The following is a 57,671-nucleotide window of genomic DNA, read 5'->3' as shown; positions in this document are numbered from 1 at the left end:
AATCGAAGCCATCCGGCATCGCCGACACGAAGTCGAGCGCCTGCGCGATTTCCGCCGCCCTGCGTATCTCTTCGTCGGTCGCATCTTCCTTGCCGTAGCGGATATTCTCCGCGACCGTTCCCGAAAACAACACCGCCTTCTGCGGAACAAGCGCAATTCGCTTACGGAGCTCTTCTTGCGTCCATTCCCTGACATCCTTGCCGCCGACGCGGACGGAACCGCCCGCTACATCAAAAAACCTCGGAATCAAATGGATAAGGGTGGACTTCCCGGAGCCTGTTCCGCCGATGATCGCCGTTATTTCTCCACGGCCAGCTTGGAACGAAATGTCGGATAAAGCCGGCATCTCGGCGCCCGGATAACTGAAGCTGACCTTGTTGAATTCCACAACGCCGCCAATCCCAGGCGATGCTTCCTTTGCGTCGCCCTCGGAGACTGCCTGGGCTGTTGTCGACACATTGTCTATATCCGTCACCGACGGCTCAAGCTCCAGCACCTCGTTAATACGAGCCGCGGATGCAGCCGCTCTCGGAACCATAACGAACATCATGGAGAACATGAGCAGCGAGAACATGATCTGCATCGCGTATTGAATGAACGCCATAAGGTCGCCGACGCCCATCGCTCCGTTATCGATACGCAGACCGCCGAAGTAAACAATCGCGATCGTGGACAAGTTCATGATCAGCATCATGACCGGCATCATAACCGCCATAATCTGATTCACCTTGATCGATGTCTGCATAAGATCGGCGTTGGCCTCCGTAAATCGCTCGTTCTCGTGTGCCGTGCGGTTGAACGAACGAATGACGCGGATGCCCGTCAGCCCTTCGCGCAGCACAAGGTTCAGCCGATCCAGCTTCTTCTGGATCGCCTTGAAGTATGGCATCCCCTTCGACGTAATGAGCCAGATCGCTCCCGCAAGAACCGGCAACGCCACCAGAAGCACAAGCGTAAGCTCGGCATCCTTGTACAGCGCCATAATGATGCCCCCGATGCACATCATCGGCGCCATGACCATGAGGCGAAGCATCATCATAAGAACTTGCTGCACCTGGTTAATGTCGTTCGTCGTACGGGTGATAAGCGAAGCCGTGCCGATTCGATCGAATTCCTGCAGCGAGAAGTGCTCGGCATGCTGGAACACCTTGCCTCTCACGATCCGTCCGAAGCCGGACGAAATCTTAGAGGCATAAAGACTTGCTAGAATCGAGACTGTGGTCCCCAGCAGCGTAATGAGCAGCATGTAGCCGCCCATCCGCCAAATAAACGGCTTGTCTCCTTCAATGACACCCCTGTTGACGATATCCGCCATCAAGGTCGGCAAGTACAGCTCCGATAACGACTGAATCAGAATAAGCGTCATGACCAGTGCAATCGCGACCCGATACGGCCGTAAAAATCGGAACAATCGCAGCATCTTCCTACACCATCCCCTAAGCTCGGTATGTGCCCGTTCCATGAGAAACGAGGCGACTATCATGCCAATATTTTAGTAGTAAACAAATCTTCTCCTATTATATCGGTTCCGCTCCAAGAAATTCAATGTGTCTGCCGAAACCAACCGTTCGCCCCGTCCGGCCTTCCCCCCTTACGCGCCGTCATATCGCATACCTCGGCCTTATACACTGTGCGCCGCCGTATTGCAAACCTCGGCCTTATACACTGCGCGCCGCAATATCGCATACCTCGGCCGCTAACGGACATACAAAGCTCTATTGCTCGTAAAATGGCTCCATTCGAAATCTTACGGACACAGGGAACACTATTCTAGTCATTCTCGCTATTTCTCCGACTCAAACCTGCCAATAACGCTTCTTGTGTCTGTTACATTTGCAATATATTCGGTTTTAGCCAAATAGAGGCCCGGATGTCCGTTAGAAATTTCAGGCAGTCATTAAGTAGCCATAAAACGAGCATTCAACGATCATTCATGCTGGACAGCAGGTTTATTTTACGATACGCTACAGCTAATACGAATAACCACATGGCCGTGAAGAACACGCCGCTCCGATTACGCAATCGGGGCGGCTTTTCGTTTTTCGGTAACTTAGACGAAGGAGAGGTTGCTTGTGACGAAGTTCGAAGAGAGATTCGAAGAGTGGATGCAGGGGCAAATCGCCAATAAGGATGTCAACCCGCGCAGACGCGAACGTCTTGAGCTAGGACTCGGGCATGGTACGATCGAATTTTTGCGCACGATCTGGTTTCCTGCCGTACGACATTTCGATCATTTGCACGCGGAATGGGAGGTGCGCGATTTCCATAACGGTTACCGCTACATCGATCTGGCCTATACGCCGGGCGATGCCAAGGGGGCAATCGAGATTCAAGGCTACGGTCCGCATGCAAGGGATCTGGACGTGAGGCGGTTCAAGGATTTGTGCTGGCGTCACAGTTTAATGGCACTGGACGGCTGGACCTTCCTGCCGATCGCTTATCCTTCAATAAAAGAAGAAACGAGCAGGTGTCAGCAGCTGATTCTCTCTTTTATCGGTTTGTTTGTTGCCGCCAACACGACGCCAAATATGGGTTACCTGGAGGCTGAGACCTTGCGTTATGCACGTCGGCTGCTACGACCTTTCACGCCAACCGATCTCGCTTCGCATCTATGCGTCTCCAATCGTCACGCCAATCGGATCCTCAACCACCTCGTGCAGCTAGATGCATTGGACGTTGCCAGCGGAAATCTCAGATACCGCGCGTTTCGCTTACGGACAGATTAAACCTTATTTTGCCGATAACCATCAGCTTGAAAAACTAATGGACACAAACGACGCTATTTCATAAATTCCAGCCCGAAAAAGGCTAAAAGCTATGAAATAGCGTTTCGCTTGTCCGTTACATTTGCCAAATCTCCGAAATCAATAAAATAGTGTTTCTCTTGTCCGCTACGATGCAGCGAAAGTCTCTTCTCGCTTCAAATGAACGACAAGTAACATCGTTCCATAATCACATAATCCTTGCCGCTTTTGCTGAAGGCGGAGCCTGTGGCGCGCAATCCGAATTTCTCGTAAAACGCGACCTTGTTGACTCTCGCATTACAGTAGATCCGCTTAACGCCCGCCCTCTCTGCTTCACCGATCACATAGCTCAAAAGTCGGCTCCCGTACCCTTTGTTCTGTTCCGTCGCCAGCGTCGCGAATTTCCTGAACTGCGCTTGATCTCCTTGAGCGAAGAGGGACACTACTGAAACCAGCTCGTCTCCTTCGAACAGTCCGTAATGTTTGCCCAGCCCATCATCATCCAACTTAATGAAGTCGAATTCCTTCTCCGGCCACATAACCAGATGACGCAGCAGCCAAGCCTGCTCTTTATCGATCCTTCTAATGTTAATGTCCAATTTCCTTACAACCCTTCGTTAAGTTCCGAATCATTCCTTACATTTTATCACATAGCCGCTCATCCGCTTAATACTCCCAATCCAGTCGAATTCGAGCCAAAAAAAAAGAGCCGCCCCCCTATGAAAGAGGCGACAGCTCTCCTATGACCCGACTCGGTAAACCACCGCGGACGATAGCCCTCTACGCGCGGTTATGACGCTTCGCAACGCATTGTCTAAGCGTATCACCGACTACCCTTTGGCAGCCTCCTTAGGCGTCTCGATCACATCGTCCTTCGTGTCGGAGACCAGCTCCTTGGCCGAAGACTTGAACTCATGCAACGTCCGGCCCACTGCGCGCCCCAACTCCGGGAGCTTGGACGGACCGAATATGATGAGCACCACGACCAAAATCATCAACAATCCCGGGAATCCGATATTTTGAAGCATAGGAACATTCCCCTTCCTGATTCTATTTTATTGTTTCCCGCAACCTCGTAGAGCTAGTCCCTATTATGAGGGATGGGATACGCCGCCACCGCTTCGATCTCGATCAGCCAGTCCGAATTGACGAGACCCGCCACGCCGACCGTCGAGCGGGCCGTCTTGATCGGATTCTCCTTTGTGTTGAAAAACTTCGCATACGCGTTGAACCAGCCCGTATAGTCGAATTTGCCGTCCAGCGCCGCGTCCGGCGTCACGTACACGCGCAGATAGATGACGTCCTTCAGGGACAAACCTTGGTCGATTAACTGCTTCTCGATATTTTTGAGAATGCCCTCGGCCTGCTTCTCCGTATTGCCGTAGCGCTCATAGACGGTTTTGCCGTCCTTGTTGAGCAGAGGAGGCACCGTGCCGCTTGTAGAGAAAGTCGCCGACCCTGCCGGCAGAGCCACCGCGTTAGAGATGGAAGAGCTGGGGCTGCCGTAGAACTCCGGCTCGTTAATCGGCGTTAGCGGCAATTTGTTCGGCGTAACCGCCGCCGCGTACACGGAAGCTCCGATAAAACACGATAAAATCGCCGTTCCCGCCAATACTTTGACGTTTCGTTTGATCGCCATGTCCAATCATTCCCTCCATTAATAAATGACGAATAAGTTCAGCCCTTTTGCGCGATCGCAATCATTTATGCCGTCATAACAGTAACCTTATTCCTTCATCACGCGTTCCGCGATGTCGGTGACGACGGCCCGCGCCGACTCGATGCCGCCGGCCATCCAGGCCGTTATGTAGCTGATATGCTCGCCCGCCAGGTATACTCTGCGATCCGGCTTGCACAGCGTCGGATACAACGTTGACCGTTGATCGCCCGAATAAGATACCCAACCGCCTTCGTTATACTTGATTTTCTTCCAATCGACGGAGAAGGAAGCCTCGAACTCCTTATGATACTGCGGATGAATCTTCGAGCCTTGAGCCAGCGCGTGCGCTTCCCGCTCCTGATAGGACATCGCGCCAAGCTTGTCCGCGCTGCCGCCGAAAGCATAGTAGCCAAGCAGCAACCCTTTTTTGTCCATATAGCCGGTTGGAGGGTAATAGATGGAGGAGATGTCCATATTGGTCAACGTGTTGCCGCCGTAGATGCCCTCGTCTTCCTCCCAGAAGCGGCGTTTGAATTGCAGTCCGATTTTGCCCGCGGAGGCATAACCGACGCTGTTTATCGCTTTTTTCATATCCGGCGAGAAGTCCGCCTTAATGCCCTTGAGCACCGATAGCGGGATCGTGCAAATACAGAAGTCTCCCTCCAGCTTCTGAGTAGCGCCCGTGGCCAAGTTCTTATAGGAGACCGTGACGCCTTTGTCGCTTTGCTTGATTTCGGACACCTCGGAGTGAAAGCGGATCTTGCCCTTCAGACGTTTCTCGAACGCCTGCGGAATGGCGTCCATGCCACCAACGGGGTGGAACATCATCATCTGCTGGTCGTAACCGTATTCGCTGCTGAGATAGTTCCCGAAGCCCGAATTCAGAATCGCCTTCATGCTAAACGGATCGCGAATGACGCCAGCGTCGAGACGCGCGCCCGGCTCGTCCTTGTAACCACCCCTCGAAGACCCCTTGTAAAATAAATCCGCATCCAGTCCGCCCTCCGACCGGAGGTACGCCACAAGCTTTTCCTTCTCCTCGGCCGTCAGGGGCATGTCCAGCGCGTTCTGCTTCACGGCTTTCGCCATCAACTCGCTCACGTACCCGCGCACGTCGGCTTTCGCTTCGCGCTTGCGAACCTTCTTGCCCGACAGCTCCCCAACATTCTCGTTGTAGTAGTAGGCGTGGTCGTTGACGTTGCCGAACGGCTCGATGGAAATGCCGAACTTCCGGATGTATTCCATCGTGACATGGAACTGCGGTATGCGCATGGGCCCCGCGTTCAGATACAGACCGTCCGCGAATCTGGCCACTTGCTTCGCCGCGCCGATCTCGGTCACCGTCGTCCCCCTGCGCACGGACCAGATTCGGCCTCCGGATCGAGCCCGCGCTTCCAGAATGGTACAGTCGAATCCGGCTTGACCTAGCTCGTACGCTGCGGTCATGCCCGCGATACCGGCTCCGAGGATGACGACTTTTTTGCCGCCGCGTCCGCTCAGATTCAGCGCGTTCGCATCGGGCGGCTCGTAATCCGCCGCTTTCAACGTCTCCGGCGACAACAGTCCCAGCGTACCCATGACGCTAAATACCGCGGCCCCGCCACCGATCTTGCCTACCGCGCTAAGAAATTGCCGCCTGGACATTTCATTTGGCGCTTTGGTCGATTCCATTCCGCTCCACTCCCATTCTTCAGCATCGATGTGCTTGGTTTACCACACAACGTCAAGATAACATGCCGGGATTGAGAGACTCTATTTTTGTGTCAGAAATACTTACATAAATGTTTTTTTAAGATTCTCTTTCGTCTGATAAACTTCGTAAATATAGGCTGTTTCTCCCACGTCAATATCTCTCATTTTTGTATAACGGGTTGGAATAGTTCATCGAGACCATTGTCAAACAGGTTGCCGATTGTTAAAATCTCTCCCAAACGAAATAAATGTTAGTTTATCTAACCCAATTCTGCCACGAAATTCAGCATCCAACATTCTTTGCAATGAACCAGGAGGCGAGAGCATGAGCAAAAAGGTGATAGGGATTGGCATGGTCAGAGAATTGACGGGGCTTACGGAGAGGCAAATCCGGTATTACGAGGATCGACAGCTCATCTTTCCGGAACGAACACCGGGCGGTGCTCGAAAGTTCTCGTTCGAGGATGTGGAGCAATTGAAGGAGATCGACCGGAAGCTGCGAGACGGCTTCCATACGTTCGAGTTACGCAAAACTTTTTTGTCCGGCGCCCCACGCTCGCTGGAAACCTAGAGGAGGCTGTGTAATGTTATCGCCGACAATCATGACTTTCCTGGAGCACTTGGCTCAGCTGCGCAAACAAATTATCGCAATCGCCATTGTATTCGTATTATGCACCGTCGCCGGACTCGTCGTCGCGCCATACATTTTCGACGCTATCAAAAATGCGCCTCCGGCGTCATCGATGGACTGGAACACATTTTCCCCCTTTGACGGCGTTCGCATCTATATGGTTATCGCGATGTCCGTCGCGCTTGTGTTGACGCTGCCCTTGGCGCTATTACTGATTTGGAACTTCGTGAAAAAGGGAATGTATCCGCATGAACGGTCGGCGGCGCTTCGTTATATCCCTTACAGCGTATTTTGCCTGCTGGTCGGCCTTGCTTTCGGTTATTTCGTCGTTTTGCCCATGAGCTTCTCGTTCGTCACAAGCGTCTCGGAGAAGCTTCAGCTAACGGAGACGTATGGGGTCGCTCAATACTTTGGTTTCATGATGAACATCGTGCTGCCCGTTGCCGCGGCCTTCGAGCTCCCGATTGTCGTCATGTTCCTCACCCGTATCGGCCTTTTGACGCCCGAACGGCTGCGCCGTTCCAGACGGTACGCCTATCTCGTTCTTGTCGTCGTCTCCAATCTGATGACGCCGCCCGACATCGTATCCGACTTTCTCCTCCTTATCCCGCTCATTCTGCTATTCGAGATCAGCGTTTGGCTATCCAAGTCCGTGTACCGAAAACGGGTTGCTGCAACGGAAGCCATGGCTTCGTAATTGGGACAAGCTCTTCTGCCGGAGGTACGCAAACAAGACCCTGCCAGAAACGACCGAACTCGTCCGGTCTGTTTCTGGCAAGGGTCTTGTTTAGGGTTTGCTTATTGGCCTGTATGCCCCAATTCTCGTACTTGCTTGCAAATCCGATATATCGCCCAGACAACGGACGACACAACCATGGCATCGAAGCAGACGTTAAACAAAAAGAGATGTTTGCCCATGTCGGCCTGCCCATCGCCCAATATCGGGATAAGGAAAGCAAAGATGCCGGTAAGCGCCAGCAGCAGGAACAACTCTGCCTTGATTCGCGATCCAAGCGCCCGCGCCTTGAACCATTCCAGGCAGGCAACAGCCATATATGCCGCAAAAAAGGCAACGACAAACCATAACTCGTTCGGAACGTATCGATGCTTGAATTCGCTCCACCCGCTAAAGCGAAACGAAAGCGCCCCTCGCTCCTTCCCTTCCGACTTCTCGTAGTTGCCAAGATAATAAGGTCGGATGCTCATGCCGTTCTCTGCCGCATACGCCATCTTCTCTACCAATCGGCCCGGATGGCTCAAATAGAAGCCCAGCACATCGAAATGCGAAATCCGGTCGTAGAAGTCCTCTTTCAAGGAAGGATCGTTCTGCGGAATCGCCGTCCCTGCCTGAAAATAATTCGTGCCCGCCAGTACGGACAATCGCTGCGGCAGTCCCAGCTTGTCCAGATCGCCTTCGACGTCGGGCGAGTTATTCAATATGCCGAAAAACACGGTCTGATAAATATTAATTTCCTTAAAATCTTTGGGAGCCGCGACATACATCGTCACGGACGCCAACACGGTAAACGCGGACAACCCAACTATCCACGTCCGTATACGTCTCCCTTTGTCGCCAAGGCCGATATATCTAAGCCCCAGCAGGGCAAATCCGATTCCGATCGGCGCATTCTGCGTCTTTGAGCAAGTCAAAAACAGCACCGACGCGTAGAAGAGCAGCAGCAGCGGGACTGTCGGTTGTTCCGATCTTGCCAGCTTCAGCCCGAATCCGATCGAGAGCAGCAAGAAAACGAATGAAACAGGTTCCCCGAATAATGAATTGAAATAAGCCAAGTAGCCGACGTCGGCAAAAACAAATACCATCAGCAGAGCAAGCAGCGCCGAAACAATCCGAAACTCCGTACGTACAGCAGTTATCGCAACATACCCTGCAGCCAGTAACAGCGCGGTGTAGATGCCTCCCAAAATGCGAATATCGAAGGCTTCGCCGTTCGCAATTCCCCCTATCAATCTCGCAAGGACAACCAATAGAATTTGCGTAGAAGGATAGAATCCCCGAAGAAACCCGTCATAAGCGAATAAGGCATGGGCATAACCAAAAAAACGATCCTCGTAAGACTCTCCCGCATCGTAATAATTTAACCCCGCCGTTCCCATAATTCGCAAAAAATCGCCGTTGTCCGCCACCCCGATAAATGGGCCCGCAAACAACAGCACGATTGCAACAATTCCTGCGGCGGCAACGTACAGCCACTCCGCCTTTAACCATTTCCCCATACAGCACATCCTACTCGTTAGACTGTTATTCCTGGATTTCCCATTTAAGTCTAACACAAAACCGTTGTTTCTTAAACTTTCCCTTATTGCTGCCGTTCCAACTGCCGATTCACGCCCCTGCTATCGCTACCCAATGCCCTTTCGACACTTCCACGAACTGCGACGCGTCAAGTCCATACGGGTCCGCCTTCGATGCTTCTTGATTGATGACAAGCTTTTTCTGCGACTCCACCTTGGGATCCGGCACCGGAATGGCGGCCAGCAGCGTCTTCGTATAATCGTGAAGCGGATTGGTATACAGCTCCTCGCTCTCCGCCAGCTCCACGATCTTGCCCTTGTACATGACGGCTACACGGTCGCTGATATGCTTCACCATGGACAAGTCATGGGCGATAAACAGATAGGTCAGACCCAGCCGCTGCTGAAGCTCTTCGAGCAGCTTCACGACCTGGGCCTGGATGGATACATCCAGCGCGGATAACGGCTCGTCGCAAACGATGAAATCCGGCTCGACGGCAAGGGTACGGGCGATGCCGATCCGCTGCCGCTGGCCGCCCGAGAACTCGTGCGGGTAACGCATGGCATGCGAGGCGTTTAATCCTACCATGTCGAGCAGTTCCTCGATCCGCTTTTGGCGGGCAGCCTTCCCTTCATGCATGCCGTGCACATCAAGCGCCTCGCCGATAATATCGGCGACGCGGAGTCTTGGGTTCAGCGAAGCATAAGGATCCTGGAAGATCATTCCCATATGGCGGCGCATCCTCTTCATCTCTCCGCGATTTAACTGTTGGAGCGGAATGCCGCGATACAGCACCTCGCCGCCCGTCGCTTCGTTGAGCCGCAAAATCGTACGGCCCGTCGTCGATTTGCCGCTGCCCGATTCCCCTACGACGCCAAGCGTCTCCCCCGCGTGAACATCGAAGCTGATGTTGTTGACGGCCTTAAGAACCTGTCCCTTGCCGAGATCGAAGTGCTGACGCAGCGACTTCACCTGCAGGAGCGGCACATCGTCTTTCTCGCGCTTCACAAGAGGAGCGAGCTTCGGCTTCTTCTTTTCGTCGAGACGCGGCAGAGCATTGAGCAATCGAATCGTATAGGGATGCTTCGGATTCGCAAAGAGCTCCTCTGTCGTTGCCGTCTCCACAATCTCGCCGTCCTTCATAACAACGACGCGGTCGCACATGCCGGCGACAACGCCCAGATCATGCGTAATTAATATAATGGACGTGCCAAGCTCCTGCTGCAGTTGCTTCATCTGATTCAGAATCTGTGCCTGAATCGTTACGTCGAGTGCCGTCGTAGGCTCGTCCGCGATAAGCAGCGAAGGCCGGCAGGCCAGCGCGATGGCGATCATGACACGCTGACGCATCCCGCCGGAGAATTCGTGCGGATATTGCGAATAACGAGTCTCGGCGTTAGGTATCCCTACCTTCCGAAGCATCTCGATCGCTTCATTCCGTGCTGCCGACTTGTTCATTCTGCGGTGCTTGATGAGACTCTCCTCGATCTGCTTGCCGATTCGCATCGTCGGATTGAGGGACGACATCGGATCCTGGAAAATCATGCCGATCTCCTTGCCTCGGATCGCTTCCATCTCCGAATCGCTTTTGTCCGCCAGATTCATCCCCTGGAACAGGACCTCTCCGCCCTTAACGATAGAAGGAGGCGACGGCAGCAAACGCATAATCGTGCGCGCCGTGACGCTCTTGCCGCTGCCGGATTCTCCGACGATTCCCAGCGTTTCGCCCTTGCGCAGATCGAAGCTGACGCCGCGAACCGCCTCCACTTCTTTATCTCTTACATAGAAAGAAACCGATAAATCTTTGACTTGCAGCAACTCATCCATGATGTCACCTTTTTTTTTATTTTTTTTGCGTGTCGCGCATCTTTTCTGTTTTGTTGCAAATAGCTATAATAAATAATATATGAAAATTTTATTTCAAGCTATTATTTCATTCCATTAGTATCTAATTGAAATTTTATTGACTTTTCGTAACCCTTAAAATAAAATCTACTATATCGATCGGAATTATGCAAATTAAAATAGATAAAAGTGAAAGTTCAAAAAGTTCGGTTTTCAGCACCGAGAAGATTGAAAGAAGGTAGAAAGTGAGTAGCGGAGCGTAGTGGAAGCTACGTGAGCAACGGAACTTTCGCCTGAATTCAAAATTCGATGTCGAGTAGGCTTCCTGGGATACTTCGTGATCAAAAGCGGACTTTTTGAACAACCTCTTAAAGGAGCGGAATAGTTTGACTGGCGATGCTGCTGCAACGGGATACGGCTTCATTGATCGTATTGCCTCCATTTATAATAAACTGTTCGTTAACCCTGCCTATCGCCCCTTGTTGCTGTTGCTCGGAGCGCCGATCACGTTGATCCTGTTCGGAGTTTACCAATACCGTAAAACAAGAGACGGGTCGACCAGACGAAAGCAAGAAATTCGCTCAGAGCTGGCGGCTGCCGGAATGAAAGAGCAATTGCTGGCGGAGGCGATTGACCGGCTATCGCGCAAGCACCGTTTCTTCGGGCAGTCCGTTACGAAGGAACGGCTTAAAGCCGAAGCGGAACGATTGGCGGAAGCCAAACTTAACGTTCTTGTCGAAGAGCGGATCCATGAAACCTCCGCCGCCGGGCATTCGCAGGGGCAATTAACTTTCTCGGAAACCTATCGCGAGCTTATGGGTTATCCTCTCTTCGCCGCCCTTTCGTTCGTGCTGGGTCTTCCCATGTATGTCCTGATGGCCGTTTATGCCAACCCTTATGCGAAATACATCGCCGAACGGCTGTTCATGGCATTGTTCGTCATTCTGGGCGTCGCTTTCCTTGTCTTCACCATCCTGTACATCTCGCCCATGAGTCCCGCCGCCAATATCCTGGGCGAAACGGCCACTGATGAACAGATTACCGCTTTTAATCGTCTATACGGGTTGGACCAGCCTTATCTTGTCCAATTATGGAACACGATTAGAGATATCTTTACCTTCGATCTCGGTCGTTCATTCGCCGGCAACGAAGATGTAACGGTATCCATCGCGAACAAGTTCCCGGTCACGTTGACGTTAACGCTGATCTCCACAGTGATCGCCGTTATTATCGCTTTGCCTATCGGCATTATATCGGCGACAAGGCCGAATTCTTTTTTTGACTATACGTTTATGTTCATTGCGTTGCTCGGGCTGTCCATCCCGAATTTCTGGCAAGGACTGATTTTCATCTTGAACTTCTCCATCAATTGGTCCTGGCTGCCGGCAACCTATAATCCGAACAACTGGCTTTCTGCGATCATGCCAATCGTCGTGCTTGGTACCGGATTGACTGCAGCGGTTGCGCGAATGACACGTTCCTCCACGCTGGAAGTCATTCACGAGGACTATATTATTACGGCTCGGGCCAAGGGTCTTGCTCGCCGCAACGTATTATGGAAGCATGCCGTCGGCAATGCGCTGATTCCCATCATCACTGTCATCGGCCTTCAATTCGGCGGTATGCTTGGCGGAGCGGCCGTTACGGAGAAGGTATTCAATATTAACGGAATCGGCAGCTACATCGTCGACAAGCAGTTCATTCCGGATATTCCGGCCATCATGGGCGGCGTCGTCTACACAGCTATTACGATCTCGATCGTCAACGTCATCGTTGACCTGATGTACGCGTTCTTCGATCCGCGAATCCGCTCCAAGATGAAACAATATTAAAGGGTGCTTATAGGATGAATATTACTTTGACTAAACAAGAGCTCAACTTCCGGCTGAAGTCGGCGCCCGAGTATGGACAAGCCAGCTTTGCGGGCATCATTACGCTCGCGCTGGGACTTGTTCTTCTACTGAACAGCTATGTGCCTGATGAAGGTGCTTTCCGTCCTGCCGTTCTGGCCGTTGGTGTCGCCTATCTCGTCTTCGCGGCCTTGCAATTTGTCGTTTGGCTGCTCATTCGCCGCAATCTGATTGCCATAGGCGAGATCACTGCCGGTACCCGAATAATGGGCTACTTGCTAATGCTTAGCTTGTTCACTGCTAACGTATTCGCAGCCACCGCAGCGTTCCAGCTTGTCAAGAAACGCAAGACGGCGGCTTACACGCTAGCGGTATATACGCTGCTAACGACCTTGCTCGTATTCGCCGTATCGTCGCTAAACCTGTTCAAGCCCTATGTGTCGAATGGCTTCCTGCCCGGCATGTTCCTGTTGCTGGTATCGGCCGTCGTGCAGCTCGTTGCGCTGCTTCTCATCGCCAAATCCGCGAACGGGACCAAGCTTCCTCGCTGGATGTGGAGCGTAGCTTTGATCCTGATCGCCACAGCCGCTACGGGCAACCTGTTCGCCTTGTTCCTTGGCCTTCTCCTGATCTCGAAGCTTCGCGACAAGGGTTATACGTCCGGCTCCAAGGTTGGCGATATTATCGACCGTTTGTCCCGAAGCTCGACTTCGATGTTGGGCCTGCTCTTTATTTTGTTCCTGCTCGCTTTGTCCATCAGCAGCTACCTGACCTTCGATTACGGCATGGCTATCGATAATAATTATGCAGCAATCTTCCAGCCTCCGAGCTTGGAATACCCGCTGGGAACGGATAACTTCGGACGCGATCTATTCTCGCGCATCGTATTCGGCGCCCGGATCTCGCTTGTCGTAGGCTTGCTGTCCACGCTCATCCCCGTCATTATCGGCGGAGCGCTTGGCGCAATCTCCGGCTACTACGGCCGTCAAACGGACAACATAATTATGCGGGCTCTGGATATCCTGTATGCGATTCCCGGCATCCTGCTGGCAATTGCCATCATCGCGGCTTTCGGCGCCAGCACGACCAACCTCATTCTGGCGCTTAGCATCGGCGCAATTCCGACCTATGCCAGGACGATGAGGGCAAACGTCATGCTGGTATCTACGCTGGAATATGTACAAGCTGCAAGAGCCTTCGGCTCCAGCGATCTAACGATTCTGTTCAAGCATATCGTCCCGAATTCGCTGGCGCCGATGATCGTAAAGTCCACGTTGACAATCGGTACGGCCGTTATCTCGACGAGCAGCCTCAGCTTCCTGGGTCTCGGCGTAGAGCCGCATATTCCCGAATGGGGCAACATACTGAAGCTGGGCAGCGCCTACCTGGAGACCCATTCCTATACGGCGATCTATCCTGGCCTGGCGATTATCGCCCTCGTGCTGTCGTTTAACTTCCTTGGCGACGGTCTGCGCGACGCGCTGGATCCGAAGCTGGATTAGGTCGTGTCTGAAAACCCGCTCAGGGGCATCTTTCACCGCCCTTTCCGCCCCCTGCTTCGTCACTTTTGCTTGACGTACCCCGGTACGCCTTCACAAAAGTTCCTGGCATGGAACGAAAATTCGGCAAAATCTGCTCCCCTCGGAGTATTCAGACGCGCCCTAGCAAATGGCCTGTCTCATTTACTAAAAACGCCAAAGTCGTATTCCTTGTCGTAACCTCATTCATATTCCATCGACTTCTATGTTTCGAAACCATGACTGGACGATGAATGAATGTGAGTTAACATATACAAACATATCTTTAGGAGGGGAACACCATGAAAAACAAAGTCAAACTCGGAGCGATGCTGCTGCTCAGCTTATCCATCGTGTTAAGCGGCTGCAAGCTGACCACCAAAAACGACGTAGCAGAATCACCGTCGCCTACGACCGGCTCGGAAGTCGTCGACAACAACAAGGTAGACATCGAGGTGCTCGGCATGAGCGCCAATGAAGCGGATCTTAACATCGTCCGCGATCAGCTGAACAAAAACGGCTTCAACGTCAAGCTTAACGTACAAGCCGACTACAGCAGTTTCAAAGCTCAACAAGACGCAGGCAACTACGACGTATCGTTGTCCGGCTGGACAACGGTAACAGGCAACCCGGACTACGCGGTTCGCTCGCTGTTCAAAACCGGCGGCGACTACAGCATCATGTCCGATGCCGACATCGATGCTCTGATCGAGCAAGCGGCAGCTCAAACGCCGGAACAATTTGTAGCGACGTACAAAGATTTCGAGCAAAAGCTCGTATTCGATAACGCTTATATTGCTCCTCTCTACAGCTCGCTGAAATCCCAGGCGCTGAACAAGGACGTGCTGAACCCGGATTCCGTTCGTCTGTCCAAGTCCCGCTCCCTTCCTTGGGAAGAGCTTGACTTTAACGATACAGCGAAACGCGATAAAGACGCGCTGGTCTTGCAATCGACTATGCCTACATTGACATCGCTTGATCCGATCAAGGGCAACGACGGTTCCATCAACATCATCAACACGAACCAATACGTTCGCCTCGTTAACCTCACGGACGACGATAAAGTGACATCCGTAGGCTCCCTGTCGCTTAATCATGCCATCGCCGACGGCAACTCCGACTACTACTTCATCCTTCGCGACGACATCAACTTCGCCGCTGTTAAGGACAAGCTGGCTGTCGACACCGGCGAGCGCGTAGGCGCGGACGATGTCATCTTCTCGCTTGACCGTGCGAAGAACAAGGATTCTGTTCCGGATCACCGCACATACACGCTGCATGAGCATATTAAAAGCGCTGAAGTCGTTACGGACGTAGCCGCTCTGGAAGGCATTAAAGTATCCGGCAGCGACCAGACGATTAAAGCCGCTCTTGAAGAAGGTCTGGATGCGAAAATTACCTCCCTTGTCTCCGACAAAACGCAATCCGACAACGGCGCAGGCAAATACCAAGTCGTCAAAGTGACAACAACGGAGCCGTTCCCGCAAGTGTTGAACTACCTGGCTCACCAATCCGCGGGCATCGTATCCAAGAAGCAAGTAGAAGCAATTAACACATACGACGTGGCGAAGTTCGACCCGAACAAGGATATCCCTTACGGCGACCAAAACACGGTTACGGAAGGCAACGCGTACAACAATACGCTGTACACTAGCGGTCCTTACATCCTGTCGTACAAAAACGATTACGAAGCGATCTTTTACAAAAACCCTGCTTACATGACTGGCACGGATCACGCTCCGAAAATCAACAGCATTAAAGTACGTTTCATCAAAGATGCCGACAGCACCCTTGCGGCGCTTCGCAGCGGCGAGATTCATCTGTACTACGCCGTGTCCGAGACGAAATTCGACATCGTGAAGGGCGATAGCAAACTGCAACTGCAGACGCTGCCAAGCAACGCGGTATCGTATCTGCTGTTCAACACGAAAAACCGTGCGGTCGCTGAGAGCGCGGATCTGCGCAAAGCCGTATTGTACTCCATCAACCAAGAAGACTTTATCACCTACTACGGCGGCAACAAATTCAAGGCAATCTCAACGCTTAGCCCGATCGTGGATACAGGTCTGGAGCTTAAAGCCGACGCAGCCAAAGCGAAGGAATTCCTGAACGCTTACAAAGCGAGCAAATAATTAGCACGACAACAGAGACTGCTCCCGGTTGGCCAACGCCTGGTCGGGAGCTTCTCTTCGTATAGGGACTTGTTGATCATCATACATGAAGGAGTGATTGAACGTGACTCAACCAACCGCAACTAAACTTTCGCAGTGGGACGCGCTTCAGCTCGAATCGCTCAAGTCGCTTGGCTGGTCGAACGAGGAGTTGATCTCGCGGGTAAACAGCGGCAACCTGCCGAAGGACGACAGCAAATTCCAGTTCGACTACGCTGGCTTGAGGACAGTCGCCTCCGAGCAACCGGATACGTTTAAGGCAGCGGTGGAGAACGGCTATCAGATCAAATACAACACGATCCGCGGCATTCATAGCTGGATTTTCGTCGCATTAAAACAGGATGCGGAGCTCATCCTTGAGCCCGGGTCGGAAGCGGTCGCAGCGTCGCTGACGGCGGCCGAAGCCGCATCGCTCGCGGGCGTGCTCTCGTTCGGATGGGCGCTAACCGCCGTGGACGACGCCGGGGCTACCGGCGCCGATGGGCGTACGGCTTATCGGGTGTCTCCTGCGGGATAATAACATACACATACAGAGACGACCTTGCGTTCCTTCTATGAGGAATGCAGGTCGTCTTTTATCGTTGATCTCATAATCGAATGGCCGCTTGGATAATAGTCATTAACTTTCCGCATCCTCTGCCACGCTGGCGTCCGAGCGCTGCTGCCGCACGCGAGAGATGAACAAAGCGAATGACATGGCGACTCCTATGAGTACGGCCATGGTCAAGTTCGTAAAAACAGTCAGCAGAAACGTCGTCGCCAGCACCAGTGATTCGCCGTTTCTGGCGCGCAGCATCCCCATAAACGCGCGGCGTTCGCTCATGTTCCAGGCGACAACCATCAGGATTGGCGCCATGCTTGCAAGCGGGATGCGGGAAGCGTACCCCGCAAATGCCATCAGCACTCCCAGCACGACCAGTGCATGCACGATGCCGGACACCGGCGACGCCGCGCTCGACTTCACGTTCGCAGCCGTTCGCGCGATAGCTCCCGTTGCCGGAATCCCCCCGAATAAAGGCGCGACTATATTCGCGATGCCTTGACCAACCAGCTCGCGATTGCTGTTATGGCGGCTTCCCGTCATCCCGTCGGCCACTACGGCGGACAATAGCGATTCGATGCCGCCCAGCATGGCGATCGTCAACGCGGGAACGAACAGCTGTCCGGCCAGCTCCAGCGAAAGCTCGGGAATTCGAAGCGCGGGCAATGCATTCGGTATCTCGCCGTACAACGAGCCGATGGTCTCGACTCTCCCGTCGAACAGCAGCACTGCCGCTGCGGCGGAGATCAGCAAACCAACCAAAGAAGCCGGCACTTTGGGCAAGTACCGACGCGACAGCAAAATGCCCGCGAAGCCGATCGCGGCCGTGGCGATGCTGTACGCATTGACGGAAGACAGATGAACCGCCATTTCCTTGATGTTCAGCAGAAAGCTTTCTTGTTTATCGATCCGGTCCAAACCCAAAAATGCGGGAAGCTGTCCGGCAAAGATGATGACTCCGATTCCCGAAGTAAAACCGATGATAACCGGCTGCGGCATAAATCGTATGAAGCTGCCCGCCTTGAGCAGCCCCAGGGCCACAAGAATCACCCCCGCCATCATTCCCGCTGTGAGAAGCCCTTCGTAGCCGTACTGCAGCGTCACGGCCAAGAGAACAGGAACGAACGCTCCGGTAGGCCCTCCGATCTGGTAACGCGATCCGCCAAACACCGAGATGAGCACGCCCGCGACGATTGTCGTGTAAATCCCGTATTCCGGCTTTACGCCGGAAGCAATAGCAAATGCCATCCCTAATGGAATGGCAATAATCCCCACAATGAAGCCGGATAACAAATCGTTCCGAAACGACCCCGCGCGATAACCCGCGTATCTCCCCGACCCTTTCATTTGTACAACCTTCTTTTCTTCATATATTTAAATATTTGAATATATATGAAATACTACCGCCTCGCCATTAGATTGTCAATCGGAAGTTGCCTTTTATCAGGGCTCCTTCCGAATGACCTCCAGCAGCGAAATCGCGTCAACGAGATGGTTGTCGAATATTTGCTTTGTAATGGCGAGCATATCCTTGATCAGCGGATCGCGGAGCGAATATATAACCGTTGTTCCTTCCTTGATGCCGTATACAACATTTTTGCTTCTTAAAACAGCCAATTGCTGCGAGACGGCCGATCCTTCCGAGCCCAGAATGGTCTGAAGCTCGTTAACGTTCCGATCGCCCTCGCATAATACCTCAAGAATCCGAATTCGCATCGGATGAGCGAGAGCTTTGTAAAAATTCGCTTTGAATTGAGGAATTTCTTGATTCACGGCAGCTGCCCCTTACCTGTTTCTTCTTGGTCATCTTACTCCATCATACCATAATTCGGCTTTCAGGTTGACCAATGCTCCAGAACCTTTGTCATTTTCGCAAAGTTGCACTATACTTGAATAGTTATATTTGAATTTTTGAATATTTGATTTCATGGAGGTTTGACCGGTGAGCGAACAGACAAACGGAGCAAGGAAGGCGTCGAACGATTCTCCGGAGGGGGAACATACCGTTTCTTTTACCCGGAATGCGCTAATCGTGGACGGCATGAAGACGCTCGGAGAGCTCGGAACGCATCATATATGCAACGTTTGCATCAGCTACGGAGGATCTTGCTGCAGAGGCTGCCCGCATCTCGCCGACGGATTGGGCTGCGGCCAAAGAAATACCAGCTGCACGGCATGGTTATGCGGATTTCTTAAATATTATTTATACGAGATAGGCTTATTGGATGAGTGGCAATCCTTCTGGGAGCAGATTCCGGGTCAGGATTACAGAGAGGACTTTACGCCGGAGCGAGTTGACGTCAATCTGGCCATGCCTCGAACGAATGTACGCCATGAACGGCTTGGCCTGGCATTGGCAGCCGATCTGCGCCAAATAGAACAATCGCATGTCGCGATCGGCTTTATTTTGACGCTCCGGGAAAAGCTCGACAAAACGATGGATCAATTGATGCATTGCGGCGCTGACCGCAAACGGCGTATTCGACTGCAAAGAAAAATCAAAATGATGACGGCCGATTTCCGCTCCTTCCATCAATCTTTAGACTCGTACCGCTCTTAGATTTCGTTCTCCCTTGCCAACACGCTCTCTAAATAAGCGTCAAGGCGCTCCATCACCAGCTCGTTCCTCAATTTGGCAAAGCCGAGATCGATCCAACCCTGGTAGACCTCCGGTTCTCCAAAGGCATAGTCGACGAGGGTGGCCAGATCCCAATACGGATTATAGTCAAAGTTGTCGCCTGCATAGCGCCGGTAACTTTCCAGAAATGCGTCGGCGGCTTCCACGCCGTGCAGCTGCGCAAGATTGACCCGGCAATGACCGACATCTATGCCCGCCGGGCCGATGCAGCCGTTTACCCAATCGACGACGCCGCTGACCTCCCCGTCCACCCACAACAGGTTCGTCGGATGGTAATCGCGGTGAATAAATCTCGGGACAAACGCCGGCTTCGGCCCGAGCAGAATCTCAATGGCTCTCTTCCATCGATCCGGAACAGACGTCCAGCCCGATGCATCGAACTTAGCCGCATCGCTGTAAGCGCCATACGTCCACGGGAAGCCCTCCGTACTCGCGCCAACATGCAGCCGCGTTAGCGTACGGGCCATGCGATCCGTCCACGCCCGCACATCCTCAGGCTCCAGCACGACGCGGCCATCCAGATGGGTCATCAGTAATGTCGGCAATCCGCATTCGCTTCCCGTCTCATCGTAAGCAACGACGTTCGGCGCATCAATATCCGCCGCGCCTGATGCTTTCCGCAAGCTTTCTGCCTCGTGTTTCGCCAAATCCGGCTCGCTCTCCAGCCACTCCTCATCCGTGTATTGCCTCAGCACGAGTCGGTGCTCCTCTCCTCGCACGTCAATGATTACACGATGGATCGGTGTCGACACTCCGCCCATCAAACGTTCAATTGATTTTATTTTTGCTTCAGGATGAACCGCCCGCTCGATCCATCGCAACACACGTTCTTCGATCATTGTTATCATAACTTGCCTTCTCTCAGCGATAAAACCGCCTTGTCGATACGACGGATGCGGGTTTCCTCCGTCTTCGCCCCTTCGATTTGCAGCACGATTCGGCGCTTGTTGCTATACGACAGTCCTTCGAAAAACGTTCGGGCAGCCGGTACGCGGCCAAGCGCTACTGCGAAATCGGCCGGCACTTCCAGTTCCCTCGGTTCGGTATCCAACTCGAGAGCAACATCAACCTCGTCCCCGGCCGCGACGCCGGCTGCATTCCGGTTCTCCGCGCTCAGCGGCAGCATGTACTTCCCTCCGTACACGGCAACCGTGCTGCGGTATGTATGCCCGCCAATCGTTACCTTTACGGCAGGTTTCTTTCCTTGCCCGAACGCCTCTACCGCTTCAGCCGGCACCTCGAATCCGGTAGCCGTTTTGCCTCCCAACTCAATCACCGTCGTAAACTTCATCCTGCCAACCTCCTTTCACCTTATCTCAAAATCATACGAAAACATTCCGCTTAATTCAATTGATAATTGAATATGCAAAAAAATTACGACGGCACAATCAACTAACAGAAACCGACCTTCCATTCCGAAAGGTCGGTTCTTTATGATTCATTTTTCGGGCCTGTTTAAAATCCGCAATCAGGTTTTGTCTGTCCCCATCAACGCAGTTGCAGTTGATACAAATCAACATCATCGAGATAGAGCTCGGTCCCCTCCTCCAGATTGCTGACGACGACTACGACTAAAGCTGTACTAACCTCGATACCATTGATTTTCTCCGGAATGATTCCCGCCATATCGACAGTTACCCATCCATTGGCTGCGACCGATATCGGTTTGAAATTCGAACGCATAATCGTACCCAGTTCATTTCCACTGGCATCTCTCAGATTGATCGCCAGTTGTATCGTCCCCGCTGTCGTTGAGGCAGCCCCCGGCGCATGGAAGCGAGCTCGCAGCGCAAAAGCTCCCGCTTCAGGCGAAATCACCTGGAAGGGACCACCGCCATTCAATCCCTTGATTAACAAGCTGGCATTTCCGGAATGGGCCAATCCCTCATGACGTTCCATGGTACCCCTCCCCTCGATCCAACCCAGTGACCAGGGTGAAACATCCGTGGCAGTACCCGTTTCAAACGATGCATTGTCCATCACTGGCGCCGCTCCATCGACGATACTAAGCAGCAGACGGGCATATTCCCGTACATCCGAAGACTCCGTGCCTTCTGCCAGCTCGGTTATCTGATTGCGGACCGGTCCTCCGCTTGCTCCTTCCTCGGCAACAGAATCAGCCAGCTTCCAAAACTTCTGCTTCGAGATAACATCATCGTTCTGATACATCATTACATCATCGATATACAAATTTGTACCGTCAGTAAAATCATTTACAATAACAATAACTAGAATCTGCTTCACTTCCGCACCCTTTAAGGAAGCAGGAATGTCTTCAAGCAATTCAATGCTGGACCAATTGCCTGACGTTGCGGCAATTGGTTTCTGTTCGGAGCGAACCTCCCCCAGCGCTCTCCCTTGAGCATCTTGCATAATAAAAGCCAACTGAACGGATCCGCTCGACTCCGTTCCTGGAGGCGTGAAATAATAGGCGCGGAATGCTGCAGGCCCAGGCTTCACAGGCAGGAGCATAACAGGGCCGCCCTCATCCAGTCCGCTAACTTTCAAACTCGCATTGCCAGTATGTGCGACCCCTTCCGCACGCTCCATTTTCCCCGTCGTCTGAATCCAATAAGACCATGGAGGAGACGTTGTCGCTCCGTCTTCAAACGAATAATTCGGAATAAGAGGATATTCTCCTGTTTCAGCCTCCTTCAATAAACGGGCGAATTCCCGTACTTGTGACGGATTAACATCTGCGGCAAGTTCGTTCACCTTTTGGGTCAACCCGCCTCCTTCAGCTTCGCCTTTCATATAATCTACAAGATTCCAGAAATCGGATTTATTCCAACCGGACCAATAGTAAGGTGGGAGAATATCAATTAGAATAGGATTTTCTTTAAATTGCTCCAATAGGTCATAACGTTTTTGCGCCAATTGCATTTTCGTTTCAATCGTATTTCCGACATGGTCAAGTATGGCGATTGCTTCACTAACATTTGACGGCGATGTATTCTCCCGCGCATAACTCAGTGCCGAGGCTTCATAATACTCGAACGCTTGCAACAGCAGGTTTGCCCGTGCTTTTTGCTTGTTTGTTGCCGCCTTGGCCAGTACCAACTCAAGTAATCTCCTGCTTTCAGCAATATCTTCATCCGTTACTGCATTCAGATAAGATAAATCCTGAAACGGCATAAATGTTCGTCCTTTGGCGACTTCAAACCATTCGGAAGTTTTCATTCGCTCCGTCCAAATTTGTTCCCATAACGTATAATACGCCTTGAGATCTGCAGCCGCTAACTCGCCTACAGCCCCGGAGTACCACTCATCCAGCAGATCATCTATATTCAAATTCGGGTTCCACAGAAGTTTTGACGTAACCCACGGTTTAGGTCCGTCTCCCCAATTACTGTACATCTCCATATAAATGGAACTCACTTGATGCTCATAGGCATATTGATAATTTTCCGCCATCTGATGCTGATACATGCGCGGCACCACGTAGAAGGTTCCGTACGTATAATCATACCATCCCAGTTCATTGGCTACTGCATTCCATTGTTCCATTTGACTCTGTCCTTGCTCTTTCGTTTCGTCGTCGATCCATGCCATCCGATCCTTGGTAATAAAGGGAATGACACGCGAATTCAACGAGAAAGAAGGCGGATCCATCACTTCTTGATAGGCCAGCAACCCAAACCATTTATCCGGATGAACACTCAATACCTCTGCGACGACTTGATTTACCCAGCCATAGTAAATATCCGACATGTCCAAAAGACCAATAGAGTTGAACTTGTTCGGAAAGTTGGGATGGGCCGGATTTGCTTCGCAGAACCCCCCTACATCATTCACGCTTAACGAATACGATGTTTTATTCGGATTCTCGTTAAAATATTGTATGATGGATTCCGAAGCAGCTTGAACGGTTCCATCCGCAGTGAAGCAAGGCTGCCAACCTGTAGTCACATTCGGTGCAGGAGGCGTATTGTTCGGATAGTATTCCGGATGTGTGATGCCATACTTTTCTGGAGAAAATAGAATGTGCAAATTGTGCATTAAATCGAGAGGAGCATTATAATCCCCTTGCACGCGATTTCTTTGCGCCCACTCATATTGCAGCGGTAGCATCCCGCCTTCATCGGGCTTAACGACTAGCGGGCTTATCATGCGGAATTTAAATGCCGGCTGTTCCACGATGTTCTCTCTCGGAATGCTGAGGTTGCTCGTTTCCGGTACTTCCTCCCCGTCATCCCCGGGCATGAGCCAACGAACGCCCACGTATCGTTCAAGGAAATCAAAGACTCCGTTTTGCGTTCCCCACACGGACGGACCGGCAATAATAATTGAATTGGCGTGCATATGGATAATATATCCATCCCCGCTCAATTCCTGCATCAAGCTATCGATGTGCTCATCTTGGAAAGAATCGGTCGGGTCAATGTAAATTCGAACCAAATCATTGGCAGGATTCGTTGCGGCGAAATCGCCTGCATTCATAATCGGCAGTATGGCTCCAGTTGACTTTTTTACATAATCAGCAAGCGTATTAGCAGCTTTGAGTATTTGGCTTTCCGCATCAGCATTCACGATAATCACTGCATTGGCCTGACCATCATGGACGATCTTGTTGCTTGGCGGCGGTGTCGGTGTTGAAATCGGCTCCGTTGTTGGAGTCGACGATGGCTCCGTTGTCGTTATCGGAGTGGGCGCCGGCGTCGGTCCTTTATCCCCCTTCGTAATTTTATTTGCTTGCTCCATATATTTGCTAAAATTCTCTTTAAATTCATAGGCAAGTCTTGCTCCCGCCTGACGTTCTACAAATTTACGGGGCTCGAAACGCAGCGATCCGTCCGTATTCGCGATGCCCCCAATAAATCCGATACGAAAGGCAAAAGATACATAGGGTTTCGCCCAGTCGGAAATATGGGCAGCGTCAGTAAATTCCACATCAAATTGCAACCGCTTAGCGTCCTCTTCTAAACCGAATGCGCGAATAAAGAAAATAATCAGTTCTTCTCTTGTTACATTTACGCCAGGGGAAAACATCGATTCTGAAGTTCCCCGCGTAATGCCGGAATCGACAAGCGCTCCGATAAAACCTCGATACCAGCTGGTTTCGGCCACATCGTCAAAACGGCTGGCTGCTTCCGGCTGCTCCTTAAGTCCAAGCAAGATCGTCAAGACCTTGGCCAGTTCGCCTCGCGTCATAGGCTTGCCCGGTGCAAAAGTACCATCCCCAAAACCAGAAATAACACCAGCATCAACCAACCTTTCAATCTCTTTTTTGGCGTAGGAGGAGTCGATATCCGTCAACGCCGTCCTTCCGTACGCCACATCATCGTTCCAAGGGCTTTCAATCGACAATATTGTTGAAAATACTAATGTGACGATTAACAACTTCGCCATCATACCAGGCAAGTTCCGGATTCCTCTGAACATCATTCAATTCAACCTCCTTATAATTAATTACTTCGATAAATGCAGAACGATATGTACGATTTCCCCCTAGATGATCTTCATATCCTCCCTCCCCCCACCACGCTCCTCATTTGTTTGGATTAATCACTTTTGAAAACGAATCATTGTTGAAAGCGTAAACATATTAATGATTTACTAATGTATCAGACCTGCATAACAGTGTCCTACATGATTTATTGTAATTAATTCATAAGGTAAAGCGATATTACCACCTCCCCACCTTATATGCCTTTCCGCAGAATACGAAAAAAAGTACATTATCTGATGGAGAGCACAATCCACAAGTTAATTCTGAGTTCCAAGTGACTGCAGCATTGTAATTTTGTCCTCGCGTGACACACACAAATAAACGGTCTCCCATAACATGGAAGACCGCTCTGAAAAACTTACCTAAGGGAATATCAAAGCTCACACAACCCGAACAAGGTTCCCTCCCTGAACCTAATCAGCTGATAGATTTCGATGCCGCTATTGCTAATCCCAAACCTCTCAAATCAGCAATCGTATTGTCCTCTTCCGCTTCATACAATTTCCAAATTACGCGAAGACCCTGCAACGTTGAATGGGCGTCCGTAAACGGCTTATCTCCATTGAGGATGCAATCGAGAAAATGTTGAATCTCGAATTGCGTTTGTTTGCCTGAATCCTTCTCTTCCATTAAAATTTCTGTAACGCTGGAAGTATCCTGGTTCGCGCGTTCCTCGCTCATCTGCGTATGCAAATATAGCTTCCCTTCGCCTCTGTGATATTCCAACATCCCTTTTGTGAGATGAATATGAACGCTATATCCAAGGCGCGTACCGCGAGCGCCCCAAGTCCCCATATGATAACCCATCACGCCATCAGCGAATTCGATAACGACATTACTTGTGCCTTCCTTCTCCATCCATGGCACGCCTAAATTGGAGCCGAAATGCGCGCCTTTGATAGGCTCTCCCAGAAACCAGAGCAGAAGATCGACATAATGGCACCCATGGCTGAAAAATTGACCTCCGCCAAGCCGCGCAGCCGAGCGTATCCAGTGACCTTCAGGCGGTATCGTTAACTGCTCCGTCCACACCGACATCTGAAATACTTCTCCATAAGTCTTGGCATCGACAATTTCTTTCATCTTGCGGATAATCGGCCAGAAGCGTACCGGATAAGCACTCATTAACGTGAGGTTAGCCTTCTCAGCCGTCTCCATGAGTTCAATGCACTGCGCTTCCGTGTTCGCCATCGGCTTCTCCATAAGCACATGCTTGCCTGCCTTCAAGCAAGCGATTCCGACCTCATAATGCAGGTCATGCGGAAGCGCAATCAGCACCGCGTCAACATGCGGCAATAAATCTTGAAAATCTTTTACCGCTATAACATCGCCAAGCTTGGCAGCCAAATTCTGCGCTTGCTCCAGAATTAAATCACAGGTTGCGGTTACTTTCATGGTTTGCGCTAGCTCCAACAAGCCTTGCGAATGATTGTCCGATGCCATGCTTCCACAACCAATAATACCTAGCCGAATAATAGTCATTATTAACTATCTCCTTTATTCTTTCACGCTACCTAGCACGATGCCCTTCATAAAGTACTTCTGCAGGAATGGATAAACTAGCAGAATAGGAAAAGCACCCAGGCCGATTTGCGCGGATTTCAATGTACGGTCGGACAGATTGGCCAATATGGATTGATCCAGTACGGACAATGCGGACGAATCTTGCTTCATCAGCACAATCGATTGCAAGTAGCTCTGCAGCGGATAATTGCTGGGCGAGTTCATATAGATGATGCCGTCAAACCAGGAGTTCCAATGTCCGACAACCGAGAATAGCAACAGCGTGGCAATACCCGGCTTGGACAAAGGAATGTAGATTTTGATCAAAGTCGTCCAGTGCCCCGCCCCATCGATGAAGGCAGCCTCCCCCATCTCCTTCGGTAGACTCCGGAAGAAATTAAGCATCAACACGACGCTGAACACCGGAACGGCGCCTGGAATGACAAGTGCCCAGATCGAATCGAGCAGCCCTGTATTTTTTATGACTAAATACGTCGGAACTAATCCTCCGCTAAATAATATCGTGATCATAAAAAACCACACGTACAAGGTGCGATGACGGAATGCGGATACTTCCTTCGATAACGGATAAGCGATTAATACCAACAGCAGCATTTGCAGCGAACAACCCAGCAGCACCCTTTCCACAGATACCCATACCGCATCCATGAACGCTTTGTTGCGCAGTACGTACCGATAGGCGTCGGTCGTAAATTCAACGGGAAATATCGTTACGCGCCCGGAAGCAACTGCGGTTCCCGAACTGAACGAGATGGCGATCATCTGCACGATTGGAAACAGACACAGGAAAGAAATAAAAGCAAGAAGAGCATAGTTGAAATTAAGAAACAGCTTTCTTGACCATGTTGCGCGTTCAACCAAGGTGTTACCTCCCCCTAGAAAATCCGGTAATTTGCAAATCGATAGGCCAACCAATAGGATGTACCTATTAATAGGAAAGAAGTAATCGATTTGAACAATCCAATTGCCGTAGCAGCACTGTACTGCATTTGCTGGAGTCCCATGCGGTACACCATCGTATCGATAATATCTCCGCTCTCGTACACTTGCGGACTAAGCAGTACGTACACCTGCTCGAATCCGGCATTTAATACCGAGCCCAAACTCAGCGTAACCATTAGAACAATAATCGGCAGCATTCCCGGTAACGTAATATGCAGCATCCTCCTCCAATGACTAGCCCCGTCGATTGCAGCGGATTCATACAAGGCCGGATTAATGCTCGTTAACGCAGCCAAATAAACGATCGTGCTGAAGCCGAATTCCTTCCAAATATCGGAGACGACCAATGTAAACGGAAACCAGCCATTGTCCCCGAGGAAAAAGATTTCACCGAAACCCAATCCCGTAATAACTTTATTAACGATCCCTTCGGATGGAGACAACATATCGATTAGAATGCCCCCCAGAATAATCCATGAAAGGAAATGGGGGATATAGACCAGCGTCTGAACCGAGCGCTTGAACCATACCTTCGAAATTTCGTTTAACAACAGCGTCATGCCGATCGTTACAATTAATCCGAACACAATTTTGAGCACGGCGATAACAACCGTATTGCGTATAACCTGATGCGTATCCGGCAAACTGAAGAAATAAGTGAAATTGTCCCACCCTACCCAGGGAGAACCAAACATTCCCTTTGTGGGCACATAATTTTCGAATGCCATAATAATGCCGCCCATAGGTAAATAATGATAAATGAATACGATAATAACACCGGGCAGAAGCATCATATGCAGCGGAAGCTCCAACCTGAACCGACTTCGCAAACGCTCACCTCCAAGAGACGAGAGAAAGACCATACGGTCTCTCTCCCGGCTTCATCTCATCTACTTCGTTGATGCGAACCATTCATTCACTTCGGCCGTAATTTCGTCCCCGCCAAGCTTCTTCCATTGCTCGACGAACTTGTCGAATTCATCCAGCGATCCGCCAAGTATGACCTTCAAAATCATTTGATCGCGAATTTTATCCAGATTCGCTTTTTTCTGCAGCATTGCAGGTGTTGGTGTTCCCGTAAATTGCGTTGGTTGATACATATCTTTCTCCAGGTACTCTACAGCTATTTTCCCGGAGCTTTCCGGTCCATCCTGGTAATAAACGTTCCAATATTTTTTATCCCCGGCCAGATACTTCTCCATCCCGGCCAAATTATTGCGCTGTTCCGGCGTCAAAGACGTTTTATCTTTGCCGCCGTTTAAAACTTCTATTTCGGCAAGATGATTTTCGGCCCGCTTATTCTTGTAAATTTTAATCGGGGCATTCATCCAGTGGGCGATATCTTGTTCGCTGTCATAGTTGTACTGGGTGTATAATTCATCCGACGTATTGTAATAGAACATATCCAGCCAAGTTTGGATAATCGGGAAGATCGCTTCCGGATGTTTGGCATTCTTGTTCACTACCCAGTAGTAGTTAAAGATATTTAGCGGGATCTGTAGCTTCGCAGGCTCGCTGTCGACCGATGGCACGGCAAAGGGAAGCCACTCATTCTCGGGCGTCAATTGCTGCAGCGGGGCGGCGGCGGATCCCATATTGCCGAAGAACATGCCGACTTTACCGCTCGCAATGCTTTCCTCCAGCTTCTGTATATCCTTTACGCCGAACTCCTTATCGATCCATCCATTTTTATAAAGCGCTTGCAATTCAGCTAGTGCGGTTTTCATTTCCGGCTGAATGTCTCCGCTAACCAGTTTGCCGTCGGCATCCTTAATCCATATGTCGCGATAAGCATGGAAGCCGTTCAAGAAACCGACCATCGCATTTTCGCTCAATTCCTTGTAAAGACCAAGACCGAAGGTATCCGGTTTGCCATTGCCATCGGGGTCCTGCGTGGCGAAGGTCTCGGCAATCTTTAATACATCGGCCATCGATTGCGGCGCCGACAGATTGAATTTCTCGAACCAGTCTTTGCGGATCCACAGGATCGACACACCTTCTTTGGCAACGCCTGTCCAAGGGATGGACATCAATCTTCCCTTCATCTTCGCGGATTCCAACACTTCGGCACCGGCTAAATCCATAATTTCTCTCGTCTGATCCGAAGCGTATTTCTCATAAATGTCCGTTAAATCCGCAATCGATCCGGCATCATATAGTTGCTTGAATTGGGATGGCGATACAGCCAGGAAATCCGGCATTTCCCCGGAAGCGATCATCAGGTTTACCTTCTGCTCGTATTGTTCGAACGGCACGTCCCAGATCGCTTTCACTTCAATCCCGTAAGTATCTTTAATGTAATTCGTATACACGTTGTTGTCCGTCGTTTCCCCATCGCTGAACTTCGTATAGGAGTAGTTAGCCATTGCTGTCGTAAGTTGGATCGGCGGATCGAACTTGGATGGCAGCCCTGCAGACGGAGCGGCAGACCCGCTATCGCTTGACGACGGGCTCGGTTCCGCAGACGAGGAAGGCGCGGATGAAGAAGGTGCCGTCGACGGCTCCCCCTTGTTGTTGCTGCAAGCCGTGAATATAACAGACATCAGCATCACCAGAGAAACTCCGATAATTGAAATACGCCTGGATTTGTTTGGCATGATTCGCTTCTCCCCCTCTGAATTAGATCATCAATATCACAAGCATCATGTCGTTATTTCGTTAACATTACATCATGCTTTGAGACCTCGCTACCCTCCCGAATTTGATATGGAAACTTAAAATCGCTTGTGATAAGTTAATTGTATACTTGGAGTCCTGAAGCAGATAGGCACACTTTGCCTTTAAGTATGCGGATGTATTACACCTGAACAACTGTATATTTTAGGGGTTACGGTAAATTGAATTGAAACGGGGGGAACGCAAAATGATCAAGACATTAAGGCTTATGGACAAAAACTCGTTATTCTTCAAACTTCTGGTCAGCTTTCTCATCATCATAGTTGTCCTGTTATCTTTTAATATTCTCTCCTTTCTCTTCTTCAAAACAAGCATCAACGAGGAACTGATCCAAAGCAATCGCTTTATTCTGAACAAAACAGTCGACAGCTATGAGAAACAAATCGAGCTGATTAACAAAAACATGACCAACATCATTCTGGATAGCCGCATTAACTTGCTGAAGAATATGACGAACGACACGCTCAATTACGAGATTATTTTACAAATGAATAAAGAGATGGCCAGCCTCGCATCAAACGAGATGCTTAATTTGGATAATGTGCTGCTTGCGTTTAAATCGTCGGATTACTTATTGGACAAAGACGGCCTCGTTGATTTCGATAAAATGTTTTCCACTTTCCTGGTCAGCGCCCAATACCCTGCAAACTTCTGGAAGAACCAATTCAATCTTCCGTACCATCTGTCCGTTTTCCCTGCTGCCGAATTTAAGAAATATAATCAAGGAAAGATTCCGTCTCCAGATGTGGAAGCAATCCCCCTGCTTGTTCAAAACCTGCTCGACAAGCAGGTGTATATGATCGCATTTCTTAACGCAGATCAAATGTTCACTAATTATAATTATGTGAACACAGTCAAATTCCAAATTGTCGGACGTGACGGGAACATCGTGTATAATTCAGATAAAAGTCTTGCAACCGTTTCCATGGATTCGGAAACCAACAAGCAGGAAGGCTTCTTTAAGCAAGACAACGTGTACTATTTCTACAAGAAATCGAATGCAACCGGGCTTACTTATATTAATGCAATCCCTTACAAAACCGTAGCCTCGAAGATTGTCCAGCTCAATTACGTCTTGATAGCGGTGCTGATCGTGTCCATTGTTGCCAGCCTGGCGATATCCATTTTCCTAAGCGCCCGATTTAATAATCCTTTCCAGAAAATAATCGAAACGATCAAAAACCCTGACAAACCTATCCCGGTCACGACGAAAATTCTTGAATTCAAGTTGATCAACGAACAGATCCATAACTTGAATAAAATGAATCGCGATTTCAATTCGGACATCGCAGCGAAAAATAAGCTCCTGAAGCAGTACGGTTATTTGCGAAAAATAAAAAATATAGAAACTTATCTGGATGATATCCGGAATGTCATCGACCCGGCCGAACCTTTTTTCATTTGTCTGTTTCAGTTTAATTTCAGTGAAAAATTTATTAACGGATTTGATTCTGCGGAACAAAATGAGGCATTCAAGTACCTTCAAGCCATGACGCTCTCCTATGCCGCGGATCATTTCCCTGGGTCCATCTCCATGAACATCGAGAAGGAGCTGCAATGCACGATTATATTCGAAAGCAGCTTCCAAAACGTGATGGACAGACTATCTCACCTGAAGCAATGGTTTCACCAAGATATGGATTACGGGTTCCTGACGATCGCCGTCAAACCGGAAAAGAGCAAATTCGCGAATCTGCCGATCGATTACGCGGAGACGCTGCGCATGATTCAGTCCCGCAAGCTGAATGAAGAAACGCAGATCGTCACCGGCGAGATCAAGGAATTCGACATATCCGTGCAACCGGTCATTCAGGAAAAGGAATTCTGGGAAAACCTGCAGCACGGGAACGAAGCGAACTTGATCGGACTTGTCCGGCGGTCCCTTCATCTGATGCACAAGAAATCGGCTTCCGCCTTTCAATTCCAGCAATTCGCCAATCAGGTCATTGAACGCGTAATCAAAGGCTTGATCGCCGGGCAGCAGGATATCAGCATTATTCTGAACGAAAATTCGCCTTACGAGCAGATCAAATATTGCCATACGCTGGAGCAATATGAGAGGTTCTTCGCGCGTTTTCTTGCCGAAAGCACCCGCCTCATCCGCAATAAACGCGAAAGCAACGATTCTATCGTAAATTATGTAACCTCTTATATTAATCAACACTATAGCAAAGATATATCTTTGGATTTACTGGCCGATCAACTGAAATTATCCGGCGGGTATCTTTCCACTTACTTCAAGGAAAATTTCGGCTGCACGTTCAGCGAATATTTGAATGAAGTCCGCATTCATAAGGCGAAGGAATTGCTCTCCGGCGATGAAACAAGCATCAATTTAATATCGTCGAAAGTCGGATATCAGAACGTCAGCTCCTTCATTCGCATGTTCAAGCGGATGACCGGAATGCCGCCCGGGCAGTATCGAAGGCTGCATCTGAATAGCGAGGAGACCGTACCTTTGCCGGGAAGTTAACTTGTGAGAAAAAACCGTAACTTTGGCTGAGTGGAGCTCTATGCTCCATCTACCCAAGTTACGGTTTCTTTGTTTGCTTTACTTACGTATTGCGATGATAAGCCAACGATCGAGAGAAATAATTATCCAACTTCTCCAACTCGAACTCCTCAACCAGATCATTCGCGGTAAATTCCGTAGTCTCGGATGAGACAAGTACCGATCCGACATAACCGGGATCCATAATTTTTGCCTTCGAACCGTACTTTTGCTTCATTTTCTCCAGTCTCGGACGATTGAGATCCAGATGCACGACTACAGCATCCAGATTAACGGTACCCGTTACGTAATCGTAGTAGCTGGATGTCGAATGAAGCAGTTGGCCAACCGGTGAAAGGATCGCGCTTGGCAAATTGCCGGCTATCGCGCCAACGAAGTAGGAACGGCAAGCGTACGCCCAGTATTGCTGCATGAAGCCGCCGTGGAACATCGACGGGAACAGAATCAGATCGGGCTGCTCGTTCGCATAACGCTCACGCAGCGGAGCAAAATTCAGATCGAAGCAAATCGCGATCGCAACCCGGCCAAAGTCGCATTCGAAGATCGGCGCTTCGCTGCCGCAGACGATGCCATCCTGCTCCATCTCGACGATAACCGGATGATTCTTGTTATAAGTCCCTGTCACTTTGCCTTCACGGTCGATTAGACGAACGGAGTTTCGCCACGTCCCATCGTCCAAATAACGGATGGACGGATAGGCGATATAACAGCGATTACGCTTCGCTATAGCGGACAAGCTGTCCAATATACGGTCGGCGCGTTGCCGGTAATAAGCCTTGAGCCGCTCACCTCCGTAACCTGCAGGCATATCGCAGCATTCCGGGAGTACAATCAAGTCCGGCTGATCCGGCAAAACCTGCTGAATTTTATTTTCCAGAAATGCAGTTACCGCTTGAATAGCCGATTCAATTCCTTGTTCCGGTACGATAGCACAATAATTAAAATTACAAGTACTAATCTTCACATACCGCGCCATACTTTAGGCCCCCTACGCAAGTGTCAGACGATAAGTCTGGATTTGCCAAGCCGCAAGTTTGATCAGAAATCCGTCGCGCTCATGGCTGACCGGTTCCAAAGCTTCTTCGTGCAATGTTGCCTTCATCACCTCGCCAATCGTCATGAACGAACGCAGCCAAGCCGTTTCCGGCTTATCCGACAGATTAACGCAGCGGACGATCAATTCATTATGACGGCCATTTTCCGGACGTTTCATGATACTTAACTGGATGTCGGAAGAAGATAATTCGAAATGGGAAGCAGGTGCTGAGAGATTGTATGCCGCATCTATTTTCACTGTTGCATGCCTCACGCCTGCCTGCAAACAATCCTGCAATCGCGCCAAGTCTGCATCCGACACATCAGCAGTTAAGGGCGCCAGTGCGTATTTGAACGAAAGCTGCCCGATTAATTGTCCGCCCTCTTCCCCGTTGGTTAAATAGGTTTTTTGGAAGGAACGAAACAAGGTTACATGCACTTCACCCTGCTCATTATCCGGCGCAGCGCATTCATGGAGGCCGAAGGGAGAAATAAATGCCAGTCCCGTGCCGTCATCCCTTCTCTTCCCGACGATTCCGCCCGTCTGCTTTTCCGCTGCATCACTTTCTTTCCAATTTTGCGTTTCCAATCGGAAGCCCGTTGGCCTTCGGACGAAAGCGAAAGCTTGATTTACAAAATACGACGATTCGGTTACACCGGTCGGAATGACCAATCTGAACCTGTGATCGCGGGCTTGATTGTCGACGGTCGTCTCCACATCAACATAAGCAGCGCCTTGGGACAGACCTATCCGCGTACGGATCAGCACCGGAACAACATCGTTCGACCGCTGCAAACTTTGGTTGTTCTGAATAAGCTCACGAGGGAGCCTGACCGTCTGACTGACCTGAAATACGGTACGTGAAGGCCCATTCTCTATAGTCTCTATCGCACACTCAAAACCATGGCTATCAATCATCCGGTCCTCTACGGGGCAAACATGAAACCAACCGTCGCCAATCTCGCCGTCGTCCAGATAGCTGCATAGATTGTCGTAAACCCGGCCTGTTCTTTTGTCCGTAATGCGTATCGTTCCGTTATCCTGAACCGTTAGCTTCAGGTATTCATTTTCCGCTTCTCCCCGATTCCTTGACATCCGTTCCAAATAACGGGATGGCTGAGACGAAGGCACGACCTTATATTCGGCGGTCCCCATCGCCGGAAGATCAACCATCAACGATACGGTATGGCGATCGACAACCTTTTCAATTTTATTTTGAACAAAGGTCTTGTAGTTCCTTCTGATCTTGACCAATCCGTACGGTATTTCATGGCCTTGATGATCGAAAATAAGGAAGCTGTTCTTCTGCTCGTAGCCGAACGGTTCTTGAAATTGACACGGGTACTGGGGCTCGAAATCGATATCGACGGTAACGACAAGACGCTGCGGGAACACAAGCGGGTTCCTTAACAGCAGTACGAGATTGCCTCCGGATCCGCCGTCCGTATTGCCGAATCGTTCAAGCTCCTTGTCCAGAATACTCCCTACCACTTGCAGCGAGATTTCTTTGGATTGATTATAACGGTACTTCATATCCTCATGCACCGCGTCGATCGAACATCCGCAAATGGAATCATGCGGGTGGTTTAGCAGCAAATATTGATAAGCCATATCCACATAGGATTGAGAAGTATGGAAGCCTCGCAAGGTGGCAATCGCAACAAGCGGCTCAACCCATTTCTCGAGCAGTGCCTGGCATATGTCGTTTGCCTGCTTAAGCGGATATCGGCTAGATAACGTATGAGGAATGACATAGTTCGAACCTGGATTTTTACCCGGCTCGTACAGTTCCCCCGATCTGACGGGCATAACGTCTCGATAAGCTTCGAGCTGCTGCCCCATCTCCTCAAGATTTACATGCTTCACATCCGCTTCCGGGAACAGCTCTTGGATGATGTCCAAATATATGCCGGTGTCCGGGCGGATCCGGGCATGATCCTGACTATCCATCAGTAACCCGATTCCGTAAGGAGAACGAGAAAGCTCGCGTTCGACATGTTCGCGTATTGCAGTCTTCGTCTCGTCTTCATTGGATTTCCGGGCATCCGCACGCAACAATACAACCAGGAACGCGCCATAGGAGTTATCATCGAACAGCTTATAAGCGATGCACTCGCTCCCATCCGGCGAAGCCCAACGGAAGTGCGATGGGACGCTATGCTCATTGAGGCCGCGCCCCAAAATCGAATAAGGAATTCCAAATCCTTTGAAAATTTGCGGAAGCTGGGCAATATGGCCGAAAGTGTCGCAAATATATCCGTATTTCCACGGCTCCACGCCCCATTCCCGACAAATTTGCCGCCCCTTCAGCAGATTGCGGATAATGCTTTCTCCGGATACGAGAAACTCGTCAGGCATGACGTACCACGGACCGATGACAATACGACCCTCTTGAATCAACCGGCCCAAGCGCTCACGCTTGCCAGGCTCGATTTCCATGAAATCTTCAAGCACAACGGTCTGTCCATCCAAATGGAAGGTCTGAAAATCCGGCGTATCCTCCATCACATCGATTAACTCATTCATCATCTCTACGAGCCGGAAACGAAATCCTTGAAAAGTCTCATACCATTCCCTGTCCCAATGAGTACTCGAGAAATAATAGATCGTTTGTTTGTCGACGACAAGTCACCCTTTCCTATTATGTATCTCAATCATATGCATATCCGGGGCGGTTCATAGAGACAGTTACTCATGTTGTATTCCTCTTAGCGTTATTCGAAGAAATGCACACAATCGGATGAACGGTATATTTTTAAAAAACAGCGAAACCCGCCTCTTGCAGCATCCGCTCGAGATTGAGACGCGCCTGCGCCACCCGTTCTTCCAAAGCTTCGAACGGTTTGCTGGCCTCGAACATTCCGTTGGCGCCATCAAGCCGTTCCACGATTACGGGACCGGCGAACTCCGCTTCGTACAGCGTGGAGAACATGGCTGGGAAGTTGACGTCCCCCTCTCCGGGAATGGGAAAGTCAATCGCGGCCCGCGCGCCGCGGTGATCTTTCGCGATGAACGAGACGGTCTGCGCCGCGATGAAGGGCAAATCCTCGGCAGGCTCGATGCCTTCGTAGAAACGGACGTTGCCAGGATCGTAACAAGCCTTCACATGCGGGGAACCGATCGACCTCAGCGTATCAGCAATGACGCTCGCTGTCGCCGTATTGCCCGTATGGGGCTTGATCGTGACAATGAGTCCGTGCTTGCCCGCTTCCTCTCCCACTTCGCGGAATTTCGCTGCAAAGTCGTCGTTGATCGGCTTCATCTCCTCATCCGTTAACGGCTCGTCAGGAAAGTTCTTGTAACTCGTCGTGCCGAGCGACAGCAGCTCCTGTACCCCGAGCGCTTGCGCGAACGCCATCCGCTGCCGCGCAAGTTCAATCGGTCGGCCCGGAGCCAAGACGTCCGTGCTGACCAGCGTCACCGGTTCCAGATCGTATCGTTCCAGCAACCGGATGATCCGCGCCGCTTCTCCTGCCGCACCGTCGTCGAAAGCCGGCTTGCCTTCATGAGGCAAGCCGAACGATACGCAGCGGTACCCGGCAAGGGCAATGCTTTCCAACGACCGCTCGAACGCATGCTCGTTATAGATCCAGGTCATGCACGCCAGTTTGACTTTCTGCTTCATGGCTGCGCCTTGCCTTCTGCCCGCATCACGCTTTCCAAGGCGGAGTAGTCGACTTGTACTTCCCTACGTTCCTTGAGCGAGCGATAAGCCGCTTCGGATACGGCAATGACGCGCAGCCCGTCCGCCAGAGAAATAAGTGGCGTCTTATTGTCTCGAATACAATCGATAAAGTGCGCATTCAGGCGAACCCACATGTCATTGTCCGCAAAGGATGTTGCCTGTTCGGGCCCGTCGTCGTCTTTCTCCAACAGAACCCCGTTGTTGTTTACGACGGTCAGGTTTTCCGTCGCTACGCCCGTCATGTCGTATTCGACGCGGGTCACCCATGGCGTGCTGACCTGTCCGATCCCTCCGTTCGCGAAACGAAGCGAAACGGTAAAAGCGTCGGCTATGCTGCCCGGCGGCAGCAGGTACGTCCCTCCGTAAGCGAATACCGATTCGACCTCGCCGCACATCCACATGAGCAGGTCGTAATCGTGCGATCCATGGGAGAAAATCGGCCCTTTCGCGGTCTCATCGTCGAAATACCAACTCGGCGTATCGTAATAATGATCACGATATTTGTCGTACACCCGCTGATTCGGATCGAGAAAATGCGTGCGCATCGACCAGGCTTGAATTGGTTTGCCGGCATTGCCCCGCGAAACGGCTTGCTTCATCGCCCGATACGCGGGCGAGAAACGCAGTGGATAACCGACCATCGCCTTCAGATACGGGTGTTTTGCTCCGGCTTCTACAATCTCGGCAGCATCGGTCAACGAGGTGGCGATCGCCTTTTCCAGAAACAAATGCTTGCCCGACTCCAGAACCGCCTTGGACGCATCCACATGCAAATGGTCGGGCGTTGCCACCCACACCGCATCCAGATCTTGTTCCAGCAACGACGCATACGAATCGTATACGACAGCCCCTACCTCCGCCGCCAGCGCCTCGGCTTTCGAACGCGTTCGGTTGTGAACGGCCGCGACTTTGACGCCCGGCAGCGCATGCAGCGTACGCGCATGCAAAGATCCCATCAGCCCGCAGCCGATAATGCCTACTTTAATGGTCATAACCTGCTCCTCCTTCATCTCTTATAAATTCACTTGAACGCCCGTGCTGCCCGACATCGCCCAGATCGTCCGATGCGATCTCAGCGCTTCAATTCCGTCCGTTTCGGGCCGAGCGCCTGATTCGATGCATTGCAGGAAGTGTTCGATTTCAAACGCGACATTCGTATCGATACCGAGTTCCAGTTCCGGCTGGCGCTTGAACAACGTTGTCGTTCCCTTATCCGTCACAGCTTCAACGGACCACAGGTCTCTGCTTAATTGCAGCATGCCTTCCGTCAAATGAATTTGGCAAAGGGCGGGCGGGTTTGTGTATTTCATTCCCCAACTGCTATTCAGATGCGCAATCGCGCCGCTGTTGAATTGGATGATGCCGTGGGACGTCCCTTCGCCCTCCATCCATTCCGTTCCGACCCGCGTTCCGAATTGCGCAACCCTTGCAGGCTCTCCCAGCAAATACAACAAGATATCGATGTAATGGCACCCGTGGCTGAACAATACACCTCCGCCAAGCTTCTCCTTGCTTGCGAACCAAGACCCCAGTATCGGTTCCAGATAAGTCTGCACCCAGGCTTGGGCGCTGATCGGCTTGCCGTATTCGCCGCTGTCGACCGCTTCCTTCAATTTCCGAACAGCAGGCAAGTACCTGACGACGTAAGCCATCATAAGCGTCACGCCTTTACGGTCGGCAGCGTCGATGATGCCGAGGCAATCTTCCTCACTGTTCGCGAGCGGTTTCTCCAGCAGGACATGTTTGCCGGCTGCGATCGCCTGAAGCGCTTGCGGCGCGTGCAGATGATGGGGAGTGCACAAGCTCACCGCATCGACATCGTCCAGTATTTTCGTCCAATCGGTCGAATAATTGCAGCCTAACTCTTCCGCCGTTTTCGCCGCTTTACGCTCATCCAGATCGACTACCCAACGCAAATCCGAACGTTCCGCCTTCTTGAACGCATGCGCATGGGCAAGCCCCATATTCAATCCAACTACGGCCGTGCGAATTTTCTCCAAATCCTTCTCCTCCTGTCGATTCGAAACCGTTCTCACCGCTATCATACTGGCGCACCGGATGAAAAAGCTTTGGCTTAAACGACGATAGATTTGCACTTTTGTTTATCGTTTGCACTTTTATTGACATCGCAAATCCCTCGCTTTACGATGAAGGTGCGAGTTATCTTGACGCTAAAAAAGGACGGGTCGCGTATGGGGAAAACACGTTATCGTTTTATTAAGCTGAAAGAACAAATTTCGGTCGATAAAATTTATTCCATGCATTACAACGAATTTAATAAAGACTACGTATATAGCGGCGAACAGCATAATTTCTGGGAATTTTTGTACGTGGACAAAGGCGAGGTTGAGATCACGACCGATTTCGCTTCTTTCCATCTCACCCAAGGCGACATGGTCTTCTATTCGCCGAACGAATTTCATAGCTTGAAGTGCAACCGCAAGACACCGCCGAATACATTCATCGTCGCGTTCGGCTGCAAGTCCGAGGCGATGCGTTTTTTCACGCATAAGACGCTCCGCCTCGGAAATGAAGAACGGCAGCAGCTCTCGTTGCTGATGGAGGAAGCCGACAAGCTGTTTCTTATTCCAGTCACCAAACCGGTTCCCGGATCGAAACCGGATGTTCCGGTTAATCCGCTGGCCCGCAGGGAAAAGCCGGATTTCGGCGCAGAGCAGCTCGTCAAGATTTATTTGGAGGCGCTTCTGATCCGGCTTATCCGCCGCCATCAGGCCCAGCCGGCAAAGCCGAAGCTGTCTTCAGTATCCGCGGAAAAAGGACAGCGCGATCTCGTCGGCCGAATTGTCGAATATTTGGACACCCACCTCACGGAGCATCCGTCTCTTGACAAGCTATGCGCCGAATTCGCCCTAAGCAAATCTTATCTTCGCTCGTTATTCCGCGACCATACCGGCTGCGGCCTAATGGACTACGTCGTGCGCTTGAGGATCGAACGGGCCAAGCTGCACATCCGCGAGGAAACACTCAACATGACGGAAATCGCCGAACGGCTCGGCTATACGAGCCTTCATTATTTCTCGCGCCAATTCAAGCTCGCAACCGGCATGTCGCCGTCGGAGTATTCCAAGACCGTGCAAGCTCAAGGGTAGTTTCGCGATTGACCTAGTTGATTGTGCCGTCGCAGAAAAAAAAGAGAGCGAACATCCCCTTTCGAGGAAATTCCGCTCTCTTTATTTACGCTTGTGACAACAACCTACTTCACAATCTTAACCTCGTTTAGCGCGATCAGATCATCCGCAGTCAAGAAGGTCACTCCGTCTTTCACCACGGATGTTGCGAAAAGCTCACGCGTCTCGCCATCCCCCGTCGTCACTTCCGAGCCGCGCGCCGTAAGACTGTACAGCACATTATTGCCGTTCACCACCTCGATGCCGCTTGTCTCCGCGTTCCACTTGATCTCGTAGCCAAGCGCTTCCGCCAGCTTGCGAAGCGGCAGCATAAGATGACCGTCAGCCGCATACGGTGCCTCATCCTCGGTAAGCTCCAGCGCCTCCCCGTTCACCGACAACCCTTCCAAGCCTGCCTCTACGTATCCCGCGTATTCATAAGGGAACGCTACGACCTTGTTCGCCGTGCCGGCATCCGCAGCCTGCTTTCCGTCTTCCGTCACAGCTTGCGACCACACGAGCACTTTGCTTCCCGGTCTAAGATGGTCGACCGTAATGATGTTTTTCGTCAGGAACGGAATCAAAGTTGTATCCGTTGTTATTGTAAAGTCAACATCCTGGTTTGTCTTCAGCACAACGCTGCCGTCCGTTCCCTTCTTTACGCCCTCAATCTCGGCATAGGTCGGCACCGCGAAGTCCGCCGGAATGCCGGCAATAATCAGCTCGGCGTTCGAAATCGGCGGCAAACTCATCGTCATCGCCGGACCGACGTACGCGTACAATGTCTCGTTCTCGCGAATGTCCTCTAGCTTCATGGGCAGTCCGTCGACCGCATTAAGAATCCGGGTATTCTCTCCAATGTTTAGAACGATCGAGGGGAACTCCGCGTTGTCGTTGTTATTCTCGAGCGTAATCCGGTTCTCCTCAATCGATGCGGCCTGGCCGTATACGCGAACAGGCGCCAGCTTATTCTGATGCGCGATCACATAATCAGTCGCGCTGATCGGCACGATCTCCCCGTTAATCGGGGCGCTGATCGGAATGATTTCACCGGTAATCGGCGCACTGATCGGTACGATCTCCAGCGGCTGCGCGGCAGCCAGGGATGCTCCGCATGCGAGGCAGGAAACAGCTGTAAGGGTCACGAAAGCTTTTTTTATCGTTGTATTCATTGTCATCTATCCTTTCAGTCGGTTAGTAGAATTTCTTTTGAGTACATCTCCAGAAACGTCTTGCTCAATTCGTAGTTGCCGTTGCCAATCGTAAGCAGGGACAGATCGGGCACGAGATACATGACGATGGATGTTCCGTCCCGCAGCACCCATCTGGCCTGAAAGGATCTGTCCGACGATCGCGCTTTCGCCAGGCGCTCGTACTGCTCGTCCGTCAGCTTTTCAATAGGGATGCTCTCGGCGATCAGGTTGGACCACTTTCGGATATCCTTCTTTGCGTCCCAGACTTGCATAACCGTCGTCCCTTGATGATCCAGCCACTCTATCCGCATTGTCATCCGACTAAGATCAGCTAACGAGACAAACTCTTTTGCGTCGATCACTCCGTCGTCCGTCTTGCCCGACAACTCGGCGATATAGTATCGGCCTTCGTAGGATACTGCCAGCCTGAACGCGGGGGCGTAGCCGGGCAGCGCATATATTGTGCCTCCGTTCATGTACGTCGTGGCCAAATCGCGGCTGCTGTACCCCTTCGTTCCGCCGTTTTGGATGTCCGCCGCAATATCATATTGCAGCGTACCCAACACGCCTTGCTCTTCAACCTTCCAGCCGGAGAGGTCGTATGCCGCACCATCCTCCAGGAATGTGTACCGGCTGCCGTTATAATTCAGAAACTTCCCTAACGTTCCGGCATGGATCGCTCTAGGAAGGCCGAATTCTACGGCGAAAGGAGCAACGACGCTTGTCAACTGCGGAATCTCTTTGTTTTGCTTCTGTTGCAAGGCAGGCAGCCAATAGAGCGACAACAACAGAATGACGAGTGTCGGCAGTGCGATCCGGTAGCTTGGCTTGAGGGCAAATCTAGGCTTCGCCGCCGGATTCAAAATCCGCTCCAGCATGCGATCCGTCTGCTTGTCCGTAGGTCCCATCCGGGCAAGACGGTCGATCAGCTCCTTCTCAGTCATCGCCTTCACCACCTATCTGCAGCTTCAGAAGCTTCCTGCCCGTATGTAGCTGCGTGCGGATCGTCGCTTCCTTAATGGAGAGAAGCTCCGCAATCTCCTTCGTGCTATACCCTTCGTAATAAAACAAATAAAGAGGCAGACGGTATTTTGCAGGCAGGGCCAGCACTTCGCCGAGCGTCTCGTCATGCCTGATTTCCTCCGCGAGCAGCCTCTGATCGGCCTCTTCCAGCGTCGTTCGCATTCGCCTCCACCAATGCTTAAGCATATTGCGGCAATGGTTGCGGGCGGTCACGATGAGCCAAGCCTTCTCGTGTTCGTTGTCGCGGAAGGTCATGTCCGACTGCATCAGCTTCAAAAAGGCGGTCTGCGTAGCTTCTTCGGCATCGACTACGTTCCTGAGCAGCATGAAGCTGACTTTATAGACGGTGTGGGCATGCCGACGGTAGATTTGAGCGATATCCTTGCCCGTACGCTGCAAGGGATCCTCCATGCTGAATTGCCCCCCTTCTATATAAACACAAACGAACCGGGGGAATTGTTTGGTGCAATTTTTATTTTTTTTTTGGGGAGTAGATGAAACAGTTCAAAGCCATCAAAGAGGAAACGGGTGAAATCCTAAGGGGACAATATGAGTCCGCCAGACAACGAATGGAGCCTTACATCCCCTTATCACTTTAAATTTTTAGTTTACAGCACTTCTCTTTAAGCGCTAACTAGTATTCCTGCCCTCAGTCGATCAGAATCGTATCTATAATCAATCTTTCCATCGCACATAGGTTAGATAATGAAAGTGGCATTCTGCGCCTTAAAATGGCGTTGGAGGCTTCAACGTTATTTTCCTTCGCATCGATGGACGTTTACAAAAAGTTCAATTGCACATACTACGTAAAACTGACGATGCTTTATTAAGCTAACGAGCTGCAAAGTGGGTAATAGATGGGGTACTACAAATGTTAGAACTACTCATTCTTGGGGTGTGGAGCTATAATCTATGTAATATTTGATATTACATTCTAGACACGATTTAGTTTTTTAAGTGGAGGTGGAGCAAGTTATGCGCTTTTTAAAATATCTATGTATATTAATTGTATATGTCGTATCGTATTGGATTGGCTTTCAAATGTACAAGAATGCTCTTTGGGCAATCTCGGGGGAACGACTGGGTGGGGACACTCATGCGACGGTACTTTGGACGGTATTTGCCTATGTTCCGACAGGCCTCATATACCTTTTTATATGGTACATTATCAGGCATATTGTGAATCGTCCCTTCCTCCGCTATTCCCTATATCCGATTTGTTGTTCGCTAATTTTTTGGCTACCAACTTTATTCTTCGTGGGAATGCTTGGTGGCGGCAGTTTATTTTCATCCGAAGCCCAGCTATTGCATATAATGTTTGCCTCAACCGGGATAACTTTTGGTTTGGGTTTTAGTTTAGTTTCAATAGTGTTCAATAAAAGTGACAGGCAGAACAATTAAAATATGACTATCCATTTGATATTAGCGCTAGCGCCTCGTTAACATTAAATAATTAAATCTATAAAATCCAAGGGGGAGCAAAACCGACCGTTAAACGGTCGGTTTTGTATTCATTGATATAAATTATCCGGATACATTTACCGAACGCTCCATATCACCGAAAAGAGCAGAAAGGTTAGTTTTTTGAAAGGTATATAGGGCTTTAGGTACATTGGAGTCTACTTTTTTCCATATCTCATGGCAAGGAAAACCATCATGCTTACCAGTAACAGAAACCGTCCCGTTACTGTTTATTACTACATTGTACTCCCAGTCAATATTCGGAGACCCATCTACTGCAGGATTATTGGATGGAACAGTTCAATTAAGGCGAGACGCATGTGTTGCAGAGCATCTTCTTGAGGCATTCGAATAAATCGAGTATGCCAGAGCATTTCTGGTTCAAAGAATTCTAAAAGTTTCAGCATAGCGTCCGGATCTTGGTTTTGGGCTTGGCTCACCAAGCTCATAAACTCATCTTCTGTGAGAGCGACTTGAGGGTTTTCCTTTTCCACTTATTGACCCCCTGTTGCGATATATTTAATTCCTTTGCCAATTGTGTTTCGGTTTGGTTCTTTATAAAAAGACCATGAATGATCTTACGCCCAATGCCAGGCTGAATTTCAGCCAGTAGTTGCTGAACAAATATGCGATTATCAACCATTTCGAAAGGATGATAATACGGATGGTTGTATTCCATCCATGAACACTCACGCTTGCGTGTACTTCGTGCTTTATACTGCAAACGCCAGGCTATTCGTTGCAATTCCTTCTTGTAATAGTTTACGTCGCTCATAGTTTCCCCCCTTTCATTGGTTTCTTTAAAGTATGTGATTTAGCTAGAAATCGGAACGGTGTTTGTACAATACAAGGAGATGAAAAGGGCCTTTAACAACCAAATTGCCGGATTTCGATTTACTACTGTATCGTCTCTTTATCGAATCGGGGGGTTCTTAATACAAATCAAACGATTTGTTACGTAATTCGCTAACAATTAGTCATTATAATGGAGTTAAAACTTCAAGTGGGGTGTTTTGATTTGTTCAAATGGCTGAAGCAAAAAAGTTTGCTCGCAACCAGCTCGATCGTTCTATCCTTTCTCTTTCTGATCATCATTGCAATTATGACAACGGTCATGTATCTCGCTCAGAAAGAGGCAGCGTATCACGAATTCGAACAGCTTGGCAGGACGCTAAGGGCTCAGACGCAAGCCAACCTCAGTGTGATTGAGCCCATGGCAAACGCAGTCAACTCGGGCCAACCGATCCCGGACAACGAAGGTTCCATTACAAAAAGTCTGCTTAACGGCATGACAGACGATGACACGATTACGAACGCCTATTATTTTTCTGCTAAAACCACAAGCCTGAACGGAGCTCATCAACTGTATTTTCTCCAAATCAGCGACTCCTTTGGCGGTCCCGAAACGCTGACCGCGCCTTACGAAGCTGGCAGCATCATTTTCAACCACTTCGACGAAGCCCTTTCAGGCAAACACGGGTTAAGCGCACCTTTCGAAGATGGATTCGGCACTTGGATTACCTATTTGGCGCCAATTCTTAATGTCAAAGGAGAGCCTGTCGCCGTATTCGGCATAGACTTCGATTACGGCAAAGTCGAAGCGCGCATGAGTACAATGCTCCTTCGGGCGGTTGCCCTGGGCCTTATTGCCGCCGGTCTTGCCATCGGCATCATGATTCCGCTTCTGCGCTTGGCCATCCGCCCTCTGCAAAATCTAAGGGACAACGCCAAGCTGGCCGCAGGCGGAGACTTGACCGCTTCCGTCCCCGTAACGAATGGCAACGAAATCGGACAGGCGGCGGAATCTTTTAACGAGATGATCGGCAGTCTTCGGAGGCTCACGATCAACATCCAGCATTCCGCTCGAGAGGTGGGGGATTCGTCTCTCAATCTAAAGGAGACGGCTACCCAAACGGCGCAGGCAACAAACGAAATTACGGAGTCGATCCAGAACGTGGCAATTGGCACGGAGACGCAGCTGATCAGTTCGCAGGAATGCCAGACTGCGATGACCGAGATGGCTGTTGGCATTCAACGCATCGCGGAATCATCCGGCGTCGTGTCGGAGCTGGCAATCGATACGGCGAAGCTGGCGGCGGAAGGCGGCATCATCATCGACCGTACGACGGGGCAGATCGAACGGCTGGAGCAGCACATCATCTTCGCGGCGGAATCCATGCGCGAGCTCAACGAATACAGCAATCGCATCGGCGACATTCTGTCCCACATCAGCGAGGTAGCGGGCCAGACGAATCTGCTTGCGCTCAACGCTTCGATCGAAGCGGCGCGCGCCGGCGAGCATGGCAATGGCTTTGCCGTCGTCGCCACCGAGATTCGCAAGCTGGCCGAACGTTCCAGAGAATCGTCGGAGGAGATCGCGGAGATACTCCAAGCGATCAGCACGCGCTCTGGAACGCTGTCCAATTCGCTCGAGACTTCGGCTTCCGAAGCGAGAGAGTGCACGAGTCTGGCTGGCGGCTCCGGCGATTCGTTCCGCTCCATTCTGGTAGCCGTCGAAGAGGTCAGCTCGCAGGTTCAGGAGGTATCCGCGGCTTCGGAGCAAATGTCCGCCAGCAGCGAGCAAATCGCCGCTACGCTCGAAGAGCTGGCCCGTATCGCGCAAACTTCGGCAGGCCATTCTCAGCAAGTCGCTGCCGCATCCGAGGAGCAGCTTGCCTCCGTCGAAGAAGTCGCCGGCGCAGCCGAGCAGTTGCGCACGCTTGCCTCTGAGCTTAATACGGCGGTGAGCAGGTTCAGGGTATAGGGTCCGGGTCACGTTCGGGTTGCCTGAGCGACATAACAATTAAAAAGCATCCTCCCAGGGCAATTTGCCATGGGAGGATGCTTTTTAATTGCTTCTAGCTTTTCATTTAGCAATCATATGTTCTATGATAGATTATAGAAGAAATACATAATTTGGAGGTTTTGACATGGGAGTTAAATTGTTCTTGCCTGACTTCGTTTATCATGGCACAAGCTTTGATATTGCCGTGAAATTTGAACAGGCCATATCGGTTGATGCCTTAATAAAGTACTCAAAGAATAAGGATTTTGGGTCTGGATTATATACTACAATTGATATAGCGCAATCACAGATATGGGCAACTCGTTGTTATGAATTCGACGAAGAACAGTTCGAGGAAAATAAATTTAATGACGAGCAAAGAGACGCCTATTTTAACCTTAATATTAAGAACGTTAAAGAAAAGACCCCCGTTGTTGTTCGTTATAAGATAGACAAGTTGGTTGATGTGGACCAATATGATATTCAAATATTTGGCGGGGAATGTTACGAATGGTCTGAATTTATACTTCGCCATCGAATTCATAGTGAATATAATAATTGTGATTGTTTGAAAAGATTCGGCAATCATCCAGATATTATTGTTGGACTGATGGCTGATAATAAGATCAGCAAAGTAATGGTTGATTTCAAAAAGCTTTTTTCGAATAAAGTCACTGAAGAATCCGTTATTTGGTTTCAAGAAGCAATAACAAAGACACAAGGCGGTCAAACTTTGCAAGGATTAGGTCTAGGAAATCAATTGAGTTTTCATAATCCTGATTTAAATGCAATGCTGACATTGGATGGTTTATTTATTGCAGAAACGTGGTACAATAAAGATAAAGGTATCGTTTCAACATGGAGTAATGATTTCATTAAGTGGGGTGAATTGAAATGACTACCACTAAGTCTAAAGGATCAGACGATATGGTTTTAATTAAAACCCATCTTCGTAAAAATAGCCAAGGAAGAATGCATAAAGTGCTGTCGCACTATCGTCCTGCAAAACGACAATTAAGAGGAATCAAAGAATGGGTAAAAGATGACCGTTCGATCGTAAAACCCTTATTCCGAGAAATTGTTGGAAACAGGTTAACGGCTAAAGAAATCGCAGATTACTTTGAAGAAACCTATTTTACAGTCGGGAAGATTTATCATCACGATTTAACGCCACAACAGCATGCTTATTATATGGCCAGGCAGGTCGATACGGTCAAACAAATACGCGAGTTCAAACGGAATTGGAACAAAGAAGAAACCACAACCTAGTGTTAGGAAGTGGTTTTTTTTGTTCGGACTTTACACCCTGTGCTTAACTTTTCCATGGCTGCAGCCAGACTTGATTACTTTAATCCGCTCGTACTAATGCCCTCCACGATATGCTTCTGGAAAAGGAAGAATACGCCGATGACGGGCAGCAGGCTGACGATGGACATCGCGAACATCGCGCCCCAGTTCGACAACGTATCCGCATCAAGGAACATCTTGAGCGCCATCGATACCGGGTAGAGAGACGGCTTGTTCAGATACAGCACCGGCCCGATAAGATCCTCCCATCTCCAGTAGAAGGAGAAGATCGCGGCCGTTGCCAGCGCAGGAGCGATCAGTGGAATAATGATTCGGTAGAACAGCTTGAACTTGCCGCAGCCGTCGATCGTCGCCGCTTCGTCCATCTCTCTCGGGATGGTATGGATGAACTGCACCATCAGGAAGATAAAGAACGGCATGCCGAAATACGCCGGGATGACAATAGGATTGATGGAATTCAGCCAGCCCAGCTTGGAGAATAGAATGTATTGCGGGACAAGCACGACGTCATGCGGCAGCATAAGCGTAATCATCATGATCGTGAACCAGAATGCGCTGCCCCAGAATTTCAGCCTCGCGAATCCGAAAGCGACGAACGCCGAGGAAATAACCGCGCCGATCGTAGCAAGCACGACGAGCACCAGCGAGTTCCAGATGAAGGTGCCGAACGAATAGCCGCCAATGCCTTCCCAGCCTTGCGTATAGTTGCTCCAGATCCATGGATCCGGGATAAGACTGTCTGATGTAACAAAGATTTTGTCGCTCGGCTTGAACGAGCTCATGAGCAGCCAGATGACGGGATACACCATGATGATAGCTCCACCGGCAGCGAACAGATGATAGATCGTCCACTTAAACGTTTTGGCAGGCGAGAGCTCGCGGGACTTGCCCTTTGGTCTCTTGCTCAGCCCCATGCCGCCGGGAGAAACGGATGCCGTCCGTCCTGAAGATTGATCGGCCATCGCTTACCCCTCCTTCGACTCGTAATGCACCCAGAACTTTGATGACAGGAACAGGACCGACGTGAGCACGGCGACGATGATGAGCATGACCCAGGCCATCGCGGATGCATAACCCATATCAAAGAATTGGAAACCTTGGCGGAACAGATACAGCGAGTACAGCAGCGTGCCGTCGAGCGGTCCGCCCGTGCCTTTGGAAATAATGTAAGCCGGCACGAACGTCATGAATGCCCCGATCGTCTGCATAATCGCGTTGAACAGGATGATCGGCGTCAGCATCGGAATCGTGATTTTAAAGAATCGATGGAAGGCATTCGCCCCGTCTACGCTGGCTGCTTCGTACAGCGGACGCGGAATGTTTTTCAGACCAGCCAGAAAGATCAGCATGGACGAGCCGAACTGCCAGACGGAGAGCGTGATCAGCATCCAGAGCGCAGCCAGCGGATCCGCGAACCAGCGTACGCTGTCGAGACCCAGCGAGTTCAGCAGCAGATTGATGATGCCTTGATCGCCGTAGATGTTGCGCCACATGATGGATACCGCGACGCTTCCTCCGATGATGGAGGGCAAATAATATATAGTACGGTATAACCCGATTGCCTTCGAAGCCGTGTTCAGAAGCATGGCGACCATAAGCGCGAACGCCAACCGCAGAGGCACCCCGATGAATACATAGAGGAACGTGACCTTAAGCGACTGCCAATACTTCTTGTCTTTCGTAAACATCTCCACGTAATTATCGAGCCCGATCCAGCCGGGCGTGGTAAACAAATCGTAATCCGTCATCGACAGATACAGCGACGCGATAATGGGAATCAGGGTGAAGGCTAGAAACCCGATAATGAACGGGCTTATGAATGCGTAACCGGTCAGCTGATTTTTCCATGCCGTTCTCATACTATCCAACTCCCGCTGACTTAATAAGTGTCCACTTCCCATTGTACTGCGAACCGGACAAGAGCCGCGGCGGTCGGCTTCCAATGCCTGCCGCCGCGGAGCGTTATGCCTGTTTGACTAACTCACTATTTGTTCTTGCCCAAAATAGCGTTCGCTTCTTCGCGGAATTGCTTCGCCGCGTCTTCCGGAGTCAACTGCTGGAAGTCCATCTGCTCCGTCAGCGTCATAAACAGCTGGATGATTTCCGCCGTTCCGACCGGATCCGGAGGATCCATCGGGGAGCTGTTCTCTTGCGCCCAGGAAACGTAGTCGAATACTTGAACCTGCGCCGGAGCGAGGTCCGACTTAATGGCATCGATAACCGTCGAATTGACTGGCACGCCGCGATCGCCTTTGATCAGCTTGTTCGCTTCCACATTGTTAACCCAGAAGTCGATGAACTTGGCTGCTTCTTCCTTCACCTTGGAGTTCTGGGAGATGGAGAAGTACATGCTTGGCTTCAGATACAGCCCTTTTTCTCTATCTGGACCTGGCATATGCGCCATCTCCAGCGGACGGTTCGCCACTTGCTGAATGCCGACGAATTGGTTCGTCCATTGGAAGATGCCGATCTGTTGGCCTTTTACGAGCATGTCGTCTTCTACGCCTTTGATCTGCGCCTTTACGTCAGGAGCGGGCGTGTCGCCGTCCTTCACGAGCTGAGCCAGCGGCTTAAAGAAGTCCACGAACAACTGATCGTCCTCGTAGCCGAGCGCGGTGCCTTCCGCGTTGTAGAGATGCTGGCCTTTTGTTCGGAGGTAGTAGCCGAAGAATACTTCCGGGCGGAAGCCGTTGTCGAAGTACAGTCCCGCTTCCTTCGCTTTGCCAGCCAGTGCATAGTAGTCGTCCCAGTTCCAGTTGTCGTCCGGCTTGTCTACGCCAAGCTTCTTAAGCAGCTCGGGGTCATATTGGAAGTTGACCGCGTTGACGCCGATGTTGAAGCCGAACAGCTTATCGCCGATGCGTCCGCCGGATATCGCGTTCTCCGAGATGTTTGCCGTGTCGATGCCCGCGTTCAGGAACGGGGTCAGGTCGGCCAGTTGTTTTTTGGAACCATATTGCGCCAGGTAGGAAATATCCATCTGAAGAATATCGGGAAGCTCGTTAGCCGCCGCTTGCGGAGCAAGCTTCTTCCAGTAATCGTCGAAGTTGGCGTATTCAGGCTCGATCTTTACGTGAGGGTTCTGCGCTTCGTACATCTTGATGACTTCCAGCGTGTAATCGTGACGTGGCTGCCCACCCCACCATGCCATGCGGAGCGTTACGTTTTTGGGTTTATCCGTCGCCGCGCCTCCGTTGCTTGTGGATGTACTTGTCGGATCCGCCGAATTGCCGTTCCCTCCGGCGCAAGCCGCGAGCGAGAACGCGACCGTACATGCAAGAACTGCCGTTAACCATTTTCTCATGTCTGGCTCCCCTTCCGTGCTTCACTTGTTTTGTAAGTGTTTACATTGCTAATTTTATAGGCTGATGCCCTTTGAAGGAATGTAAATAACAGGTCTCTTTGTATAAAAAACAGAGGTTCCGTCAAGGCAACCTCTTGTATTCGGAGGGCGAAACGCCCGTATATTTTTTAAACACCTGGCTGAAATATTGGGGATTATCGCCGAAACCCAGCTTCTCCGCGAGCTCGAACACTTTCACGTCGCCGCCGGATCCGATCAGCGCCACAGCCCTCTCCATCCGCGCCTTCATGACATAGTTGGAGAACTTCTCTCCCGTCTCCTTGCGGAACAGCTTGCCTAAATAATCGGCGTTCATATAGAGAATCTCGCTCGCCACCCATTGCAGAGACAAGTCCGGATTACCGATATGCGCTTCGACGATCTCGTGGATCTGCCCGATGATGGAGGAGTGCCGGCGCTTCTGATTGTCGTAGTTGCTCTGACAGATTAACCTCGCCTTCTCCTTCACGAACGTCTTTAATCCTTGCATGGTCGCGATGCCCTCCAATCGGCCAAGCTCCTTCAGATGCTCGTTCATGGACGAAGGATCCGCCTGACGAATAAGAGCTACGTAAAGCGGGATGAGATAGGACTTTACCGTCAAATCATCGAAGCGATGCTCCTCCAGCGATCTAAACACCTCATCCAGCTCCTGCATGACGGCATCCAGATGGCCGGACTTCGCATACAGGCATAGTCGGGCATCGTCGTACAAAAATCCGCTCTCTTCACCCGTTGAAGGAACCGGCGTCGCAAATGCCGCCATCAGCTGCTCCTGTTCGGGAGCAAGCCCGCTTTTGTCCTCTCCGCCCTCTCCCGTATCGCGGACCGTGATAATGCTGCCTTCGCCGAGATAAAAGCGGAAGCTCATACATCTCAGCGTCTCCAGATACATGCGTCGAGCGTCCGTAAGCGGTCCGGGATCGCTGACCGCGATCGTCGCGTCAAGCCGGTAATACCCTTTGAACGTGTTGCGTATATCGTGAAGAACAGCCAGCAGCCTCTCTTCGGCGTAGGTATTTCGGACAAGCAGCAGCGCCTGATTGCCAATAGTTGTGCTCAGCACAAGATTTGACCGCTCGATCAAGTCTTCCGCGATGTTTTTGAGCGCGAACAGCTGCTCAAATTCGAATTGTCCTTCCAACTGCAGCAGCAGAAGCCGGGCTTCGGCATTTTCCACCTCGATGCCAAACAGCTCCTTGTATCTCTCCCAGTCCCCGCGCCCATACATCTTGTTCGTGACAAGCTCCTTGAGGAACTGCTCCTTCGCGCTTGGCAGCACCTGACGGAGCTCCTGCTGCAGATTCTCCAGGAACTGCGTCTTCCGCTTCTGCTCGCCCAGCCCCGCGACCACCTCGGACAACGCTTCGCCGATTGTATTCTCATTGCACGGCTTCAGCAAATAATGTTTTACGCCATATTGCATCGCCTTTCTCGCATAATCGAATTCGCCAAAGCCGGACAACATAATAAAGGCGATCGACGGAAACAGCTCCCGCGTCTGCTCCGCCAGCTTGAGCCCGTCCATGCCCGGCATCCGGATATCGCTGATGACGATGTCGGGGGCATGCTCCTCAATAAACGCCAGCGCTTCCAGCCCGTTGCGCGCCGTTCCGGCAAGCTCCGTTCCATATTTTGCCCAATCCATGAGACCGGCAATCCCCTCCAAAATAATTCTTTCATCGTCGACAATCAGCACTTTATACATGTGGATCCCTCATTTCTACGGGCAGTACGAGCGTAATCCGCGTCCCTCCGCCTTTATTGTCTCCCACCTCGAGGCCATAGCCTTCTCCGAACAGCAGCCTGATCCGTTCATCGATATTTCGGAGGCCTATGCCTGTTCCTCGCGGCACCAATTCTCCCGAATCCAGACGGGCAAGCACGTCATGTTGGATGCCCGGACCGTTATCCGAGATGATAAGCCGCATAATGCCGCCGCTTTCCTCCGCCTCTACAGTAATAACGCAAGTATCGATCATCGGCTCCAGCGCGTATTGAATCGCATTTTCCACGATAGGCTGCACCGACAGCTTCGGCACCAGACAGTCATTTAGCCTGGCAGGGATATGACTGCGGAAGTCCAAACGTTCCTCGAATCGAATCGCCTGAATCGATATATAATGACCGATCGTCGCCATCTCTTCCTGAAGCGGAACAAGCGGCTCCTTGCCGCTGATGGAACTGCGAAGCAAATAACCGAGCGATTCCACCATCACGGAGATTTGCTTATGCCCCACCGCCTTTGCCGACCAGTTGATGGATTCCAGCGTATTGTATAGGAAATGGGGGTTGATTTGCGCCTGCAGCGCTTTGAACTCCGTATCCTTGATCGCCAGCTGCTTGACGTAATTTTCATTGATCAGCTCGTTGATGCGCTCCACCATTATGCGAAAGTTGCGGTGCAGCAGCCCCGCCTCGTCCATGGCCGGTTCCCTCTCTCCCGGCAGCAGCGCGTACTCGAAGTGTCCCATCTGCACCCGCTTCATCCGGTCGCTAAGGCGCTCGATAGGGCTCGTCACGGAACGGGAAAACCACAACGCCGCCAGGAGCACGAGCAAGAACACAATGAGGTAGATGACAAACACGGACTGCTTGGCTGTCTCCGTCTTGCGGAAGATCGCGTCATAGGGCTGAATATTGAGATAAGTCCAGTCCATGTAGCTCGACGGTACGTAGGTGATGAAAAAGCGCTCGCCGTTCACTTCTCTCACCTCGTAGCCGCTTCCTTCTCCATGGGAGACGTTCAAGGCGCTGACATCGATGCTGGGGTTGGTGGGGTATACGGACTGCCCGTCCCCCGCCAGAATCGCGAACATGCCGTCTCCTTGATTCACGGGACCAGCCAGATCGCGAAACAGTCTGGCCAGATCCAACCTGACCGCTAGCGTACCCAAAATATCCAGCTCGAGATTCCGTACTTGACGGATCTGCCTTCCCGCAATCAAGGCGCCATCCCCGTTCTCGGGAAAAATGTAGCTGATCCCGCCGGTATTCCGCTCCGTCTCGGCTATAACCTCTTCTATCCTCGCGGCTGACAGCATGTTCGCATTGGCGCCGTGCTTATACTCTCGCAGGTACACATCAATAAGGTGGAACGACAGCACGTACTTCGCGAAGCCGCCGATCGAAAGCAGCCGCTCCTGCAGACTGATCGCCACCAGAAAGTTGTCGTAGTCCGAGCCTCCTTGCTTGATGACGTCCATATATCTCTGTATGGAGCCATCGGTCGCGATCGTGAACGTGAGCTTCTCCATGTCGCGAAGCTCTTTCTCCACTCCTAGCGAGGCGCTGTTCAGCGCGCTGGCCGACTGCCTGTAGATCTCGTCGTCATAGGCTTTGAACGTAAAGCGCATAACGAAATATGTGGCCAGGCCAATGACCAGCATCATCAGAGAGATGAGCCCGACCAGCTTGTATTTGATCCGCAAATTCGAATAAAACGCTTTCAATTGGAGCTCACCTCCCTCTGTTGTCGCGGCTCCCGAGCAGCCTATGGTTCGTCCCACTATTATAAGGAGGAAGATGGCGGCGTGCAATCGCCTATTGTTTCCGTCCAAATCTCTCCCCTCCTGGCCTGTCGTTGCAAGATACAAATAGCACCTCTCCAAAGCTTCTCGTCGCGATCGGCTTCATAAGAGGTGCTATTAGTAGATGATGCTACAATAGGAAGGACAATTGAATCTTGGGTGGGCATGGTTTCCCTTCGAAAGGAGGTGAGGCCATGGAGGTTAAGGATGCAATCACGATCATGTTTTTATTTGGATCGTTTATCCTTGCACTTTTAACTTACATTAATTCGAACAACAAGAGAAAGTAAAAACCCACCCCAAGGTTGACGCCAAAGGTGGGTTTTTGTGCCCTTTTAACTCAGAAGGGGAATCCCATCCAAGCCAATTGTTAAGCCGAGTGTTAGCCGCACTCGGCTTCTTTAAAAGTATGATAACACAATTGGAAAAAGAAGTGAACCAGGAAAATCTATTCAGCCAGACCTCACTCAATTTCCCGTACGATACTTACGTTCGCTGTGAGAATCCTGTTTCGTGCGCTCCTTATCCTTCTCGTCTTGTTGCTCAATGGTTTGGTCCTCAACCGGGATCGGATCAACCGTGCGCTCGCTGACAAACTTATCGAACAGACTCTCATTCTCCGTCGGAATACCTTCCGGATTGTCGCGCTTGCCCTGCTGCTCGCGCCGGTTATCGGCGCTTCGTTCGAATTCGTTCATTGCTGTCACCTCCCAAGCAGATTGTATACCTACTTACCCCTTTTTCTGCTTACCTCAAACCTATAACAAAGAATTTTTCCCGAGTCTCCATCAGGCCGATCAACGCGCCCATCCTATGCCGCATTCACAAAATCGATCATACAGAGCCAGGGCAATTCCGCTAGTATACGCTTAGATTGTTGGGACTGGAGATTATCTTAGGCCTGGTCTCCGTATCTTCTGACACCTAGCCCTGCTCCGCAGCCTTCCCTGCCGTCTCAGCCTTCTTGGATCCATTCAATAGGACTACGCCGCCGATGATAAGCAGAATGCCGCCAACCGTGTAGGCGTTCCAAGCGTCTCCCCAAATCCATACGCCGATGACCGCCGTTAGCGCGGTGCCGACGCCCGACCAGATCGCGTAAGCGAGACTAAGCGGGAGCGTCCGGATACTAATCGACAAGCAGTAGAAAGCAATCGCGAATCCGATGACGACGCCAAATGACGGAAGCAGCACCGTGAATCCCTCCGACAACTTCAGCATGGAGGTGCCGAATATTTCCGTGACGATGGCAAGCGACAGCCAGCCGTATCCCTTAAGCAAGGATTGCTTCGTTCCCCGTTCCATCAATGCCCGCCTCCCGATAATCTCATTACGACAACGCCGGCGATGATCAGAATCAGTCCCAGCCCCTTCTTCCAGTCCAGCCGTTCCTTGAACGCGATAACCCCGATCATGGCTGTAAGCGCCGTGCCCAGGCCGGACCAGATCGCGTATGCCGTGCCTAGCGGGATAACCGCGAGCGCCAGCGACAGACAATAGAAGGCGGCTCCCATGCCGAGTACAACGCCCAGCGATGGCATGCGCCGCTTGAAGCCGTCGGACAACTTTAGCATGGAGCTGCCGAACACCTCGCTGACGATCGCTACGGCCAGCAACAAATACGCGTTCGTCATGTACGTGCCTCCCCCTCCGTCCACTGCGTCAGCCTGGCTTGTACTTGGCTTCGCAGCCCGTCGTCCAGCAGTCCGAAGCCGAACAGCTCCGCGAACCAAAGTCCGTCCGTCGCAAGCCGGATAATCGTGGACAGCACGGGATCCATTCCGTCAGACTGAATTTCGTTCTGCCACGAATCGTATTGCTCCCTAAACCTGCCCAGAAGCTCCGGCTTTGCGAACAACGCGGCGATTAGCGCCGTCGTCAGTCCATCAGACTCCGATCCGCCCTGGAACGTCGAAGCCACATAGGCACGGCTCCACTTCCCCGTTTCCCGCTGATCCCGCTTGACCCGGCCTTCCATATCGGCGACAAACGTATCCGTAATGTGCTCCACCAATCCTTTGATCAGTGCTTCCTTGCTCGCAAAATGATGCAGCAGCCCGCCCTTGCTGACGCCCGCTTCCTGTGCGACCGCGTCCAGCGTCAACTTCGCAGCCCCTTCTTCCTTGACGATTCTGGCGGCAGCCTCCAGCAGCAAAGCGCGTTTGGAATTCGACCTCATGTCCGATCCTCCTCAGGTATTCGTTAATGTTAACTATACCGTCCGGACGGTTTTTTAGTCAATGGTGGGATCAATTTACTGGTGCTGAAAAACCCGGCTGAATGCGTTAAGTCGATTTGCTTAAGATGGGCTGTCCGAAAAGTGAATTTTCAAGGTAGTTCCGTTGTCCTTATGGCTCGATAATATGGCTAGGGTTGTATACAAAAATCAACAAAAGTGGCTTCATCGGGGTAAGTGTGTATGATAATTCATACACACTCTACCAAATAGGCCGGCATCTGGCAAAACGAGTATGATAATTCATACACAATCCACCAGACAGGCCGGCGTCTGGCCAAACGTGTATGATAATTC

Annotated in this window: 48 protein-coding genes and 1 pseudogene (1 of these 49 running past the window's edge); 14 read left to right on the top strand and 35 right to left on the bottom strand. The window is 50.9% G+C overall.

What is annotated here, in order from left to right; genetic code table 11:
• On the bottom strand, positions 1-1,420 hold the 5' portion of the coding sequence (locus tag PAT3040_RS29080) for an ABC transporter ATP-binding protein (RefSeq protein WP_108995432.1). It extends 347 nt beyond the left edge of the window; 1,420 of the gene's 1,767 nt are visible here — the first part of the coding sequence; the start codon lies at positions 1,418-1,420; the stop codon falls past the left edge of the window.
• A gap of 652 nt (positions 1,421-2,072) precedes the next feature.
• Between PAT3040_RS29080 and PAT3040_RS29075 the strand changes: the two genes are divergently transcribed.
• Positions 2,073-2,726 (top strand): transcriptional regulator, encoded by a 654-nt coding sequence (locus PAT3040_RS29075; RefSeq protein ID WP_108995431.1) that lies wholly within the window; start codon positions 2,073-2,075, stop codon positions 2,724-2,726.
• 194 nt (positions 2,727-2,920) lie between these two features.
• Here PAT3040_RS29075 and PAT3040_RS29070 read toward each other — a convergent pair whose 3' ends face one another.
• From PAT3040_RS29070 to PAT3040_RS29055, 4 genes are all read right to left on the bottom strand, one after another.
• The gene (locus PAT3040_RS29070; RefSeq protein WP_258235217.1) at positions 2,921-3,337 is read right to left on the bottom strand and encodes a GNAT family N-acetyltransferase; all 417 of its coding nucleotides are present in this window, start codon (positions 3,335-3,337) and stop codon (positions 2,921-2,923) included.
• Positions 3,338-3,574: 237 nt separating this feature from the next.
• Positions 3,575-3,772: a twin-arginine translocase TatA/TatE family subunit gene (locus tag PAT3040_RS29065; RefSeq protein WP_108995430.1), complete on the bottom strand. Its 198-nt coding sequence runs from the start codon at positions 3,770-3,772 to the stop codon at positions 3,575-3,577.
• A gap of 53 nt (positions 3,773-3,825) precedes the next feature.
• Complete coding sequence (locus PAT3040_RS29060) at positions 3,826-4,383, bottom strand: RidA family protein (RefSeq protein WP_087571882.1); 558 nt, start codon at positions 4,381-4,383, stop codon at positions 3,826-3,828.
• Positions 4,384-4,470: 87 nt separating this feature from the next.
• On the bottom strand, positions 4,471-6,075 hold the full coding sequence (locus tag PAT3040_RS29055; RefSeq protein WP_108995429.1) for a flavin monoamine oxidase family protein: 1,605 nt from the start codon (positions 6,073-6,075) through the stop codon (positions 4,471-4,473).
• 346 nt (positions 6,076-6,421) lie between these two features.
• On the opposite strand from PAT3040_RS29055, the gene PAT3040_RS29050 reads away from it, so the two are divergent.
• Together PAT3040_RS29050 and tatC are read left to right on the top strand one after the other, a co-directional pair.
• Positions 6,422-6,667 (top strand): MerR family transcriptional regulator, encoded by a 246-nt coding sequence (locus PAT3040_RS29050; protein ID WP_087571884.1) that lies wholly within the window; start codon positions 6,422-6,424, stop codon positions 6,665-6,667.
• A gap of 13 nt (positions 6,668-6,680) precedes the next feature.
• A complete protein-coding gene (gene tatC, locus PAT3040_RS29045) occupies positions 6,681-7,424 on the top strand; it encodes a twin-arginine translocase subunit TatC (RefSeq protein ID WP_108995428.1) in 744 nt (247 codons plus the stop codon).
• Positions 7,425-7,525: 101 nt separating this feature from the next.
• On the opposite strand, the gene wsfD is transcribed toward tatC, so the two are convergent.
• Positions 7,526-8,962, bottom strand: coding sequence for a glycan biosynthesis hexose transferase WsfD (gene wsfD / locus PAT3040_RS29040; protein WP_108995427.1), 1,437 nt, complete (start codon positions 8,960-8,962; stop codon positions 7,526-7,528).
• Between the two features lie 109 nt (positions 8,963-9,071).
• The gene (locus tag PAT3040_RS39595; protein ID WP_305778792.1) at positions 9,072-10,808 is read right to left on the bottom strand and encodes an ABC transporter ATP-binding protein; all 1,737 of its coding nucleotides are present in this window, start codon (positions 10,806-10,808) and stop codon (positions 9,072-9,074) included.
• 404 nt (positions 10,809-11,212) lie between these two features.
• On the opposite strand from PAT3040_RS39595, the gene PAT3040_RS29030 reads away from it, so the two are divergent.
• The 4 genes from PAT3040_RS29030 to PAT3040_RS29015 all read left to right on the top strand — a co-directional run bounded on the left by PAT3040_RS29030 (position 11,213) and on the right by PAT3040_RS29015 (position 16,881).
• The gene (locus PAT3040_RS29030; protein ID WP_108995425.1) at positions 11,213-12,658 is read left to right on the top strand and encodes an ABC transporter permease; all 1,446 of its coding nucleotides are present in this window, start codon (positions 11,213-11,215) and stop codon (positions 12,656-12,658) included.
• Positions 12,659-12,672: 14 nt separating this feature from the next.
• On the top strand, positions 12,673-14,178 hold the full coding sequence (locus tag PAT3040_RS29025; protein WP_108995424.1) for an ABC transporter permease: 1,506 nt from the start codon (positions 12,673-12,675) through the stop codon (positions 14,176-14,178).
• 317 nt (positions 14,179-14,495) lie between these two features.
• Complete coding sequence (locus tag PAT3040_RS29020) at positions 14,496-16,325, top strand: ABC transporter substrate-binding protein (RefSeq protein ID WP_108995423.1); 1,830 nt, start codon at positions 14,496-14,498, stop codon at positions 16,323-16,325.
• Between the two features lie 103 nt (positions 16,326-16,428).
• On the top strand, positions 16,429-16,881 hold the full coding sequence (locus tag PAT3040_RS29015) for a hypothetical protein (RefSeq protein WP_108995422.1): 453 nt from the start codon (positions 16,429-16,431) through the stop codon (positions 16,879-16,881).
• A gap of 114 nt (positions 16,882-16,995) precedes the next feature.
• Here PAT3040_RS29015 and PAT3040_RS29010 read toward each other — a convergent pair.
• Positions 16,996-18,252: pseudogene (locus PAT3040_RS29010) on the bottom strand (SulP family inorganic anion transporter); the annotation flags it as partial.
• Between the two features lie 96 nt (positions 18,253-18,348).
• Positions 18,349-18,678, bottom strand: a complete 330-nt coding sequence (locus tag PAT3040_RS29005; protein WP_087571893.1) for an ArsR/SmtB family transcription factor — start codon at positions 18,676-18,678, stop codon at positions 18,349-18,351.
• A gap of 169 nt (positions 18,679-18,847) precedes the next feature.
• Here PAT3040_RS29005 and PAT3040_RS29000 point away from each other — a divergent pair, with 169 nt between their 5' ends.
• Positions 18,848-19,465 (top strand): DNA mismatch repair protein, encoded by a 618-nt coding sequence (locus tag PAT3040_RS29000; RefSeq protein ID WP_108995420.1) that lies wholly within the window; start codon positions 18,848-18,850, stop codon positions 19,463-19,465.
• Here the strand turns inward: PAT3040_RS29000 and PAT3040_RS28995 are convergent.
• The 7 genes from PAT3040_RS28995 to PAT3040_RS28965 form a co-directional block, all read right to left on the bottom strand.
• The gene (locus PAT3040_RS28995; RefSeq protein WP_108995419.1) at positions 19,462-20,391 is read right to left on the bottom strand and encodes a phosphotransferase family protein; all 930 of its coding nucleotides are present in this window, start codon (positions 20,389-20,391) and stop codon (positions 19,462-19,464) included. The genes PAT3040_RS29000 and PAT3040_RS28995 overlap by 4 nt on opposite strands.
• Entirely contained in the window at positions 20,388-20,834 is a 447-nt protein-coding gene (locus tag PAT3040_RS28990) for a YdeI/OmpD-associated family protein (RefSeq protein ID WP_108995418.1), read from the bottom strand. The genes PAT3040_RS28995 and PAT3040_RS28990 overlap by 4 nt, the downstream gene beginning before the upstream one ends.
• 197 nt (positions 20,835-21,031) lie before the next feature.
• Positions 21,032-24,928 (bottom strand): DUF4838 domain-containing protein, encoded by a 3,897-nt coding sequence (locus PAT3040_RS28985; RefSeq protein ID WP_108995417.1) that lies wholly within the window; start codon positions 24,926-24,928, stop codon positions 21,032-21,034.
• 481 nt (positions 24,929-25,409) lie between these two features.
• The gene (locus tag PAT3040_RS28980) at positions 25,410-26,474 is read right to left on the bottom strand and encodes a Gfo/Idh/MocA family protein (RefSeq protein WP_108995416.1); all 1,065 of its coding nucleotides are present in this window, start codon (positions 26,472-26,474) and stop codon (positions 25,410-25,412) included.
• 15 nt (positions 26,475-26,489) lie between these two features.
• Positions 26,490-27,377 (bottom strand): carbohydrate ABC transporter permease, encoded by an 888-nt coding sequence (locus tag PAT3040_RS28975; RefSeq protein ID WP_108995415.1) that lies wholly within the window; start codon positions 27,375-27,377, stop codon positions 26,490-26,492.
• Between the two features lie 14 nt (positions 27,378-27,391).
• A complete protein-coding gene (locus tag PAT3040_RS28970) occupies positions 27,392-28,321 on the bottom strand; it encodes an ABC transporter permease (RefSeq protein ID WP_108995414.1) in 930 nt (309 codons plus the stop codon).
• Positions 28,322-28,348: 27 nt separating this feature from the next.
• On the bottom strand, positions 28,349-30,055 hold the full coding sequence (locus tag PAT3040_RS28965; protein ID WP_108995413.1) for a type 2 periplasmic-binding domain-containing protein: 1,707 nt from the start codon (positions 30,053-30,055) through the stop codon (positions 28,349-28,351).
• A gap of 266 nt (positions 30,056-30,321) precedes the next feature.
• Here PAT3040_RS28965 and PAT3040_RS28960 point away from each other — a divergent pair, with 266 nt between their 5' ends.
• On the top strand, positions 30,322-32,607 hold the full coding sequence (locus tag PAT3040_RS28960; protein WP_108995412.1) for a helix-turn-helix domain-containing protein: 2,286 nt from the start codon (positions 30,322-30,324) through the stop codon (positions 32,605-32,607).
• Between the two features lie 82 nt (positions 32,608-32,689).
• Here PAT3040_RS28960 and PAT3040_RS28955 read toward each other — a convergent pair whose 3' ends face one another.
• From PAT3040_RS28955 to PAT3040_RS28935, 5 genes are all read right to left on the bottom strand, one after another.
• Positions 32,690-33,622, bottom strand: a complete 933-nt coding sequence (locus tag PAT3040_RS28955) for a carbon-nitrogen hydrolase family protein (RefSeq protein ID WP_108995411.1) — start codon at positions 33,620-33,622, stop codon at positions 32,690-32,692.
• 12 nt (positions 33,623-33,634) lie between these two features.
• The gene (locus PAT3040_RS28950; protein WP_258235216.1) at positions 33,635-36,289 is read right to left on the bottom strand and encodes a glycoside hydrolase family 38 N-terminal domain-containing protein; all 2,655 of its coding nucleotides are present in this window, start codon (positions 36,287-36,289) and stop codon (positions 33,635-33,637) included.
• A gap of 148 nt (positions 36,290-36,437) precedes the next feature.
• The gene (locus tag PAT3040_RS28945; RefSeq protein ID WP_108995409.1) at positions 36,438-37,307 is read right to left on the bottom strand and encodes a sugar phosphate isomerase/epimerase family protein; all 870 of its coding nucleotides are present in this window, start codon (positions 37,305-37,307) and stop codon (positions 36,438-36,440) included.
• Positions 37,304-38,359 carry a Gfo/Idh/MocA family protein gene (locus tag PAT3040_RS28940; RefSeq protein WP_181376904.1) on the bottom strand — a complete coding sequence of 352 codons (1,056 nt, stop codon included), beginning with the start codon at positions 38,357-38,359 and terminating at the stop codon, positions 37,304-37,306. The genes PAT3040_RS28945 and PAT3040_RS28940 overlap by 4 nt, the downstream gene beginning before the upstream one ends.
• A gap of 21 nt (positions 38,360-38,380) precedes the next feature.
• Positions 38,381-39,367 (bottom strand): Gfo/Idh/MocA family protein, encoded by a 987-nt coding sequence (locus tag PAT3040_RS28935; protein ID WP_181376903.1) that lies wholly within the window; start codon positions 39,365-39,367, stop codon positions 38,381-38,383.
• Between the two features lie 192 nt (positions 39,368-39,559).
• Between PAT3040_RS28935 and PAT3040_RS28930 the strand changes: the two genes are divergently transcribed.
• The gene (locus PAT3040_RS28930) at positions 39,560-40,477 is read left to right on the top strand and encodes a helix-turn-helix domain-containing protein (protein ID WP_181376902.1); all 918 of its coding nucleotides are present in this window, start codon (positions 39,560-39,562) and stop codon (positions 40,475-40,477) included.
• 104 nt (positions 40,478-40,581) lie between these two features.
• Here the strand turns inward: PAT3040_RS28930 and PAT3040_RS28925 are convergent, their stop codons facing one another.
• From PAT3040_RS28925 to PAT3040_RS28900, 5 genes are all read right to left on the bottom strand, one after another.
• On the bottom strand, positions 40,582-41,667 hold the full coding sequence (locus PAT3040_RS28925) for a stalk domain-containing protein (RefSeq protein WP_181376901.1): 1,086 nt from the start codon (positions 41,665-41,667) through the stop codon (positions 40,582-40,584).
• A 14-nt stretch (positions 41,668-41,681) separates the two neighbouring features.
• The gene (locus PAT3040_RS28920; protein ID WP_108995404.1) at positions 41,682-42,632 is read right to left on the bottom strand and encodes a hypothetical protein; all 951 of its coding nucleotides are present in this window, start codon (positions 42,630-42,632) and stop codon (positions 41,682-41,684) included.
• Positions 42,625-43,122, bottom strand: coding sequence for an RNA polymerase sigma factor (locus tag PAT3040_RS28915; protein WP_108995403.1), 498 nt, complete (start codon positions 43,120-43,122; stop codon positions 42,625-42,627). Before PAT3040_RS28915 ends, PAT3040_RS28920 begins: the two co-directional genes overlap by 8 nt.
• Before the next feature lie 1,113 nt (positions 43,123-44,235).
• Positions 44,236-44,406, bottom strand: coding sequence for a DUF3238 domain-containing protein (locus PAT3040_RS40160; RefSeq protein WP_373863984.1), 171 nt, complete (start codon positions 44,404-44,406; stop codon positions 44,236-44,238).
• 38 nt (positions 44,407-44,444) lie between these two features.
• The gene (locus tag PAT3040_RS28900) at positions 44,445-44,666 is read right to left on the bottom strand and encodes a hypothetical protein (protein ID WP_108995401.1); all 222 of its coding nucleotides are present in this window, start codon (positions 44,664-44,666) and stop codon (positions 44,445-44,447) included.
• Between the two features lie 524 nt (positions 44,667-45,190).
• Here PAT3040_RS28900 and PAT3040_RS28895 point away from each other — a divergent pair.
• From PAT3040_RS28895 to PAT3040_RS28885, 3 genes are all read left to right on the top strand, one after another.
• Entirely contained in the window at positions 45,191-46,936 is a 1,746-nt protein-coding gene (locus tag PAT3040_RS28895) for a methyl-accepting chemotaxis protein (RefSeq protein WP_181376900.1), read from the top strand.
• 166 nt (positions 46,937-47,102) lie between these two features.
• Positions 47,103-47,855, top strand: a complete 753-nt coding sequence (locus PAT3040_RS28890; protein ID WP_108995399.1) for a DUF3990 domain-containing protein — start codon at positions 47,103-47,105, stop codon at positions 47,853-47,855.
• Positions 47,852-48,226: a hypothetical protein gene (locus tag PAT3040_RS28885; protein WP_146200587.1), complete on the top strand. Its 375-nt coding sequence runs from the start codon at positions 47,852-47,854 to the stop codon at positions 48,224-48,226. The genes PAT3040_RS28890 and PAT3040_RS28885 overlap by 4 nt, the downstream gene beginning before the upstream one ends.
• A gap of 74 nt (positions 48,227-48,300) precedes the next feature.
• Here PAT3040_RS28885 and PAT3040_RS28880 read toward each other — a convergent pair whose 3' ends face one another.
• The 5 genes from PAT3040_RS28880 to PAT3040_RS28860 all read right to left on the bottom strand — a co-directional run bounded on the left by PAT3040_RS28880 (position 48,301) and on the right by PAT3040_RS28860 (position 55,060).
• A complete protein-coding gene (locus PAT3040_RS28880) occupies positions 48,301-49,179 on the bottom strand; it encodes a carbohydrate ABC transporter permease (protein ID WP_108995473.1) in 879 nt (292 codons plus the stop codon).
• 51 nt (positions 49,180-49,230) lie between these two features.
• Entirely contained in the window at positions 49,231-50,124 is an 894-nt protein-coding gene (locus tag PAT3040_RS28875; RefSeq protein WP_087571912.1) for a carbohydrate ABC transporter permease, read from the bottom strand.
• A 125-nt stretch (positions 50,125-50,249) separates the two neighbouring features.
• The gene (locus tag PAT3040_RS28870; RefSeq protein WP_108995397.1) at positions 50,250-51,569 is read right to left on the bottom strand and encodes an ABC transporter substrate-binding protein; all 1,320 of its coding nucleotides are present in this window, start codon (positions 51,567-51,569) and stop codon (positions 50,250-50,252) included.
• Positions 51,570-51,690: 121 nt separating this feature from the next.
• Positions 51,691-53,316, bottom strand: a complete 1,626-nt coding sequence (locus PAT3040_RS28865) for a response regulator transcription factor (protein WP_108995396.1) — start codon at positions 53,314-53,316, stop codon at positions 51,691-51,693.
• Positions 53,309-55,060: a sensor histidine kinase gene (locus PAT3040_RS28860; protein WP_108995395.1), complete on the bottom strand. Its 1,752-nt coding sequence runs from the start codon at positions 55,058-55,060 to the stop codon at positions 53,309-53,311. The genes PAT3040_RS28865 and PAT3040_RS28860 overlap by 8 nt, the downstream gene beginning before the upstream one ends.
• 272 nt (positions 55,061-55,332) lie before the next feature.
• On the opposite strand from PAT3040_RS28860, the gene comI reads away from it, so the two are divergent.
• Positions 55,333-55,428: a competence inhibitor ComI gene (gene comI / locus PAT3040_RS38165; protein ID WP_219930309.1), complete on the top strand. Its 96-nt coding sequence runs from the start codon at positions 55,333-55,335 to the stop codon at positions 55,426-55,428.
• Between the two features lie 177 nt (positions 55,429-55,605).
• Here the strand turns inward: comI and PAT3040_RS28855 are convergent, their stop codons facing one another.
• The 4 genes from PAT3040_RS28855 to PAT3040_RS28840 form a co-directional block, all read right to left on the bottom strand.
• On the bottom strand, positions 55,606-55,836 hold the full coding sequence (locus PAT3040_RS28855) for a YczO family protein (protein ID WP_087571860.1): 231 nt from the start codon (positions 55,834-55,836) through the stop codon (positions 55,606-55,608).
• 226 nt (positions 55,837-56,062) lie between these two features.
• Positions 56,063-56,443, bottom strand: a complete 381-nt coding sequence (locus PAT3040_RS28850; protein ID WP_108995394.1) for a DMT family transporter — start codon at positions 56,441-56,443, stop codon at positions 56,063-56,065.
• Positions 56,443-56,772: a DMT family transporter gene (locus tag PAT3040_RS28845; RefSeq protein ID WP_108995393.1), complete on the bottom strand. Its 330-nt coding sequence runs from the start codon at positions 56,770-56,772 to the stop codon at positions 56,443-56,445. The genes PAT3040_RS28850 and PAT3040_RS28845 overlap by 1 nt, the downstream gene beginning before the upstream one ends.
• Complete coding sequence (locus tag PAT3040_RS28840) at positions 56,769-57,317, bottom strand: TetR/AcrR family transcriptional regulator (RefSeq protein WP_108995392.1); 549 nt, start codon at positions 57,315-57,317, stop codon at positions 56,769-56,771. Before PAT3040_RS28840 ends, PAT3040_RS28845 begins: the two co-directional genes overlap by 4 nt.
• Positions 57,318-57,671: the final 354 nt, after the last annotated feature.

Origin of the sequence: Paenibacillus agaridevorans (assembly GCF_003112455.1) — a bacterium.
Lineage (GTDB): Bacteria > Bacillota > Bacilli > Paenibacillales > Paenibacillaceae > Pristimantibacillus > Pristimantibacillus agaridevorans.
This window is presented reverse-complemented; position numbering and strand designations above follow the sequence as displayed.

What these genes read in the sequence shown, in the direction of transcription:
- PAT3040_RS29050 (WP_087571884.1), top strand. Translation starts at nt 6,422, where the DNA reads ATGAGCAAAAAGGTGATAGGGATTGGCATGGTCAGAGAATTGACGGGG.
- wsfD (WP_108995427.1), bottom strand. Translation starts at nt 8,962, where the DNA reads ATGGGGAAATGGTTAAAGGCGGAGTGGCTGTACGTTGCCGCCGCAGGA.
- PAT3040_RS28885 (WP_146200587.1), top strand. Translation starts at nt 47,852, where the DNA reads ATGACTACCACTAAGTCTAAAGGATCAGACGATATGGTTTTAATTAAA.
- PAT3040_RS28850 (WP_108995394.1), bottom strand. Translation starts at nt 56,443, where the DNA reads ATGGAACGGGGAACGAAGCAATCCTTGCTTAAGGGATACGGCTGGCTG.
- PAT3040_RS28925 (WP_181376901.1), bottom strand. Translation starts at nt 41,667, where the DNA reads ATGAATACAACGATAAAAAAAGCTTTCGTGACCCTTACAGCTGTTTCC.
- PAT3040_RS28980 (WP_108995416.1), bottom strand. Translation starts at nt 26,474, where the DNA reads ATGACTATTATTCGGCTAGGTATTATTGGTTGTGGAAGCATGGCATCG.
- PAT3040_RS28985 (WP_108995417.1), bottom strand. Translation starts at nt 24,928, where the DNA reads ATGATGTTCAGAGGAATCCGGAACTTGCCTGGTATGATGGCGAAGTTG.
- PAT3040_RS28965 (WP_108995413.1), bottom strand. Translation starts at nt 30,055, where the DNA reads ATGCCAAACAAATCCAGGCGTATTTCAATTATCGGAGTTTCTCTGGTG.
- PAT3040_RS28940 (WP_181376904.1), bottom strand. Translation starts at nt 38,359, where the DNA reads ATGACCATTAAAGTAGGCATTATCGGCTGCGGGCTGATGGGATCTTTG.
- PAT3040_RS29065 (WP_108995430.1), bottom strand. Translation starts at nt 3,772, where the DNA reads ATGCTTCAAAATATCGGATTCCCGGGATTGTTGATGATTTTGGTCGTG.
- PAT3040_RS28890 (WP_108995399.1), top strand. Translation starts at nt 47,103, where the DNA reads ATGGGAGTTAAATTGTTCTTGCCTGACTTCGTTTATCATGGCACAAGC.
- PAT3040_RS28915 (WP_108995403.1), bottom strand. Translation starts at nt 43,122, where the DNA reads ATGGAGGATCCCTTGCAGCGTACGGGCAAGGATATCGCTCAAATCTAC.
- PAT3040_RS28990 (WP_108995418.1), bottom strand. Translation starts at nt 20,834, where the DNA reads ATGAAGTTTACGACGGTGATTGAGTTGGGAGGCAAAACGGCTACCGGA.
- PAT3040_RS29025 (WP_108995424.1), top strand. Translation starts at nt 12,673, where the DNA reads ATGAATATTACTTTGACTAAACAAGAGCTCAACTTCCGGCTGAAGTCG.
- PAT3040_RS28840 (WP_108995392.1), bottom strand. Translation starts at nt 57,317, where the DNA reads ATGAGGTCGAATTCCAAACGCGCTTTGCTGCTGGAGGCTGCCGCCAGA.
- PAT3040_RS28930 (WP_181376902.1), top strand. Translation starts at nt 39,560, where the DNA reads ATGGGGAAAACACGTTATCGTTTTATTAAGCTGAAAGAACAAATTTCG.
- PAT3040_RS28960 (WP_108995412.1), top strand. Translation starts at nt 30,322, where the DNA reads ATGATCAAGACATTAAGGCTTATGGACAAAAACTCGTTATTCTTCAAA.
- PAT3040_RS28855 (WP_087571860.1), bottom strand. Translation starts at nt 55,836, where the DNA reads ATGAACGAATTCGAACGAAGCGCCGATAACCGGCGCGAGCAGCAGGGC.
- tatC (WP_108995428.1), top strand. Translation starts at nt 6,681, where the DNA reads ATGTTATCGCCGACAATCATGACTTTCCTGGAGCACTTGGCTCAGCTG.
- PAT3040_RS28970 (WP_108995414.1), bottom strand. Translation starts at nt 28,321, where the DNA reads ATGGTCTTTCTCTCGTCTCTTGGAGGTGAGCGTTTGCGAAGTCGGTTC.
- PAT3040_RS39595 (WP_305778792.1), bottom strand. Translation starts at nt 10,808, where the DNA reads ATGGATGAGTTGCTGCAAGTCAAAGATTTATCGGTTTCTTTCTATGTA.
- PAT3040_RS29020 (WP_108995423.1), top strand. Translation starts at nt 14,496, where the DNA reads ATGAAAAACAAAGTCAAACTCGGAGCGATGCTGCTGCTCAGCTTATCC.
- PAT3040_RS28920 (WP_108995404.1), bottom strand. Translation starts at nt 42,632, where the DNA reads ATGACTGAGAAGGAGCTGATCGACCGTCTTGCCCGGATGGGACCTACG.
- PAT3040_RS29055 (WP_108995429.1), bottom strand. Translation starts at nt 6,075, where the DNA reads ATGGAATCGACCAAAGCGCCAAATGAAATGTCCAGGCGGCAATTTCTT.
- PAT3040_RS28955 (WP_108995411.1), bottom strand. Translation starts at nt 33,622, where the DNA reads ATGGCGCGGTATGTGAAGATTAGTACTTGTAATTTTAATTATTGTGCT.
- comI (WP_219930309.1), top strand. Translation starts at nt 55,333, where the DNA reads ATGGAGGTTAAGGATGCAATCACGATCATGTTTTTATTTGGATCGTTT.
- PAT3040_RS28870 (WP_108995397.1), bottom strand. Translation starts at nt 51,569, where the DNA reads ATGAGAAAATGGTTAACGGCAGTTCTTGCATGTACGGTCGCGTTCTCG.
- PAT3040_RS28875 (WP_087571912.1), bottom strand. Translation starts at nt 50,124, where the DNA reads ATGAGAACGGCATGGAAAAATCAGCTGACCGGTTACGCATTCATAAGC.
- PAT3040_RS28865 (WP_108995396.1), bottom strand. Translation starts at nt 53,316, where the DNA reads ATGTATAAAGTGCTGATTGTCGACGATGAAAGAATTATTTTGGAGGGG.
- PAT3040_RS29060 (WP_087571882.1), bottom strand. Translation starts at nt 4,383, where the DNA reads ATGGCGATCAAACGAAACGTCAAAGTATTGGCGGGAACGGCGATTTTA.
- PAT3040_RS28945 (WP_108995409.1), bottom strand. Translation starts at nt 37,307, where the DNA reads ATGAAGCAGAAAGTCAAACTGGCGTGCATGACCTGGATCTATAACGAG.
- PAT3040_RS28845 (WP_108995393.1), bottom strand. Translation starts at nt 56,772, where the DNA reads ATGACGAACGCGTATTTGTTGCTGGCCGTAGCGATCGTCAGCGAGGTG.
- PAT3040_RS28880 (WP_108995473.1), bottom strand. Translation starts at nt 49,179, where the DNA reads ATGGGGCTGAGCAAGAGACCAAAGGGCAAGTCCCGCGAGCTCTCGCCT.
- PAT3040_RS28995 (WP_108995419.1), bottom strand. Translation starts at nt 20,391, where the DNA reads ATGATAACAATGATCGAAGAACGTGTGTTGCGATGGATCGAGCGGGCG.